At 30.1% G+C, this 57671-nt stretch carries 57 protein-coding genes, 4 pseudogenes and 1 other annotated feature (2 of these 62 only partly in view); of the genes and pseudogenes, 44 read left to right on the top strand and 17 right to left on the bottom strand.

Annotation, left to right across the window (positions count from 1 at the left end):
* The 3 genes from ACWW38_RS07385 to ACWW38_RS07375 all read left to right on the top strand — a co-directional run.
* Positions 1-119, top strand: the 3' end of a protein-coding gene (locus ACWW38_RS07385; protein ID WP_456260138.1) for a DsrE/DsrF/DrsH-like family protein. 373 nt of this gene lie to the left of the window's left edge; 119 of the gene's 492 nt are visible here — the last part of the coding sequence; the start codon falls outside the window, past its left edge; the stop codon is at positions 117-119.
* Positions 120-335: 216 nt separating this feature from the next.
* Positions 336-2075 (top strand): methyl-accepting chemotaxis protein, encoded by a 1740-nt coding sequence (locus ACWW38_RS07380; protein ID WP_456260137.1) that lies wholly within the window; start codon positions 336-338, stop codon positions 2073-2075.
* Between the two features lie 137 nt (positions 2076-2212).
* Positions 2213-2506, top strand: coding sequence for a hypothetical protein (locus tag ACWW38_RS07375; protein ID WP_456260136.1), 294 nt, complete (start codon positions 2213-2215; stop codon positions 2504-2506).
* A gap of 79 nt (positions 2507-2585) precedes the next feature.
* Here ACWW38_RS07375 and ACWW38_RS07370 read toward each other — a convergent pair whose 3' ends face one another.
* The 3 genes from ACWW38_RS07370 to ACWW38_RS07360 all read right to left on the bottom strand — a co-directional run bounded on the left by ACWW38_RS07370 (position 2586) and on the right by ACWW38_RS07360 (position 5354).
* Positions 2586-3806 (bottom strand): MFS transporter, encoded by a 1221-nt coding sequence (locus ACWW38_RS07370; protein WP_456260135.1) that lies wholly within the window; start codon positions 3804-3806, stop codon positions 2586-2588.
* On the bottom strand, positions 3799-4533 hold the full coding sequence (locus tag ACWW38_RS07365; protein WP_456260134.1) for a glycerophosphodiester phosphodiesterase: 735 nt from the start codon (positions 4531-4533) through the stop codon (positions 3799-3801). Before ACWW38_RS07365 ends, ACWW38_RS07370 begins: the two co-directional genes overlap by 8 nt.
* A gap of 110 nt (positions 4534-4643) precedes the next feature.
* Complete coding sequence (locus ACWW38_RS07360) at positions 4644-5354, bottom strand: hypothetical protein (RefSeq protein ID WP_456260133.1); 711 nt, start codon at positions 5352-5354, stop codon at positions 4644-4646.
* A gap of 204 nt (positions 5355-5558) precedes the next feature.
* On the opposite strand from ACWW38_RS07360, the gene ACWW38_RS07355 reads away from it, so the two are divergent.
* From ACWW38_RS07355 to ACWW38_RS07330, 6 genes are all read left to right on the top strand, one after another.
* The gene (locus tag ACWW38_RS07355) at positions 5559-5921 is read left to right on the top strand and encodes a PASTA domain-containing protein (RefSeq protein ID WP_456260132.1); all 363 of its coding nucleotides are present in this window, start codon (positions 5559-5561) and stop codon (positions 5919-5921) included.
* A gap of 120 nt (positions 5922-6041) precedes the next feature.
* On the top strand, positions 6042-6227 hold the full coding sequence (locus tag ACWW38_RS07350; protein ID WP_456260131.1) for a hypothetical protein: 186 nt from the start codon (positions 6042-6044) through the stop codon (positions 6225-6227).
* A gap of 153 nt (positions 6228-6380) precedes the next feature.
* The gene (locus ACWW38_RS07345) at positions 6381-6953 is read left to right on the top strand and encodes a ferritin family protein (protein WP_456260130.1); all 573 of its coding nucleotides are present in this window, start codon (positions 6381-6383) and stop codon (positions 6951-6953) included.
* Complete coding sequence (locus ACWW38_RS07340; RefSeq protein WP_456260129.1) at positions 6953-7654, top strand: PrsW family intramembrane metalloprotease; 702 nt, start codon at positions 6953-6955, stop codon at positions 7652-7654. Before ACWW38_RS07345 ends, ACWW38_RS07340 begins: the two co-directional genes overlap by 1 nt.
* Before the next feature lie 153 nt (positions 7655-7807).
* Positions 7808-8356 (top strand): DUF5673 domain-containing protein, encoded by a 549-nt coding sequence (locus tag ACWW38_RS07335; RefSeq protein ID WP_456260128.1) that lies wholly within the window; start codon positions 7808-7810, stop codon positions 8354-8356.
* Between the two features lie 86 nt (positions 8357-8442).
* The gene (locus ACWW38_RS07330; protein ID WP_456260127.1) at positions 8443-8997 is read left to right on the top strand and encodes a hypothetical protein; all 555 of its coding nucleotides are present in this window, start codon (positions 8443-8445) and stop codon (positions 8995-8997) included.
* Here the strand turns inward: ACWW38_RS07330 and ACWW38_RS07325 are convergent.
* Positions 8982-9209, bottom strand: a complete 228-nt coding sequence (locus ACWW38_RS07325; protein WP_456260126.1) for a hypothetical protein — start codon at positions 9207-9209, stop codon at positions 8982-8984. The two genes, ACWW38_RS07330 and ACWW38_RS07325, sit on opposite strands and share 16 nt — an antisense overlap.
* Before the next feature lie 183 nt (positions 9210-9392).
* Between ACWW38_RS07325 and ACWW38_RS07320 the strand changes: the two genes are divergently transcribed.
* The 4 genes from ACWW38_RS07320 (at position 9393) to ACWW38_RS07305 (ending at position 12132) form a co-directional block, all read left to right on the top strand.
* Positions 9393-9641, top strand: a complete 249-nt coding sequence (locus ACWW38_RS07320) for a peptidylprolyl isomerase (RefSeq protein WP_456260125.1) — start codon at positions 9393-9395, stop codon at positions 9639-9641.
* Between the two features lie 45 nt (positions 9642-9686).
* Complete coding sequence (locus ACWW38_RS07315; RefSeq protein WP_456260124.1) at positions 9687-10733, top strand: anthrax toxin lethal factor-related metalloendopeptidase; 1047 nt, start codon at positions 9687-9689, stop codon at positions 10731-10733.
* A 120-nt stretch (positions 10734-10853) separates the two neighbouring features.
* Entirely contained in the window at positions 10854-11405 is a 552-nt protein-coding gene (locus ACWW38_RS07310) for a hemerythrin domain-containing protein (protein WP_456260123.1), read from the top strand.
* 1 nt (position 11406) lies between these two features.
* On the top strand, positions 11407-12132 hold the full coding sequence (locus ACWW38_RS07305) for a class I SAM-dependent methyltransferase (protein WP_456260122.1): 726 nt from the start codon (positions 11407-11409) through the stop codon (positions 12130-12132).
* A gap of 131 nt (positions 12133-12263) precedes the next feature.
* Here the strand turns inward: ACWW38_RS07305 and ACWW38_RS07300 are convergent, their stop codons facing one another.
* From ACWW38_RS07300 to ACWW38_RS07285, 4 genes are all read right to left on the bottom strand, one after another.
* Positions 12264-13103 (bottom strand): methyl-accepting chemotaxis protein, encoded by an 840-nt coding sequence (locus tag ACWW38_RS07300; RefSeq protein WP_456260121.1) that lies wholly within the window; start codon positions 13101-13103, stop codon positions 12264-12266.
* A 231-nt stretch (positions 13104-13334) separates the two neighbouring features.
* A complete protein-coding gene (locus ACWW38_RS07295; RefSeq protein ID WP_456260120.1) occupies positions 13335-15026 on the bottom strand; it encodes a phospho-sugar mutase in 1692 nt (563 codons plus the stop codon).
* Positions 15027-15252: 226 nt separating this feature from the next.
* Positions 15253-15522: a late competence development ComFB family protein gene (locus tag ACWW38_RS07290; protein WP_456260119.1), complete on the bottom strand. Its 270-nt coding sequence runs from the start codon at positions 15520-15522 to the stop codon at positions 15253-15255.
* 33 nt (positions 15523-15555) lie between these two features.
* Positions 15556-16488 (bottom strand): dipeptidase, encoded by a 933-nt coding sequence (locus ACWW38_RS07285; RefSeq protein WP_456260118.1) that lies wholly within the window; start codon positions 16486-16488, stop codon positions 15556-15558.
* A gap of 210 nt (positions 16489-16698) precedes the next feature.
* Positions 16699-16957: a binding site (T-box leader), on the top strand.
* Positions 16958-17019: 62 nt separating this feature from the next.
* On the opposite strand from ACWW38_RS07285, the gene asnS reads away from it, so the two are divergent.
* Positions 17020-18411, top strand: coding sequence for an asparagine--tRNA ligase (gene asnS, locus ACWW38_RS07280; RefSeq protein ID WP_456260117.1), 1392 nt, complete (start codon positions 17020-17022; stop codon positions 18409-18411).
* A gap of 87 nt (positions 18412-18498) precedes the next feature.
* On the opposite strand, the pseudogene ACWW38_RS07275 reads toward asnS, so the two are convergent.
* A pseudogene (locus ACWW38_RS07275) lies at positions 18499-18665 on the bottom strand (sporulation membrane protein YtaF); the annotation flags it as partial.
* A 342-nt stretch (positions 18666-19007) separates the two neighbouring features.
* Between ACWW38_RS07275 and ACWW38_RS07270 the strand changes: the two are divergent.
* The 3 genes from ACWW38_RS07270 (at position 19008) to ACWW38_RS07260 (ending at position 23573) form a co-directional block, all read left to right on the top strand.
* Entirely contained in the window at positions 19008-21728 is a 2721-nt protein-coding gene (locus ACWW38_RS07270) for an AAA domain-containing protein (protein WP_456260116.1), read from the top strand.
* A gap of 135 nt (positions 21729-21863) precedes the next feature.
* Positions 21864-22664, top strand: coding sequence for a hypothetical protein (locus ACWW38_RS07265; RefSeq protein WP_456260115.1), 801 nt, complete (start codon positions 21864-21866; stop codon positions 22662-22664).
* Positions 22665-23021: 357 nt separating this feature from the next.
* Positions 23022-23573, top strand: coding sequence for a helix-turn-helix domain-containing protein (locus ACWW38_RS07260; RefSeq protein ID WP_456260114.1), 552 nt, complete (start codon positions 23022-23024; stop codon positions 23571-23573).
* A 295-nt stretch (positions 23574-23868) separates the two neighbouring features.
* Here the strand turns inward: ACWW38_RS07260 and ACWW38_RS07255 are convergent, their stop codons facing one another.
* Positions 23869-23952, bottom strand: coding sequence for a putative holin-like toxin (locus ACWW38_RS07255; RefSeq protein ID WP_456260436.1), 84 nt, complete (start codon positions 23950-23952; stop codon positions 23869-23871).
* 404 nt (positions 23953-24356) lie between these two features.
* Between ACWW38_RS07255 and ACWW38_RS07250 the strand changes: the two are divergent.
* Positions 24357-24698: pseudogene (locus ACWW38_RS07250) on the top strand (MerR family transcriptional regulator); the annotation flags it as partial.
* A gap of 42 nt (positions 24699-24740) precedes the next feature.
* Here ACWW38_RS07250 and ACWW38_RS07245 read toward each other — a convergent pair.
* The gene (locus ACWW38_RS07245) at positions 24741-25286 is read right to left on the bottom strand and encodes a GNAT family N-acetyltransferase (RefSeq protein WP_456260113.1); all 546 of its coding nucleotides are present in this window, start codon (positions 25284-25286) and stop codon (positions 24741-24743) included.
* Between the two features lie 141 nt (positions 25287-25427).
* On the opposite strand from ACWW38_RS07245, the gene ACWW38_RS07240 reads away from it, so the two are divergent.
* The 3 genes from ACWW38_RS07240 (at position 25428) to ACWW38_RS07230 (ending at position 28356) form a co-directional block, all read left to right on the top strand.
* Positions 25428-25775, top strand: a complete 348-nt coding sequence (locus ACWW38_RS07240) for a winged helix-turn-helix transcriptional regulator (protein WP_456260112.1) — start codon at positions 25428-25430, stop codon at positions 25773-25775.
* A 728-nt stretch (positions 25776-26503) separates the two neighbouring features.
* Positions 26504-27775, top strand: a complete 1272-nt coding sequence (locus ACWW38_RS07235) for an MFS transporter (protein ID WP_456260111.1) — start codon at positions 26504-26506, stop codon at positions 27773-27775.
* A gap of 248 nt (positions 27776-28023) precedes the next feature.
* Positions 28024-28356, top strand: a complete 333-nt coding sequence (locus tag ACWW38_RS07230) for a DUF1801 domain-containing protein (RefSeq protein ID WP_456260110.1) — start codon at positions 28024-28026, stop codon at positions 28354-28356.
* 192 nt (positions 28357-28548) lie between these two features.
* Here ACWW38_RS07230 and ACWW38_RS07225 read toward each other — a convergent pair whose 3' ends face one another.
* Complete coding sequence (locus ACWW38_RS07225; RefSeq protein WP_456260485.1) at positions 28549-28710, bottom strand: hypothetical protein; 162 nt, start codon at positions 28708-28710, stop codon at positions 28549-28551.
* 299 nt (positions 28711-29009) lie between these two features.
* Here ACWW38_RS07225 and ACWW38_RS07220 point away from each other — a divergent pair, with 299 nt between their 5' ends.
* Genes ACWW38_RS07220 through nadE form a run of 5 tightly spaced genes read left to right on the top strand, consistent with a single transcriptional unit; the run spans position 29010 to position 33536 of the window.
* On the top strand, positions 29010-29900 hold the full coding sequence (locus ACWW38_RS07220) for an NUDIX hydrolase (protein WP_456260109.1): 891 nt from the start codon (positions 29010-29012) through the stop codon (positions 29898-29900).
* Between the two features lie 18 nt (positions 29901-29918).
* On the top strand, positions 29919-30716 hold the full coding sequence (locus ACWW38_RS07215; RefSeq protein WP_456260108.1) for a ribose-phosphate pyrophosphokinase: 798 nt from the start codon (positions 29919-29921) through the stop codon (positions 30714-30716).
* A 13-nt stretch (positions 30717-30729) separates the two neighbouring features.
* Complete coding sequence (locus tag ACWW38_RS07210; protein ID WP_456260107.1) at positions 30730-31284, top strand: cysteine hydrolase family protein; 555 nt, start codon at positions 30730-30732, stop codon at positions 31282-31284.
* On the top strand, positions 31281-32750 hold the full coding sequence (locus ACWW38_RS07205) for a nicotinate phosphoribosyltransferase (RefSeq protein ID WP_456260106.1): 1470 nt from the start codon (positions 31281-31283) through the stop codon (positions 32748-32750). Before ACWW38_RS07210 ends, ACWW38_RS07205 begins: the two co-directional genes overlap by 4 nt.
* Before the next feature lie 51 nt (positions 32751-32801).
* The gene (nadE, locus tag ACWW38_RS07200; RefSeq protein ID WP_456260105.1) at positions 32802-33536 is read left to right on the top strand and encodes an NAD(+) synthase; all 735 of its coding nucleotides are present in this window, start codon (positions 32802-32804) and stop codon (positions 33534-33536) included.
* Positions 33537-33572: 36 nt separating this feature from the next.
* On the opposite strand, the gene ACWW38_RS07195 is transcribed toward nadE, so the two are convergent.
* On the bottom strand, positions 33573-34436 hold the full coding sequence (locus tag ACWW38_RS07195; RefSeq protein ID WP_456260104.1) for an AraC family transcriptional regulator: 864 nt from the start codon (positions 34434-34436) through the stop codon (positions 33573-33575).
* Between the two features lie 128 nt (positions 34437-34564).
* Here ACWW38_RS07195 and ACWW38_RS07190 point away from each other — a divergent pair, with 128 nt between their 5' ends.
* The 9 genes and pseudogenes from ACWW38_RS07190 to ACWW38_RS07150 all read left to right on the top strand — a co-directional run bounded on the left by ACWW38_RS07190 (position 34565) and on the right by ACWW38_RS07150 (position 46564).
* On the top strand, positions 34565-35809 hold the full coding sequence (locus ACWW38_RS07190) for a dicarboxylate/amino acid:cation symporter (RefSeq protein WP_456260103.1): 1245 nt from the start codon (positions 34565-34567) through the stop codon (positions 35807-35809).
* 262 nt (positions 35810-36071) lie between these two features.
* Positions 36072-36524 (top strand): MarR family winged helix-turn-helix transcriptional regulator, encoded by a 453-nt coding sequence (locus tag ACWW38_RS07185; RefSeq protein ID WP_456260102.1) that lies wholly within the window; start codon positions 36072-36074, stop codon positions 36522-36524.
* 90 nt (positions 36525-36614) lie between these two features.
* Positions 36615-38342 carry an ABC transporter ATP-binding protein gene (locus ACWW38_RS07180; protein ID WP_456260101.1) on the top strand — a complete coding sequence of 576 codons (1728 nt, stop codon included), beginning with the start codon at positions 36615-36617 and terminating at the stop codon, positions 38340-38342.
* Positions 38343-38725: 383 nt separating this feature from the next.
* A pseudogene (locus tag ACWW38_RS07175) lies at positions 38726-38974 on the top strand (ABC transporter ATP-binding protein); the annotation flags it as partial.
* A gap of 1418 nt (positions 38975-40392) precedes the next feature.
* Positions 40393-42249, top strand: coding sequence for an ABC transporter ATP-binding protein (locus tag ACWW38_RS07170; RefSeq protein ID WP_456260435.1), 1857 nt, complete (start codon positions 40393-40395; stop codon positions 42247-42249).
* 366 nt (positions 42250-42615) lie between these two features.
* Positions 42616-43251 (top strand): TetR/AcrR family transcriptional regulator, encoded by a 636-nt coding sequence (locus ACWW38_RS07165; RefSeq protein WP_456260100.1) that lies wholly within the window; start codon positions 42616-42618, stop codon positions 43249-43251.
* Between the two features lie 55 nt (positions 43252-43306).
* Complete coding sequence (locus tag ACWW38_RS07160) at positions 43307-44569, top strand: cation:proton antiporter (RefSeq protein WP_456260099.1); 1263 nt, start codon at positions 43307-43309, stop codon at positions 44567-44569.
* 367 nt (positions 44570-44936) lie between these two features.
* The gene (locus tag ACWW38_RS07155) at positions 44937-45506 is read left to right on the top strand and encodes a dihydrofolate reductase family protein (RefSeq protein WP_456260098.1); all 570 of its coding nucleotides are present in this window, start codon (positions 44937-44939) and stop codon (positions 45504-45506) included.
* Between the two features lie 353 nt (positions 45507-45859).
* The gene (locus ACWW38_RS07150; RefSeq protein ID WP_456260097.1) at positions 45860-46564 is read left to right on the top strand and encodes an alpha/beta hydrolase; all 705 of its coding nucleotides are present in this window, start codon (positions 45860-45862) and stop codon (positions 46562-46564) included.
* Positions 46565-46758: 194 nt separating this feature from the next.
* Here ACWW38_RS07150 and ACWW38_RS07145 read toward each other — a convergent pair whose 3' ends face one another.
* On the bottom strand, positions 46759-46920 hold the full coding sequence (locus ACWW38_RS07145; protein ID WP_456260096.1) for a hypothetical protein: 162 nt from the start codon (positions 46918-46920) through the stop codon (positions 46759-46761).
* A 370-nt stretch (positions 46921-47290) separates the two neighbouring features.
* On the opposite strand from ACWW38_RS07145, the gene ACWW38_RS07140 reads away from it, so the two are divergent.
* The 5 genes from ACWW38_RS07140 (at position 47291) to ACWW38_RS07120 (ending at position 52013) form a co-directional block, all read left to right on the top strand.
* Positions 47291-47986: a flavodoxin family protein gene (locus tag ACWW38_RS07140; protein WP_456260095.1), complete on the top strand. Its 696-nt coding sequence runs from the start codon at positions 47291-47293 to the stop codon at positions 47984-47986.
* A 214-nt stretch (positions 47987-48200) separates the two neighbouring features.
* A complete protein-coding gene (locus ACWW38_RS07135; protein WP_456260094.1) occupies positions 48201-48827 on the top strand; it encodes a DJ-1/PfpI family protein in 627 nt (208 codons plus the stop codon).
* A gap of 206 nt (positions 48828-49033) precedes the next feature.
* Positions 49034-49888, top strand: coding sequence for an AraC family transcriptional regulator (locus ACWW38_RS07130; protein WP_456260093.1), 855 nt, complete (start codon positions 49034-49036; stop codon positions 49886-49888).
* A gap of 154 nt (positions 49889-50042) precedes the next feature.
* Positions 50043-51092, top strand: coding sequence for a MerR family transcriptional regulator (locus ACWW38_RS07125; RefSeq protein ID WP_456260092.1), 1050 nt, complete (start codon positions 50043-50045; stop codon positions 51090-51092).
* Positions 51093-51149: 57 nt separating this feature from the next.
* Positions 51150-52013: a pentapeptide repeat-containing protein gene (locus ACWW38_RS07120; RefSeq protein WP_456260091.1), complete on the top strand. Its 864-nt coding sequence runs from the start codon at positions 51150-51152 to the stop codon at positions 52011-52013.
* A 109-nt stretch (positions 52014-52122) separates the two neighbouring features.
* Here ACWW38_RS07120 and ACWW38_RS07115 read toward each other — a convergent pair whose 3' ends face one another.
* A complete protein-coding gene (locus ACWW38_RS07115; protein ID WP_456260090.1) occupies positions 52123-53400 on the bottom strand; it encodes an MFS transporter in 1278 nt (425 codons plus the stop codon).
* Between the two features lie 174 nt (positions 53401-53574).
* On the opposite strand from ACWW38_RS07115, the gene ACWW38_RS07110 reads away from it, so the two are divergent.
* From ACWW38_RS07110 to ACWW38_RS07100, 3 genes are all read left to right on the top strand, one after another.
* Positions 53575-54591 (top strand): LytTR family transcriptional regulator DNA-binding domain-containing protein, encoded by a 1017-nt coding sequence (locus tag ACWW38_RS07110; RefSeq protein WP_456260089.1) that lies wholly within the window; start codon positions 53575-53577, stop codon positions 54589-54591.
* Between the two features lie 243 nt (positions 54592-54834).
* Complete coding sequence (locus tag ACWW38_RS07105) at positions 54835-55680, top strand: ABC transporter ATP-binding protein (protein WP_456260088.1); 846 nt, start codon at positions 54835-54837, stop codon at positions 55678-55680.
* The gene (locus ACWW38_RS07100; RefSeq protein ID WP_456260087.1) at positions 55680-56411 is read left to right on the top strand and encodes an ABC transporter permease; all 732 of its coding nucleotides are present in this window, start codon (positions 55680-55682) and stop codon (positions 56409-56411) included. The genes ACWW38_RS07105 and ACWW38_RS07100 overlap by 1 nt, the downstream gene beginning before the upstream one ends.
* Positions 56412-56471: 60 nt before the next feature.
* Here ACWW38_RS07100 and ACWW38_RS07095 read toward each other — a convergent pair whose 3' ends face one another.
* Entirely contained in the window at positions 56472-57161 is a 690-nt protein-coding gene (locus ACWW38_RS07095; RefSeq protein WP_456260086.1) for a YjjG family noncanonical pyrimidine nucleotidase, read from the bottom strand.
* A gap of 165 nt (positions 57162-57326) precedes the next feature.
* Between ACWW38_RS07095 and ACWW38_RS07090 the strand changes: the two are divergent.
* Positions 57327-57593 (top strand): annotated as a pseudogene (locus tag ACWW38_RS07090) (cyclic nucleotide-binding domain-containing protein); the annotation flags it as partial.
* A 23-nt stretch (positions 57594-57616) separates the two neighbouring features.
* Here ACWW38_RS07090 and ACWW38_RS07085 read toward each other — a convergent pair.
* On the bottom strand, positions 57617-57671 hold the 3' portion of the coding sequence (locus tag ACWW38_RS07085) for an HAD-IIB family hydrolase (protein WP_456260434.1). 350 nt of this gene lie beyond the right edge of the window; the window shows 55 of its 405 coding nt (coding positions 351-405); its start codon lies off the right edge, out of view — the gene reads right to left on this strand; its stop codon occupies positions 57617-57619.

Here is a 57671-nt window from a genome sequence, read left to right as displayed (position 1 = left end):
AAATGTCTGTAGAGGTTATGGGATTTAAAAAAGAAGAGTTCATTCCGGAGCTTGAAATTATAACTGCTACGGATTATCTAAAGGATGCACTTCAATCTGATATGCAGTTATTTGTGTAAATAAAATATAAGGTTAAATGGACACTTAAAATCCATTTAACCTTTTTGATTAATAAGTATATAAAGTGATGCAGTACATAGAAAAGTGAATATAGTAGCCTATATAGTTTACCGGAACTGTTTATAGTTGGACATATAAATGGTATAATTTTCGGGTAGGTAAAATTGTAATTGGCTATAGATTTAAACATTTTGACTATAAGGGAGGCTTAAGCTATGAAGGATAATAAGGGCATAGGAATTAGATTATATATGTTAGTAGGTATTACCGTATTACTTACATTGGGAGTTGGACTTTTCTCATGGATTTCTCTTAGTAATATTAGTAAGAAATATGATAATAGATTAAGCAATACTGTTAATTTTATTTATTTAGTTGATGATGCAAGAAAAATTCAAGTGGATTTTAAGAAACAGGTTCAAGAATGGAAAAATACACTGTTAAGAGGAAATGATCCAGAATCTTTTAAAAAATATTATACTGAATTTTCAAAAGGAAATGAAAATGTACAGGCAGAATTAGCCAATCTTAAAGAAGACCTAATAAAAAGTAATATGGACACTTCTTTAATTGAAAAATTAATAATTTCCCACAAAGAGTTGTATGATAAATATACAAAGGCAATCAAAAGCTACGATCCTAATAATATTGGAAGTTATAAAGTAGTAGATACATTAGTTAAAGGTATTGATAGAGCTCCGACAGACCAAATAGATTTATTAGTAAATCAAATACAGGATAAATCAAAACTAGAAACAGAAAGTATGTTAAATCAATCTAAAATAGATTTACATAACTTTAGAAAAACTCTAATTTGTATAATGATTATTAGCATTTTGGTGATTTTATTTCTTACATTTATGGTTCTATCAACATATAAAGATATTACAAAGTTTATTGAACAATTTAAGAGATTAATGAAAAGAGCAGAAAGTGGAGACCTCACTGTAAAAGGGGAAGTATATAAAAAGGACGAGTTAGGGCAATTGACTGAGCAATTCAATAGTTTTATTGAAAAAATTAGAGGATCAATCTCTCATGCAAAACATACAAGCATAACAGTAGCTTCATCATCTGATCAGATAATGAAATCTTCAGAAGAGGTTAGCAATGCTTCTGAGCAAGTTACTGAAAATATTTCAAACATGGCTGCAGGAGCTGAAGAGCAAGCAGAATTGGCACGAAAAGGTAGTGATCTTGTAAGTAATGTTGCAAAAGGACTAAATGAAATAACAGAAGATACAATATATATAAGACAACTTGCTAATGAGGCAGTAGAAACCGTAAATGATGGGGTTATTAATCTTAAATATCAAAGTGACAAAATGCTAAATAGTAAAGAAACATCTTATAGGGTTGCCAAGGTTATTTCAGAGTTATCTAAAAAGTCTATTGAAATCGGACAAGTTGTAGAATTTATAAATGGAAGTACAAAGCAAGTTAATCTTCTAGCACTTAATGCATCAATAGAAGCATCTAGAGCAGGAGAAGCGGGTAGAGGATTTTCAGTAGTGGCTAATGAAATAAAAAAATTAGCAGAACTCTCAAAGCAATCAACAGATCAAATCGGTAATTTAATAAAGGATGTTCAAGTTAATATAGAGAAAGCTGTTACTGAGATGAATGATGCACAAAATTCCATAAGTGATCAAGCTTCCTCTCTCAAATTAACAGAAGAATCCTTTAAAACAATAGAAAATTCTGTTTCTAAAGTAACAACTAAGATTAATGAAGTTTTCAATAAGGTTGAAGCCGTTAATAAAGATACAGCATCAGTAGAGAACTCTATAAAAAATACTGTAAGTATAATAGAAGAAAATGCTTCAAGTGCAGAAGATGTTGTATCTGCTACAGAAGAGCAGACTGCAGCTATACAACAAATAGCTTCTTCAATTACATACCTTTCAGAACTATCAAAAAATCTTGAAGATACAATAGAAAAGTTTACAGTTTAAAATCTTTAATGAAAGGAGATAATGTAGAAAAAAATTAATTTTAATAAAATTATAATTAATAGAGGAATTTCAATTATTTTATGTAATTAATATATTAGGATAAGTAAGCCTTAATCAGATTGGGAGGAATTGTGATAATGGATAAAAAAGGAGTAACAATAGAATTACAGGAATTAATGAATGTTGGAAAGGCAGATATGGCAAACCAAGTTGTAAATCATATAATGAACAATTTAGTTGGCTACTTAGAAGAAACTTATGGACAGCCTGACAATGTTCCAAAAGAAGTTAGGCAAGTTGTTTCAGTAATAAACGGAGCAGTTGAAAGTGTTAAAAAAGTTTGTGATGAAATGGTTACTGATAAATTTAAAGGGAATTTCTCTTTAGAAGGAATCAAAGTAGATATACCAGAAGAAAACTTAGTTGATTAAGATAGAATACAAAATTATAAAATAATAAAAAGTGCTTAAAACATTAAGTTTTAAGCACTTTTTATTATTTTAGTTATTTTTAAATATGATTTTTAAAATTCAGATTAGCCTTATTGTCTAGCTTTACAAATATAATAAATATAAATGATAACAAATAAAAGCCAGCACCATATAAAAACATGTATTTATAACCTAAAAGGTCTATAGTTCTTCCAAGAAGAGGGGGAGATACTATAGCTGCAAGGGCAGAAAACATATAATAGAAACCAGTATAAGTTCCTATTTCACCTCTAGGGGCCATATCTACTACAAAAGGATAAGAGTTTATATTTATAAAAGACCAAAACATTCCGCATATAATAAATATAATTCTAATAATAAATATATCTCTAATAAAAGCTAAAACTGTAAAGCAAATTATAAGTCCTAAAATTCCAATAGATATTGCACGTTTTTTACCTAGTTTTGTTCCAATTATTCCAGCAGGTATTGCAAATATTAAAAATGATACAGACATGAATGTGAAGGAAAAAACAGCACTTGGTACAGAAATATTAAGAAATTTTTCTCCATACAGTGTAAAAAAAGCTTCTATACCTTGATAGCCTATAAACCAGCTGCATATTGCACAAAGGAGAAATAAAGTGTTTTTTTGAGTTTTTACTAAAGATCTCAGATTAGTCATTAAACTGTTTTTAGCCTTTAAATTTATTTCGTAATTTAACACATCTCTTTTTTCTTTTATAAATAGTATCAATATTAGTAGAGAAATTAGCATGAGAGATGCTGCCATGTAGAATGGATAGGCTTGATTTTTAGACCATAATTTTGAACCTACAAAATATGCTAAGATGGCACCTATTCCACCCATAAGATTAATGACACTATTTGCCTTACTTCTATGTTCAGGATATGTTAGGTCAGGCATTAGAGCTATAACTGGTGCTCTAAATATGCTCATAGATAAATTAGCAAATACAAGAAAGAATATGAGAGTAAAAAGATTCGTATAACTAGGAATCAAAAATAAAAACAAAGCAGCTAGAGGCGTGCCAATCATTATGAAAGGCATCCTTTTCCCGAACTTGGTATTTATATTGTCGCTTAGATTTCCTACAGTAGGTTGAATAAAAAGAGCAAAATAATTATCTATGGTCATTATAAAACCAATTAAGGTAGCGCTGCTTAGATAATTACTTAACATTTTAGGCATAAATGAGTTATATATGGACCAAGTCAAACTTATAGAGAAAAATCCAAAACCAAGTAAGAAAGTTTTCTTATAGTTTTGCTTATTCATTTTTGCCCTCCAAAATTTTACTTAATCTATCTGGATAATTTGTTATTATTCCGGTAACACCATAATCTACAAAAAGTTTCAAAAATTTTTCATCGTCTATTGTATATGGATTTATGAGTATTTTTGATTTTTTTATGTCCTTAATAATTTTAGGATTATTCACTGCATGAAAATATGGGTGCAAGGCTTCTGCACCTACGCTTTTAGCATATCTTTCTGGATGATACAGACCAGCTACATATAAAAGTCCTATTTTTATTTTTTTAGAGATTTTCTTTGACTTTACTAAAGAGTAGTGATTAAAACTTGATAATATAACATTATCCTGCATTTTATAGTCATATATTGTGTTAATAATTTTTTCTTCTATATTTGGATATTGAACAATATTACTCTTTATTTCCAAATCTAACATTAAGTTTTTTACCTTTGCCAGTTCCATAAGTTCTTTGAGAGTAGGTATTTTAAGTCCTTTAAATTCTGAAGAAAATTTTGCGCCAGCATCTAGTTTAGAGAGTTCACTATAAGTGTAATCTTTTACTAGACCATTGCCGTCTGTAGTTCTATTAACCAGTTCGTCATGAATAAGTACTAATTCACCATCACTAGTCATTTGTATATCAGTTTCTATGCCTGTAGCACCTAATTCTAAAGCTTTTTCAAAAGCAAGCATAGTATTCTCAGGATAGTATCCACTAGCACCCATATGAGCATAATTTATTATCATTACATCCATCTCCTATTTATAGTTTTACAATGCGTTTCTTAAAATATAGCCAATATATTAATTATATAGAATTGTGATTAAATAAATATTAAGGCTATGTAATAATTTGCCTAAAACTTATGTAATTTCTCATTTTCAAATCCACTTAGAGTAAGTAAAAGTTGAGAGGGAAGATAAAATACCCAAACTAAGAAGCCACAAATATAATCTAAGGGTATACCTAATAAATAAACAGGATAAACAGAAAATATGAAAGATAGAGCTACATTAGTATCGCATAGAAAGAAAAATATCATTCCCCAAGCAATGGTTCTTGTAGAATTTAAAGCTATAATAAGCCCTGTTATAAGAAGTACTGAATAAACTATAGCTATTAAATATAAACCTTGTTCAATTTTTACAGGTCGTATTTTATTTAAAGCAATGGGAAGTACAATTATTAATATAATTGGAATTAATAGTTTGTTTTTATCTATATTAGCGATATTATTATGCCTAATTATATATAGTGTTTGTACTATACAAAAAAAGAAAATTCCAGGCTTATAATAGTCAAAAATTAATAAGCAAGTATCAGCACAAAGTGTAAAAAATAGGGCAAATTGCAAAAGACGAAGGTTCTTTACATTATGAGTAGCACTATCTATTGTTAAAGATGTTATAAAAAATAGAATTATAGTTAGATATTTTAATTCAGTGGAATATGAAGTCACTGTGGTTTTGCTTAATATATCTAAAGATATAAACAAGAAGTAAATAAAAAGTATTGTAGAAATCATAATATATCTAGTTAAAGTTTTTTTAGAAATATCTTTTATCATTAAAATATCTCCTCAATTAAGTATATATTTAGAATATATTCCATATAGTTTTACATTATGATTCCCTATAAAAGGGATTAATAATCTGATTAAGTTTTATATTTTAAATATATACAAAAAAAGTCTTACATGATGCTATATTATGTAATTATAACTATGCTTCAGCATATTATAATTACAGAGTATTTTCTTGGGGGATTTAAATTGAAGTTAAAGTTAGAGAAGAATAAATATATACTTTTAGGAACTCTAATTTTGGTTATTACAATATTATGTTTTTCATGTTCAATGTCAAAAAAAACTAATGTGAAAAAAATATCGGATTCTTCTGAGGCAGTGGAAGAGCACTTTATAATTGTACCAGATCTTAAGGGAAAAACTTTAGAAGAAGCAAAGGCACTTTTAAGCAAAAGAGGACTAGAAGTTGAAAAGTCTGGGGAAGAATATAGTGCATTTATTCCAAAAGATAAGATTAGCTCTCAATCACCGCTAACTAATGATACAGCAATAAAAGGTACAAAGATAACTGTGAAAATAAGTAAAGGTCCACAAGCCAAGAAAAAGTAGGATAAATAGGACTTTTTATATAATTAAGAATAAAGTTTTCAGTATAGTTTGTCTATGTAAAACTAATAATACTAAAAAGAGAATATATAATATCTTTGACTTAATGTTAGGGGTGATATTATGAATGAAAATTTAAGAAAAATAAGAATAGAAAATGGAGAGAAAGAAGATGGCATAGCAGAACTTTTAAATATATCTACTTCTGAGTATATTGACAAAGAAAAGGGTGTAATCTCCATGACTAATGGTGAAAAGAAAGTTCTTTCTGAATATTATGGCATTGATATAAATAAATTGAATTACTAAATAAGTTAAAACTCGTATAGCGAAAAAGTCGTTATACGAGTTTTTAAATTTATAATTTTTAATAATAATGGATTTTTACATTTGTATCATATCATTAATAATTATATAAATTTAGGAAAAACTAAATTAGTAGGTTATCATAGGAGTGATGATATGAATATTAAAAAGATAAAAAGAAGCTTAACACTTTTAGCTGCATCTATTTTTTTATGCACTTTAGTTTCTTGTGAGTTTAAGATGAAAAATGAGCCTGTAAATAAAGATGATGCTGTATTTACAATGGCAGAATTGCAGGGAAATAAGTGGGGAGCAGAGGCAGCGAAAAGAGATAATAATTTAACTGAAGAAAGCATGCTTAAATATGCATTACAAGATGAATATACTTTAAGATCAAGATATGAATTTATTATCAAAAAATTTGAAGATAAAAAGCATTTTTTAGATATGGTCAGAGATGAAAATATTAATATATCAATTTTAATGTCTATGTTAACAAAATATAGTATACCTATTCCCGCAGATATGGCAGAGGATTATATAATTACTTTTCCTAAGAACATTAGTGATTCATATGCTCTTTCTATTAAAGCGGAAAATGAAAATATAGAGATGTATGAAAGATTTTTAGCTAATAGTAATTTAAAAGAAGAGACAAAGGCTTTATTTAAAAGTTTAATAAATTGTTCTAGAGAACATTTAGAAATTTTAAAGAAGGGAGGAGAATAATGACTACTAGACTATTTATTATTGCATTAACTCCTGGATTAGTGTTAGCACTTTCAGCATACCTGACAGATAGGTATGATAGAGAGCCTGTTGGATTGCTTTTTAAAGTATTTATATTAGGAGCACTTTCAGTAATTCCAACTGCAATTGTGGAAAGTATACTTACATCATGGAATAGATTTGGAGGGCTATTAGGAGCAGCTTTTAATGCTTTTATAGTAGCTGGACTAACAGAAGAATTTTTTAAAAGAGAAGTTGTATTAAGATCTGCATTTAAAAGTCATGAATTTAACGAAAAGCTAGACGGAATAATATATGCAGCTTTTTCGGCTTTAGGATTTGCCACAGTTGAAAATGTAATATACGTGGTTTTTAGATTTACTGCAAATCCATATGTAGGACTATATAGAGGAATATTTTCCGTGCCAGGACATTTATTATTTGCTGTAACCATGGGATATTATCTTTCCTTAGCAAAATTTGCTCATAAGGATAGTACTTATAAATATTATCTTAAAAGATCATGGATGGTTCCAGCATTATTACATGGGACTTTTGATTTTATATTAATGGCTAACGTTCATATATTATTAAGTCTTTTCATACCTTTTATTGTTTACCTTTGGGTAATAAATTTAAGAAAGCTTAATAAATACTATAGGGAATCAAGAAGCATTTATAGATCAATAAATAAAAAATAAGTTTGAAATACAAGGTGTCATTTTAAGATATCCTTGTATTTTTGTTTATAAGGCTGTTTATTACATATGTAAAAGTATATACAAAACTAATGTTAGTTAGATATAATAAGAAAATAGAGGAATAAAAATCAAATTTAGGAAGGAAGAAAGTATATGACTCATGGAGAAAGCATAAATATTATTTTTCTAATTTTTATTGCGTTTATTATAATTAATCTTATTATATCTATAAATCAAAAAAAGAAATTAGGTAAAATGCTAATAGAAGTTGGAGAAAATAAAGGAAATAATAGATTTATTCTAATGGGAGTACTGACTGTAATAGTTATATATATGATAAGTATTACAGTTAAAGATTATAGATTAGCTATAGATAAGGTTGCAGATGGAAATAGAGGAATAGTTATTTTTAATTTAATTTCGGAAATTATTTTTTGGGCATCTTTTTATTTTGCATTAATATACTCACAAGTTAGTAAAAGATACATAGCAGAAGGAGGGATTTCACTAGGAACTAGAGCTTACAAGTGGAATCAAGTAAAAGAATATGGTTGGAAAGATAGTAATTTAATGCTTATAGTAGAAGAAAGACAATTATCTAAAAAGAATAAAAGAGAAATGGTTTTGGCTATTTCTCCAGAAAAGATAGTAGAAGTAGAAGGAGTTCTCCATAAGAAGCTGGGGAAAAGGGAAAGACGTTAAAAAATACTTCAGAAACAGTTCTAAAAATTTATTTAAATTTATAGAATTATATTGTTAAGTACTTCTAAGGGAGAGAATTCTTCTAAATGGCAGTTAATAGAGCTATTATTCCGTTATATGTAAATGAAAACCTATTGAACAACCTATTTACTGTAGTGGTACAGGAATTTGTGCAAATTAAAACTGTAAGCAATAAACATCAACAGGTAATTAAAATTTCTACACCATTATCTAATGTTTTGCAAGGAAGATTTATTCAAGGAACATTTACTCTTGAACTGTTAGATGAATATGTAAATCAGAGAACAGAAGAGAAAATTTCAAAAACAATAGTAGTATTACTGGAGACTAGAGGCATTTTAGAGGCACAGAATCTATTAAAGAAAATATCTTCTGACCAAGATATCAATAGTATAGAAGAAGATGATTATATAGAGTTTAAATGCAGATTAAATAAGAATCCTCAAATTGAACAGATGGAGGATATTATTAGATACATGGAAATGAAAAATACATTTTCACCTAGTGCTAAAGAAAACAATCCAGAGGTATTATCTCTTCTTAAGAGTCATTTTGAAGACTGGAAAAAATCAAGGTGTTTAAAGTTTATCACAGATGGATTACTTCAGTGTACTCCATAAGGTATACTTAGCTTCATGAAGTATTCTTTTTCATATTTTCCGCTAAAAGTTTTTTTTAGTATTATCCACTTTCCATTAATATATGGGCTTAAAGGGGTTTTAACGGCTATGGGATATTCTCTTATAATGGCTCCATGTTTTAGTAGTTTTAATATTCTATTACCTCTATCGATTTCAATAGAATAGGGGTTACTACTTGCTTTATTAACCATAGTATCACTCCTTTACAGATAGATTATTCAAGGAGAGGTAAAATGGTTATAAAAATATATACATACATATTTAATGGCTATACATTCCTTTTATAAATTTTATACTTTATGATATAATTCTTGTACAGTTAAGTTCTACATTGGTCTATAATATAATGTGGAGTTTAAAAAGAGGTGTTTATTATGGGATTAAACGATAAAAATAGATTTATTATAAAATATGGTATTTTAGAATGGGGGATTCCTATAGCTATCATATATTCTTTTATAATTACATTGCAAGAAAAAGATTTAGATAAGTTAATTTCTATATCAGAATATTTTTTATCTAATGTATTTATATCTTGTATAGCTTTTTCTGTAGGAGGATACTTTTTTGGCTATTTTATTTGGAGAAAAAACAAAAATATTTTAAAGAAAGATAAGAAGTAATGCAAAATAGTTGTTATAAAAATTAGAAGCCATAGGAGAGATAAAATGAAAAAGAATTTTAATAATTTTATTAGAGCCTTTGCTATTGCATTTACTCTTTTATTTTTTACAGCTGGAGTTGTAGGAGCTTATGCAGCTAACGTTAAAAGTGGACAAGTTGTAGAAAAAGATAAATTATGGAATATTAATTTTAATAAAGAAATTAAATTTGATGATATTGCCAAAAATGAAATAAAGGTAATAGATTCAAAGAATAATAGAGTTAATGTAGAATTAAGCTTAGGGAAAGATAATAAATCAATTATAGTTAACCCTCCTAATGGAGGATATAAAGTAGGAGAAAGTTATACTTTAATACTAGGTAAAGATATAAGTTCTAAAGAGAATAAAAGGTTAAATAAAGAAATAACAATGGAATTTACTATAAAGGATTATGATAAAGACAATATAATGGACAAGCTTATAGTTTTACCAAATGAAAGCTATGATGTAAATGAAGCAAATAGAATGATAAGCAGATTAAACAAAATACCATCACCAATATTACAAAAACTTGCGGAAAATGAGATAAAGATAATACTTTCAAATACAAATATAACAGAAGTAAAGGAGTATGAATATCTAAAAGGAGTTACTCCAAGGGGATGGGAAGGAACAGGTAAAACATGGGATGATGTTCCAGGAGCAGGAGGAAAGCCTGTAGTTGCAAGGATAGGTTATAGCGATCCAGGAGAAGCACATGGAGCTATTAACCTGGAACTGCATGAAACTGCACATGCCATTGATAAATATGTTTTTAATGATGTCTCAAGTAGTGAAAGTTATAAAACCATGTGGAAACAAGAGGTTAAGAATGTATTTGGAGATAATCCTTATTTTGTGAATTATCCAGAAGAATATTTTGCTGAAACCTTTGCTATGTATTATGTAAATGAGGAACAAAATTTAAAGCTAAAGGAGAAAGCTCCTTTAACCTATGAATTTATTAAAAATCTAGAGAATACAATAAATCGAGTAGTTAGCGTTAAAGCTAGCTACTTTTTTGTTTCGTGTAACCAATGTTACCTAATAAAGGAACCGTTAATGCTATAATATAATTAAATTTAAAATTAAGATTAAGATTATTAATATAAATTAATAATGAATAATGAGAAATACTAAAATTAAAGTATGCGTTGTAAGCTGAACTAATTATAAGGAGGAAAAATAAAAATGGATGCTATAGAAATAATGGTAGAAGAACATAAGAATATTGAAAGGATGCTTCAAGTAATAAGAAAAATGTGCATTAAAGTATTAAATAATGATAATGTAAATTATAATGATTTTTACAGAATAATAGATTTTGTAAGAAACTATGCCGATAAACATCATCATAGCAAAGAAGAAACAATTCTTTTTGGTAAATTGTCAGCAGGAGAGAATAATCATATTGGCAAAGTTTCTGTAGAGGGCATGCTCGTAGAACATGATTTGGGAAGACTTTACATGATGAATTTAGAAGCATCGCTTAAAAAATATGAAAATGGAGATAAAGATTCTAGGGTAGATATTATTGCTAATGCCATAGGATATACAGATCTATTAAAGAGACATATTTTTAAAGAAAACAATGCACTATATAAATTTGCAAGGAAAACTCTATCTGAGGAAGATTTACAGGATATAAATGAAAAATGCAGCAAAGTAGAAGAAGCAGCTAAGACTAATAAGGTTCAAGAAAAATATATTAGCCTTATAGATGAGTTAGAAAGGAGCATGTAACTTGGGTTTTTATGAAGAATTAAGTAAGTACTATGATATAGTATTCCCATTAGGGAATTCACAATTAAATTTTATTAAAAATAGAGCTGATGGTAAAGTGAAGATTCTTGACTTGGCAGCAGGAACAGGAAATTATTCTATAGCAATGGCTAAGATGGGCTATAATGTAACTGCAGTGGATTTAGACAAAGAAATGGTTAATAGGATAAAAGAAAAGAATTGTGAAGAAGGAACTAATGTAAATGCAATGGTAATGGACATGAATAGTGTAGATTCTATAAAAGAAAAATTTGATTTAATAATCTGCATAGGAAATTCATTAGTTCATTTAGATAATAAAGAAGATATAAACAATCTAATAACTAAACTTTATAAACTTTTAAATGAAAATGGAGTCTTAATAATTCAAATAGTAAATTATGATAGGATAATAGAGAAAGATATTAAAGAGCTTCCGTTAATTCAGAGACAAGATAAAGGGGTAACCTTTGTAAGAAATTATGAGAGAGAAAATGATAAAATCTTATTTAAGACCAAAATACTAGTTGAGAACAACAAAGAAGAAAAAATATACTATAATACAGTAGAGTTATATCCACTTAAGAGTGAAGATTTAAAGCTTATGCTAGAAGAGGCTGGATTTAATAAAGTGGAAATGTATGGAGATTTTAATGGTGGAGATTATAATATAGAATCTATGGCTACAGTAGTAGCAGCATACAAATAGCTTATTTATATTTAAAGTAATGAATTTAAAAAATTACAGAACACATGAAAAATAATTAAAAGCAGAGCATCATTTATAAATATGTTCTGCTTTAGTGTTTATAAATTTTTTATATGTAAGGCATATAGTTTTTAAAATTGAGAAGATATTTCTTTTAAGATTTCTGCAGTTGCATTTAGCTGCTGCATTGAAGCATTAATTTCTTTTAAAGCGGAGGTTTGTCCATCGAAGATCTCGCTGCTTTTATTTATTTTTTGATTAATATCAAATGTGGATTCTTTTATATTTTCTAAAACAGCAGATATTTGTTTAGCTGAACTACTGCTTAATGAAGAAAGCTTTCTTATTTCAGAAGCAACTACTCCAAAGCCTTTGCCAGCATCTCCAGCTCTTGAAGCTTCTATGGCAGCATTTAGTCCTAAAAGGTTAGTTTGACTAGATACTTTTTCGATAAATTTTATTACGTCATCTGTATTTTCAGTTTTTTTACTTGTATCTTCAACATCTTTAAGTAATTCGGAGTTTGATAATGAAATTTCATTTAAGCTACTAGCTATATCTTCTATAGCTGATGAAATTTTTTGTATAGCGTCAAAAAGATTATTGGATAATTCTTGAATGTTTTCTTGTCTTTTTAGACTTTTACCTATAGATAAGCATCCAACTACGTTTCCGCTTGTATCCTTTACTGGTACTGCGATGGTTTTCATACCTGATCCAAATATTTCTTTAGGAGTTATTTGCTTTTGAATTTCCCCTGTTGCTATACATTTATAGGTTACTGTGCTTTTATCAATAGGTTTATTACAAAAATCTTGTATTCCCATATTTGAGTTTCCAATAAAGTTTAAACAATCCGTAGTGTTATTAATTCCAAATACAGCGTCATCTTCTAAAAAAAATTTCATATAAGGAATTACATTATTAAAAGAATTTAGTACATCATTCTCTGATATGTTCTTATTTTCCAATCCCATCCACCTCTTTTAACTGTAGTAACCATTGTTTACAATAATTATAATATAAAAAGGATATAAATTACATAGATTTTTAACAAAAATTAAAATATTTTGAAAAGTCCATTAAATTAAAGGCTATTAAAGTTGAAAAACATAATATTATATATGAATAAATATGATATTTTGCAAAAAAGGACATTGAGAATTTTAAATTAAAATCTCAATGTCGGTATTTAAATATAATTATTCAATTGAATTCAAATTTCCCATAATGATTTCTTCCATAATTTTTAGATTTTTATCAGCTTCATCTGATGTAGAAGCTTTGGTGTAAAGATATATTTTTATTTTAGGTTCTGTTCCAGAAGGGCGAACTGCATACCAACTTCCACCTGATAAATAGAATTTCAATACATCTGAAGAAGGTATATCACCATATCCTTCAAGAAAATCTATAAAGTTATCTAAATCCATGTTTCCAATCTTTTTAGGATAGGATTTTCTATAGGTTTTCATCATTCTATCGATTCTAGCTTTTCCGTCTACACCTTCAAGTACTAAAGAAATTTGTTTTTCTTTGTAATAACCATGTTTTTCATAGGTTTCATTTAATACATCAATTAAAGTCTTATTTTGTGTTTTATAGTAAGCAGCAGCCTCACATAGGAGCATAGCAGAGCTAACTCCATCTTTATCTCTAACAAAAGTTCCTGTAGTGTAACCAATACTTTCCTCATACCCAAAAATAAATTCATACTTACCAGTAGCTTCAAATTCAGGGATTCTGCCACAAATATTTTTGAACCCAGTTAAGGATTCAAAGGTTGTAACGCCATATTCTTCAGCTATAACCTTACCTAAATCTCCAGTCACTATAGACTTCACAATGGCACCATTCTTAGGAAGAATGCCTTTTTCATGCATTCCTTCAACAATATATTTTATAAGAATAGCTCCAGTTTGATTACCGTTAAAAGGGATATAGTTACCATTTTTATCTTTAACTTCTATAGCTAGTCTGTCACAATCAGGGTCGGTTGCTATTAGAAGTTCTGAACCTATTTTTTTACCAAGGTCTTCTGAATATTTAAATGCTTTAGTGTCTTCAGGATTAGGATAACCAACAGTTGTAAAGTCAGGATCAGGATTTTCCTGCTCAGGGACTACAACTATGTTAGTAAAACCACGTTCCTTCAATACACGTCTTACAGGTATGTTTCCAGTTCCATTGAGAGGTGTATAGATTATTTTTATATCCTTATCAATATTGTCCCTTATGCTTAAGCTTTTAACTTTTGCTATATACTCATCATCTAATTCTTTTCCTATGATTCTTAGAAGACCTCTATCTAAAGCGTCTTTTTCATCGATGGTATTTACATCTTCAAATTTTTTAACCATACTTATTTTTTCACTCATAGGATCTGCAATACTGGAAAGAACTTGAGCGCCATCTTCCCAGTATACTTTGTAACCGTTGTAGTCTCTAGGATTATGACTTGCAGTAATTATTATTCCGGCTGCAGTATGTAATCTTCTTATCGTAAATGAAAGCTCAGGGGTAGGGCGTATATCTTCAAATAGATAAGCTTTTATACCGTTTCCAGCAAGAACAAGGGCTGCAGTCTTTGCAAATTCTTTTGAGAAGTGCCTAACATCATAAGCTATTGCAACACCTCTATCCATGTAATCTGGGCCTTTTTCTTTAATAAAATCAGCTATTCCTTGAGTTACTTTAGATATATTATATATATTCATTCTATTAGTTCCAGCACCTAGTTTGCCTCGAAGTCCTGCGGTACCAAATTCTAATTCTTTATAAAACCTATCTTCAATTTCACTTTTATTTTCTTTTATGCTTCTTAACTCTTCTTTGGTTTTTTCATCAATGCATTCATTGTTTAGCCATTCTTCGTAAACTTTATTATATTCCATTGATTTCACTCCTTTAACATTAAATTTTCCAAACAGGGATATTTTAATACTTAGACATGTCTCTAGGAAAATTGAATTACCTAAATATATTATAGCAACTGTTTATAGTAATATGAATGTGAAATTGTAGAATTTTTACATTTAAAAAGATATGTTTCTATACTCGCTGGTTCTGCATAATGCGAAAACAACTTAAAACATATCTTTAAAACAGTAATGTAAAGTTTTAATGTTTAGGATTATTTGTTACAATTTCAATACCTCTCATTATAGATTCCGTAATATTAATAATCTCTTGTTTATTAATTTCATTAAGAGCTCTGGTATAAATTTCACCTTGATCAGAAACTACATATTTAGGTTTTATAGAATTGAGAGCATATGCTTTAATGTCTAATCTGCATTTTTCACATTTACAAATATTATCATACTGAGGTAATATCTTATCTAGTAGATTATCTACTATCTCTTCAGAATAATTTCTTAGCTTATACATATTAATTCACCTCCCATTTTGCACAGTGGCTAGTTAACCAATTTCCTTAAGCAGCCTTAATGCATTTTTGTAAAGAATCTTTTCTATGTCATCATCAGTAAAGTGATGCTTTTTAAGCCCTTCTATTAACCTATCAATTTGTCCAATGTGTTCAATTTCTAAAGTCGAGTCTATGCCGTCAAAGTCAGAACCAAGAGAAATTACATCTATTCCTCCAATATTTCTTATATGCTGAATATGAGAAACCATATCTTCTATTTTACTAAATTGACCTCCTCCTAAAAAGTTTCCGAAGAAGTTTATTCCAATAATTCCGCCTTTTTCAGCTAGAATTTTTATCATATCATCTGTAAGATTTCTTGGATGATTAGTAATAGCTCTTGCATTTGAGTGAGAAGCTACAAAAGGAGATTTAGAATATTTAGCAACATCATAAAAACCACCGTCAGATAAATGAGAGACATCAATAATCATATTAAGGTTGTTCATTTCTTCAACTACTTGAATACCAAAAGGTGTAAGTCCTTTGTTAGTATATTCAGCTCTGGCGTTAGGATAACCAATCTCATTAGGAAAGTTCCAAGTAAGAGTTATCAACTTTACCCCTAGTCTATGAAAATTTCTAAGATTAGAGAGCTCGCCTTTAAGAACGGCACCTTCTTCTATAGTTAAAAAGGCTGAAAGTTTACCCTCAGATTTATTCTTCATTAGTTCATCATAATTCCTTGCAAGAGAAATAGTATCAATGTTTTTATTCAGCTCTAAATAGAATCTATCTAGCATATTAAGACACTTTTGTAGAGGATCTTTAGTAGTTTTAAGTTCTACAAATAGGGCAAAAAATTGTGCTAAGGAATTAGACTTTTTCAATTTTTCAATATCTACACCATAGGTGTTATTTTTTAATTCTGAATTATCTTCATATATTTTTAAAGCTGTATCGCAATGAAGATCTATAACGTTCATAATAGTCACCTCGTATAATATAGTCATAACATCTCGTATAAACATAGCTTAATTATAACATTAAATTATCGTTTCAAATAAAAAAAACATTATCTAATAATTATTATAAAGATATAAATTAAATAGGTTACTCTAGTATTGGTTGACATACAATTTTTTTAATATTATAATCTTTTATGAATCAAATTTTATATAAGAGATAAAATAGGTTTAAAGATAGTGAAGAGAAGAGTAGATATAGAGTCTCATTTAAAGCGAACCAATGATAGTGGAAGATTGGCACTGAGCCTATATTGAAGAACGTCTCGGAATCTCTAACCGAAATCATTTATATTATAAAATGATAGTAGGCTTAGACGGAGCCAAACCGTTAGAACTTGGAGAGTATAGAATTTTGTACTTATTAAGGTGGTCATATTTTATATGACAATTTAGGTGGTACCGCGAATATATAACCTTCGTCCTAATATTTTTAGGATTGGGGTTTTTTTTATTATATTTTAAAATAAAGAATTAAGTAGGAGGTAGATTATGGAAACAGTATTGATTAAACAACTATACAGAGAAACTGATAAGTTTTTAGGTAAAGAAGTTAAGATTAGCGGATGGATTAGGACTTTAAGAGCTTCAAATAAATTTGGATTTATAGAAGTAAATGATGGTAGTTTCTTCAAAAATATTCAAGTTGTTGTTGAGGAAAGTCTAGAAAACTTTAAAGAAATTTCTAAATTTGCTATAAGCTCTAGTGTAAGTATTGAAGGAGAAGTAGTTGCAACAGAAAATGCAAAGCAGCCTTTTGAAATTCATGCTAAAAAAGTAGTTCTAGAAGGAAAATCTAATTCAGATTATCCACTACAAAAGAAAAGACATAGCTTAGAATATTTAAGAGAAATAGCTCATTTAAGACCAAGAAGTAATACTTTTTCAGCAGTATTTAGAGTACGTTCTCTTGCAGCATATGCTGTACATAAGTTTTTCCAAGACCAAGGCTTTGTTTATGCTAACACTCCTATAATAACTGGAAGTGATGCTGAAGGTGCTGGAGAAATGTTTAGAATAACAACGCTAGATATGAACAATCTTCCAAAGAATGAAGAAGGAAATATAGATTACAAACAAGACTTCTTTGGAAAGGAAGCTAATCTTACTGTAAGTGGTCAATTAGAAGGAGAAATATTTGCTTTAGCATTTAGAAATATTTATACTTTTGGACCAACTTTCAGAGCAGAAAACTCAAATACAGCAAGACATGCGTCAGAGTTTTGGATGATAGAACCAGAACTTGCTTTTGCTGAATTAAGCGACTACTTAGATAATGCAGAAGCTATGGTTAAGTATGTTATAAACTATGTTATGGAAAATGCTCCAGAAGAAATGGAATTTTTCAATCAATTCGTAGATAAAGGTTTATTTGATAGATTAAATAATGTTATAAACTCTGAATTTGGCAGAGTAACTTATACAGAAGCTGTAGAAATTCTTCAAAAATCTGGTCATGAATTTGAGTATCCTGTAGAATGGGGAATTGATCTTCAAACAGAACATGAAAGATACTTAACTGAAAAAATATATGGAAAACCTGTATTTGTAACTGATTATCCAAAGGATATTAAAGCATTCTACATGAGAATGAATGAGGATGGAAAAACTGTTGCAGCAGCAGACCTTCTTGTTCCAGGGATTGGAGAACTTATTGGAGGAAGCCAAAGAGAAGAAAGATTAGACGTTCTAGAAAAGAGAATAGAAGAATTAGGACTTAATAAAGAGGACTATTGGTGGTATTTAGAGCTTAGAAAATACGGAGAAACTAAGCACTCTGGATATGGCCTTGGATTTGAGAGACTAATAATGTATTTAACAGGAATGGGAAACATAAGAGACGTAATACCATTCCCAAGAACTCCAGGAAACGCTGAATTTTAAAACAAAACCTATTATAAAAAGCATTCAAATTTTATAGAATTTGGGTGCTTTTTTACTGTATCATAACCTAAATAGATTACGAAAATATTAATTAAGTAACTCAACAATACCAAGTATTATTAGTAATATGCCTGAAATTAATGGTGCATATTTACCAAAAAATTTACCCAGTATATGATTAACTATAGTGTCCTAAGCTTAATTGTAAGAATACTTAATATAAATGTAGATATGACTGTAAATTCAATGATAACTCTATTTTAAGCTAAATATTTTAGGGGAATTTAGAATATGATATGGTGAACAGAATCACAAGTAAATGGGAAAACAGTACGGAAGCAAGATGCGACAATGCTTCTGGGCTGCTTGGATTTATAACATTATAAGGCATAGATATAAGAAAGCAATTTGATAGAGAATTATACAGTTTGAGAAGTTATTACCTGAATAGTAAGCAACATAACTTATTCCTTTCGATTGCTCCTAAATATTTTACAGATTTGTTATAATAAGAATTGACTCAAATTATTTCAATGATTAATGTTGAATGTAGAGGGACTAAACTATTAGTATAAGAAATCTTGGAGATAGAGGAAATGATGATAAAAGAGTATTTGAAATATTCTATGGATGAAAAGACATCCTTGGAAATAGAAAGTATAAAAGGCAATAAATTTGATGTTGATGTCTTACAATATAATTCAGAAAAGGTTTTTTATAAGTATTTAAGCAATGGGAAAGAAGGTCAAATAAAATTTGAAAATATTAAAAATTGTAAGTTCAAAGACAAGGAAATCGAAAAGCAATTTTATTATTCTCAAATAAATAAACAATATAACCGGACGGATATAAAATCTATTATTGAAAATTTTGAAAAATACTATTTTGAAATCTTAGGCTTGCTGCAACAAAGAGCGAAAAAGGGTACATTTGAGTATGAGCACTACAATTTTAAAAAGACTATTTATCAAATGGTTTTTGAAAATTTACATACCCAAAAGGATAACCTTCTATTTTCGTATTTTACAGGAGAAAAAAATGTTGACAAAGAGTTAAACGAAGGTAAGTCCTGCGGAGAGCAAATTATATTGCTTCAACAGTCTAATATATCACAGAAGAAATCAATAGAGGCAGCCCTCAATAATAGCATTTCTATTATTGAGGGGCCACCTGGTACAGGGAAAACGACTACCATTCTTAGCATTATCGCCAATCTTGTATATCAAAATAAAAAAGTAGTAGTAGTGTCAAAAAACAATTCTGCTATCGATAATGTTGTGGAAGAATTAGAACAGATGCCTATTCCAGATTTTTTTATTCGCTTAGGCAAAAAAGAAGTTATGGATGAGTTAAGTATTACACTAGAAGAAAAAATATTGACATATGAGCAACAACTGAAAGATATTTCCTCTACAACAATAGAAGCTGAAAAGGAAAGAATGAATATATTATGCAATCAATTAACGCATATGGAAGAGCAGCTAAACGAGTTGATTTTGTATAAAAATCAATTGAGTGAATTTAAAAACCAGTATAGACACCTAATAAAACGCAGAGAAGCATATGATTTCTCTGCATATGATCATCTGATAAGAAAAATTAATCGCAAGAATAGGAGTTCAAAAACCGTAAAAGAGGAACTAGATCGATTAGCAAAGCTATTAGTGAAGATGGCAGATGGACAAAAGATAGGTTTTGTTAAAAGAATTTTGACGTACTTTAGGTGGAGAATGCCATTAGCCAATTTGAAAAGCGAGGGAATTGCGCTTCAAAGTCTTATGGAAGAAAAGTTCCTGAAGATTGAGATAGAAGATTTAGAGAAGAAGTTGAAAAATGAGAATTTATGTCGGTTACAAAAAAAGATTAGCGAAATATATAAAGATGAGTATATAGAATTATCCAAGAAGTTGCTATTAGAAAGTTTGAAAAAGAAATATGATAGCAGCGTTTATCAGAATATTTATTCGAAAATAAAAGAGAATGACAATGATATACTCTTAAAAAGCTGTAAGGATGAGCTAATAGGGCTATATCCTGTTATTTTGACTACAGTGGACGCGGTTTTATCCAATTTCTATTCTTTTTTTAATAATGGTGCGAAGATTGACTGTATCATTATTGATGAGGCTTCACAATGTGATATTTTATCAGCATTGCCCATTCTATATTTAGCTAAGCAGATATTAGTAGTTGGAGATAATAAGCAGTTACCAGCAATTATTAATCTCTCTTCAAAGGGAATTAGTAGTAAAGTACAAGAGGGATATGATTATACAAATGAAAGTTTTTTAAGTACTATTTCAAAAACGATTAAACCAGTTTCTAATTTGTTATTAGAGCATTATCGATGTGATTACAAGATCATAAATTATTGTAACCGTTATTTTTATGATAATCAACTGATCATATACAAAGACGCAAGTGACGATTCAATGATTTTAATAGATGATGATAAAGGTAAATATGTTGAATTGGAGAGTGGCTCGTTTGTAAATTTACGAGAGATTGTAACTATTGAAGATGCAATATTTTCAGACGTAGAAGGAAAATTCATTATTACACCATTTCGCAAACAGGCTGATAAGTTGATGGAGAAATACAATAAGAAACAATGTGGCACAATCCATACTTTTCAAGGAAAAGGAGAGAATGAAGTTTACTTCTGTACTGTTTTAAATCATATAGATGAGGCTATAAATCATTTGAAAGGAAAAAATAATTTATTTTCCAAAGAACTGATAAATGTAGCTGTTTCAAGGGCTAAGATGAAATTTGTCTTGGTAACAGATATTAAGTTTTTTAAAGAGTATGATGTAAATACTAGAAACTTAATCGAGTACATAGAAGCATATGGTGAAGTAATACCAGATAAAACAGTATGCCTTTTTGATTATTTATATCAACAGATGAAGACTTATACGGTAGTGGAAAATTGTGATAATGTTTTCGAGAAAACAGTTAAAGAATACCTTGATAGGTATATACAACAACATCCTGAATATCATGTGGTGGTGAAACTTCCATTAGCTAGTGTTGTAACAGATAAGAAGTTTTTAGAGGTTAATTCTGAAGTTAAACAGTTTATTATGAATAATGCGCATTTAGATTTTATCATCTATGATAATCGTATTGGTAAACCTATTGCAGTAATCGAGCTCGATGGAAAGTTTCATAAAACTCTTGAACAAATAGACAGAGATAAAAAGAAGAATTTTGCGCTTGAACATATGAGTATTAAGTTATGGAGATTAAAATCTAAGGAAGCGATAACGAAAGAGCAATTTGATATACATTTAAATGAGTTATTAAGTAATTAAATTTAAAGTGTATCATACAGACTATTTATAGAGATTGCAGAAAAATAGTAATTTGTAGGGATGATTGGAATGAAGATAAATCAGAATTTAGTGACTTGAACGATTATGTGATGATAAAAGAGAAAGAGGAGAAAAATGGAACGATTAGAAAATTACTTGAGTAGTGATTTTTATAAGAAGTATAAAAACACATATCATTCGGATAAGATTTTAAAAGAAGTTTTTAATTGTGAATTGAAGTTTGTACATAGAATTAGCGATTTTGGAAAAAAGAAGTATTCCGATATCTATGACATGAATGTTCATATAATTACGGATTTTATTAATTTGTATTATCAAGAAATGCTTCATAAAGATTATGATATAGCCTGGAAGATGATATATAGTTTTTATCTTGATCCAGATTCAGCTGCGACTAAAAATTATGGTGATATACTGTGCTCTGCAGATGGATTGCTATCAATAAAAAGAATATATAGTCATAAAGGTCGTACAACTCAGTTTATTAGTGAATATGAAACTTATCGTAGAGTTCCTATTATTTATTTCCCACAAGAGACAAATGGAATCAATATGACAAGAGCATCTGTGTTTGGGGATAGAATAGATTACACCTTGTTTGATCTAAAAAAGTATTTTGAGTCTAAAAAGTCTAAAACAAATGTAGATAGTCAGAAATGTAGATTAATTAATGCATATGAATTACCTAAGACAAATGATTTTTTGCATCAAATGGGCTCGTTTGAAAATCTGATTAATTGGCTAAATATAAAAGGAATATTTACGAGTGAGCAATATGAAGTATATGATATTGAAAAAGGTGATGATTCAATAATAGCAGACTATTTACTAGAGTATTCTTGGAATTGGAGTGATGAATACTATATTAACATCAAACAAATGATAGACAAATATTTAAAATTATTAGAAAAATAGCGAAGTAGAAGGTATTAGTTTATTCAGCTGATCATCTTAATTTGCTATATTATAATTACTTTGATGAATTCCAATTTAGTGGAGGCATAAATATATAATATGCCTCCTTTAAGTTATCCGATTAAATAGATATGGTGAACCGTATCATAAGTAATACTATATTTACAAAATATGCTATAATTAAATGGGAAAAATAATTTTTAAATGTAAGACAAATAGTAATTTATTATTGAGATTATTATCATATTATGAATAATGCAAATACAAGTTGCGGATTTGCAACTATAGATTGGTATTATTTTAGTGTAAAACCTATTATAATTTACACATAATAACAAAGAAAAGAGGTAGAAAGTCATGGGTTTTGCAGATAATTTAAAATCAATTAGACAAGAAAGACATATTTCACAGGAAGAGTTAGCAGAAATAATTGGAGTAAGTCGTCAAGCAGTTTCTAAATGGGAACAGGGAAGTGGCTATCCAGAAATGGAAAAATTGCTTGCTTTATCTAAAGAGCTTAATGTATCTTTAGATTATTTGATGTTAGGTGAGATAAAGTCCACTGAAAGCAACAAAACTTTATCCAATAATATAATTGTACCAACGGGGAAAATTACTATTAAATCATATGATGGAAAATCAATTGTTAATTGCTATAAAGTTTTAGCGTCACATGTAATGTACAAAGCAAAAAGCGATGAGCCTAAATATTGGTTGATTGCTGTTAATAGCGGAGCGTTTTGGGGAGAAAAATCAATTGTACTTGGTTGGTATGCTGATGAAGAAAAGATAAAAAAGGAAATGGATGAAATTGCAGAAGCAATTAATAATGGTGTACTAGTATATGAATTAAAATATGCAGTAAAAGTTAAGAATAAAATGTTAAGAGTAAAAATAGATGAAGAGTAACTTAATTTTTATATGATAAATAAGAATAACTAGAGTTTAATAAATTCCAATTTGTGACCAGATTAAATAGATTGAAGAGATTTTAATTTATATGTTAATCAAAAATTTTTATATAAAAGAATGTTAGATGTTTGTTTTTTATAAGAATTTAAGATAATATAAATAAGGAATGTAGATAATAAAAAAGTAGAGTGTTGGAGTACTCTACTTTATACAACTCTAGTTGCTTAGGCAACTGGTATCACTAGAATTTTTAGTATTAAAAATAGTAGCTGACCAATTCGACCTGGGGCTACTATTTTTTTGACATTTTATCAATAAGTAACACTATAAATGTTAGTAGTCCTAGTAAAAATAATCCTGCCTGAAATAGTAACATTAAAGTATCGTTACTCACATGTATCACCTTATTTCACAAGAAAGGTGAGTGATACCAGTAGCCCACATTTAGCTATTGAGCTGTACTTTAGAATTATACCATATAATGTATTTAAGTAATGGAGGAGAACCAAATCTAGAGGAAGGAGGTTCTCCTTAGCCAAGCAGCATGCAAAGTGCTTTCTACTAAGTTTTATTATAATTATTTTACGATAATTATTTTGTAAAGTGTTGACCCTAATACCACGTCATAGTGTAATACAAAAATAGAGCTTGGAGATATTACAAAAGTTTCTAGTCGGCAGATTATTAAATAATATTGGCAGCTCTAAAATCAAACTTTGAGGTGTAGCAATGAGAATAGTAAGGCAAGTTTCCGATTTGACAGGAATAAGTGTGCGATAACTGCATTATTACGATGAAATAGGATTATTAAAGCCAAGTGAAATTACAGAGGCAGGATATAGACTTTATGATGATGAAGCCCTTAAAACCTTGCAACAAATTTTATTTTTCAAAGAGCTTGATATACCTTTAAAAGATGTTAAAGAAATAATGTTGAGTCCGTACTTTGATAAAATGCAAGCATTAAAAAATCAAAAAAAGCTGATTATTTTAAAACGCAAAAGATTGAATAGTTTAATAGAGCTTATAAATAAGACCTTAAAAGGAGAAAGCACTATGAATTTTAAAGAATTTGATATGAGTGAATATTATAGTGTATTGGAAGAATTTAAAACAGAAAACTAGGATAAGATAATTAAAAATCGCATAATTCAAGAAAGAAAATTATGCGATTTTTCTTAATACTGTAATAAATCCATGGAGTATCTTATGGCTTATTTTGAAGCCTTTATCTTGATAGAACTTTAATGCATCATCGTTTCCGTTTGATACAAAAATAAACAAATCATTTATTAACTTAAATGAATTTAACCAATCCATACTCTTTTGAAACAGAACTGTACCAATGCCAGTTTTACGATAACCATCTTTTATATAAAACTGAGAAATACAACCTACATCATCACTTTTAACAGAATCAAAGTCAAAAAAATTAACAGGTTTAAGAGTAGCAAATCCACCGGAGTATGTATACTTTGAAGAAATATTGCTATAGGCATATCCAACAATTTCATTATCATCTTTAGCTATTATTAAAAAGTTAGCCTTGGCACTCTTGATTGATGGAATCATTCTAGTTTCAAAACACATGTTATCAAACCACTCTGGATGGACAATTGCTTTAGATTTTTGATAAGTCATTAATTCATTGCATAGATCCTTAATGTAAATAATGTTATCATCAGAAATAATTTCATAATGTATACTCATATTAATCTTCCTTCCTAAAAATTAGAAAACATATTTGATTAATCAATAGGATTTGATATGATTATATCAGTTAGAATTATTATAGCAAGTATGCAGTATTTTCTGTTCAAGGAAGTAAAAACTGAGTATTGGAGTGATATTGTGAGTGACAAAGCATTATATAAAAGCAGACTTAACAACTGCCCGCTAACATTTGCTTTAAACCTTATTGGTGGAAAGTGGAGACTACCTATAATTTGGCTATTAAATAAAAATGGAACTATGCGATATAATGAATTAAAAAGGGGTATTGACGGAATCACTAACATGATGCTAACCCAATCACTGAAGGAATTGGAGTCATACGGTATTATAAAACGAAAGCAATTTATGGAGATACCACCGCGAGTTGAGTATTCACTGACTGATAATGGGGAAGATCTTATTCCAGCTCTTAAAGGACTAGCTAATTGGGGAAATAAAATGAAAAACAGTGATGATTTTAAATGATATAGAATTAAAACTCCCATGACATTGAGGAGGGCAGACTGTGAAAAATAAGTGTTACAGGAAATAACTTATGAGTTGGGAATACCAGAGGGAAAGATTAGAGAATACGAAAGCATATTTGAGGCATTGCATAGAGAAGTTAAAATTGATGAAAAGCAAATCTATTGAAAAAAAACTAAATTTATGTATAATATAGATAAACTCAAATATAAACATGAAAAAATATAAATGTAAAGGTGTTGTAAATATGCGTAAAGAGGTAGTTTTTAACTAAACTAACTGAATAGGGATTATTTTTAGAAAGTACATCAAAAATCTTGAATTAGTCAAGGTTTATTCATGGTAAAATTAATTTTCAAAATGTTAATTCTTACCATGGTTATTTGTGTACTTCTAAATTAATCAATATTATAATGAGCATGTTACGCCTTATTTGCATAATAGGAAAGCCGTGTTCTAAACACGGTATTTTTATGCCTATTTTTGCTGCATTTATAAATATGATATAAGACTTTAATATATACAACTTAGTAATAAGTTACATATATTAAAGTTCTATATTTTATGTTTATATTTGGGTTATATAATTATGAGGCTGTAAGTGAGCTAATGTTCATTTGCGGCTTTTTTTAATTTGAGGAGGTTACTACGGTGATTTATATATTCAAAGTATTTACATCACAAAGCACAAGCAAATTCCTTCATAATATAAGGATGGTGAATAATTAATGGTAAAAAAACTTTCGGCATATAAAATTTATTTATTATTTTCAGCTATTACAGCAATGTGCTTTTCATTGGCAGCTACAGTTATGATAGTTTACCACATTGAAATGGTTCATTTAAAACCGCTTCAACTTATACTTGTTGGAACTACTCTAGAGACTGCATGTTTTATATTTGAAATTCCTACAGGCATAGTTGCAGATGTATACAGCCGTAAGATATCTGTTGTTATTGGTATAGTTCTAATAGGACTAGGATTTATTTTGGAAGGCTCTATTGCTAGTTTTGCCTTTGTACTTGCAGCCCAGATAATATGGGGATTAGGTTTTACCTTTATCAGTGGGGCTGCTGAGGCATGGATTGCAGAGGAAGAGAAAGCTAAGGACTTAGATCAAATATATATAAAAGGAGCACAAGTAGGACAAATAGGTACAGTTGCAGGGATAATACTAAGTATCATAATAGGTAATTTGTCTCTTAGGCTGCCTATTATAGCCAGTGGGTGCTTGTATATAGCTTTTGCATTATTTTTAGTAGTATATATGCCAGAAAATAACTTTAAAGCATCTGCCCCTGAAGATTTAAATACTTTTAAAAAGATGGGGTATACTTTTAAATCAGGTTTTAAATTTGTAAAAAGTAAAACTATAATAATGATTTTACTTTTTGTAACCTTGTTTCATGGCTTATCCAGTGAAGGCTATGATAGACTTTCTAGTGCACATTTCCTGCAAGATACCACACTTCCTAAGCTTGGGAATCTTCAGCCAGTAACTTGGTTTGGTATATTTGGTATAGCAGGAATGATATTAAGCGCTGTAGTAATGCAGTTTATATCAAAGAAGTTTGAGAAAGAAGAGAAGAATCAAAGTGGAAAGACATTATTAGCAATAAACATATTTTATATTTTATGCATGTTAATATTTGCCCTTACAAGAAACTTTAATTTAATGCTAGTGTCTTATTTATCAACAAATATGTTTAAAACTATAAATGAGCCTATATTTAGTGCATGGTTAAATAATCATATTCATGGTAATGCAAGGGCTACTATCATTTCTATGAATGGACAAATCAATGCTTTAGGTCAAATTTTAGGTGGACCAATTATTGGAATTATAGCTACAAAGATTTCTGTAAGCATTGGTATAGCATGCACTGCATTGTTGGCTACGCCAGTAGTTGTTTTGTATATAATTTCATTAATTATGGATAAAAATGGTGTTGATAAGTTTAGTGGGAGAGATGGCATATATGAAAACAACATACCGTAAGTAATGATATGTTTATGGTATAATAAGGATAAAAGGTGAGGGAAAAGGATATAATATCTGCGGAAATCCACGTCAAGTTGCTATAAAAGGACCTTGGAATGAAAGAAATACAGAGGACTATTTAAGCGAAATACAGATACCAGTAAAAAAATAAAAAGAGCACAAAATGGCCGCATGTGATGACTTAGTTCCCAGCATATGGGGCCTTTTTTTATCATATGCGCATATTAAAGTTGAGGTGATGTTATATGAATGAAGCCATTCAAGACTACATTGAAAATTATAGCAAAGAAATACAAACCCTTTTTTCTGAGGTACGAGAGCTTATCATTAAAAGTATCCCTTGTAAGATTGAAGAAAAGTTATGGGCAAAATTACCGAGCTTTTATGTTGAAAAGAACTTTGTAAGGATTATTCCTTTTAAGGATCATATTAATATTGAGGCTGTTGCGATTATTGAGTATAAATCGCAATTGGAACAATACAAGATTACGCCTAAAGGGATGTTGCAGATTTATTTAAATCAGGACATACCATATGATGTTTTGCAGGCGATTTTCATGGAATCATTAATTAAATAAATTCCAATTTGTATTATTGAGATTAAAATTTTTAAATGAAAAAATTATATAGGTTTATTTTTTATAAAAAATTGATATAATATAAGTAAGAAAAGCTTAGTGCTGGTAACACTAAGCTGATTCTTAGAACATTTATTTTGTTTTAGGGCTATTGGATGAATTAAAATTAATATTTTATTCTAGAGTGAAGCACTATTCTTTGTCGGATGGGTGCTTTTTCTCTTTGCCATTAAGTTCTATATGAATACCAAGAAATTTAATCTTGATAATTAACTTAGAAATAAAAAGATTATGTTTTAAAACTAATTTAATAATATAAATAGTAACAAAGCTTTTTATAGTTAATTCTAGCATATCCAATACCACCCCCTAACTATGATGATATATTCACCAATAGTCCAAGGGGGATAAAACGCTCAAAACCCCCGTAGCCATCCACTACGGAATTCTTAATTTATACTTTAGAATTATACCATAATTATGTAGAAGATATACACAAGAATAAAATCCTCGGGAGTAATGCCGAGGGTTTTTTGTTTGCTCAAATAAATTTTAAAAACACTTATTGACATATAGTGGAATAAGTAGTACTATAAATACATAATATCAACTTGATATTATCTAATTGAAATTAAGTTGAGGTGAAAAACAATTTGGATAAACATTTTATAGATAAAGAAGAAGACTTCCTAAAAAGTTATGATGAGAATGATTATAAAAGACCAAGTGTTACAAATGACATTATAATATTTACAACTGATGATATAGAAGAGGGTAACCTTCGTAAGGTACCAAAAAAGGGAATGCAGGTTATTTTGATCAAAAGAGATGACTATCCCTATATAGATAAATGGGCACTTCCAGGCGGGTTTGTTAGTATAGAAGAAAGCCTAGAGGTTAGTGCTAAGAAGAAGCTTAAGGAAAAGACAGGAATAGATAATATTTATATAGAGCAGCTCTATACTTTTGGAGATATTGATAGAGATAAAAGAACAAGGGTTATTAGTGTGGGAAATATTGCTTTAGTGGAAAAGAGCAGCATAAGGTTAAATGATTTAGATTTACAAAATAAAAGTGGATGGTTTTGGGTAGATAAAACTCTTATTAGTTCTGAAAAGCAGGAGCAATATATAGAAAATAAACATCTTCTATCCCTTAAATCCACTGATGAAAAAATAATAATTAATTATGAAATAACAGAGAAAATCGGAAGAGACATCTTTAGAAGAAAGGAAACGGGATATAGATTATTAAACAATTCTACAGAAGAATTAGCTTTTGATCACTATAAGATATTAGACTATGGAATAAATAGATTAAGAAATAAAATAGAGTATACGCCAATTGCTTTTAATCTTTTGCCAAGAGTATTTACTGTAAAGGAACTACAGAATGTATATGAAGGAATAATGGGAAGAGAAATTTTAAATTTCAGAAGAAAAATGGGAGAAATGATTATAGAAACTGATGAAAAAATAGAGGGCAAACCTTTTAGGCCGGCTAAGGTATTTAAATTTAATGAGAATTGGGAGCATAATTTTTAAAAGCGAGGAGGCTATAAAATGATTTATTTTAATAATGAGAGAGTAGAGGTTAAAAAGTTTCCTAACGGTGAATCCCTGATTTATAGCGAAAATTTAAAACTAAGAAGTGATAACAATGAGATTAGAGTTCATTTTGATAGTGATGAAGATATAACACATTTAATATTTTTGAAAAGTCATTTAGATGAATTAAGAATAAAATGTGATTTAATACTTCCCTATATGCCGTACAGCAGAATGGATAGAACTGAGGGGATGACTATTTTTACACTAAAGCATTTATGTAAGCTAATTAATAATTTGAATTTTGAAAGTGTAACCATTTATGAGGCACATTCAGAGGTGTCAACTGCATTATTAGATAGAGCTAAGGTGGTAAGTATGTCTAAAATTTTAGCTGAGAGGCTTTTAAAAGAATTGAATAATGGAAAAGAGGATGTATATTTAGTCTATCCAGATGCAGGTGCAGCAAAGAGATATGGTAAAGAAATAGAGTATGAAAAGATTCTAACTGGAAGCAAAGAACGGGACTTTAGAACAGGATTTATTAATAAGCTAGAGATTAATGGAGATATGAGAAGTAAAAGCTTTAAGGCCATTATTGTGGATGATTTATGTTCAAAGGGTGGCACTTTTATGCTTACAGCTTCTAAACTAAAGGAAATTGGGGCAACAGAAATATACCTGGTAGTTACCCATTGTGAAAATACAATTTTTCAAGGTGAGTTGTTAACAGGTGACTTAATAACGGGGATATATACAACCAATAGTATTTTAAGTAAGAATCATAAAAAAATTAAGGTATTTGAAATTTAAGGGGGTATTTATTATGGAAAAATTATTAGTAGTTATTGATTATCAAAATGATTTTGTAGATGGAGCACTAGGGTTTGAGAAAGCAGTAACCTTAGAACAAGGTATATATGACAAGGTTAATAAATATATAGAAAATGGTGATAAGGTATTGTTCACTTACGATACCCATTATGAAGAATATTTAAAAACCAGAGAAGGTAAAAGTTTACCAGTACTACATTGCATTAAAGGTACTAATGGCCACAAGCTGTATGGGAAAATAAATGATTTTTCAAAATTAGAAAATACAATGCATTGCGAAAAAAAGGGCTTTGGAATATCTCCAGAGGATATGCTTAAAATAGCCAATGAAGTAGGAGAGGACATTAAGGAAATTGAGTTAATTGGAGTTGTTACTAATATATGCGTAATTAGCAATGTGGTATTGTTTCAGTCTCAATACAGAGATGCTGATATCATAGTGGATGCAAGCCTTTGTGCTAGCTTTGATGATTCTCTCCATGAAAAGGCATTAGATGTAATAGAGGGTTTACAGGGAAAAGTAATTAATAGGGGGAAAGGATTATGATAAATCCATTATTATTAACGGATTTTTATAAAACAATTCATCATATGTGTTATGCGCCGGGAATGAGTAAACTAGTAAGCTATTGGACTCCTAGGATGTCTCGAAAGGATGATATGGATAAAGTTGTTATGTTTGGGCTACAGCCTTTTATAAAGAAGTACTTGATTCAGTACTTTAACGAAAACTTTTTCCAAAAGGATAAGGAAGCTGTAGTTTCTGAATATAAAAGAATTATCTCCAAGACTATGGGAAATGTGGCAGCAGATACAAAGCATATTGAAGCTTTGCACGACTTAGGATATTTGCCAATACAAATTAAGGCTGTAGCAGAAGGGCTAAGAGTGAATATTAAAACGCCAATGATTGAAATTACTAATACACATGAGGATTTTGCCTGGCTTGTAAATTATTTAGAAACATTTATGAGTTGTAATATATGGCAGCCAATGACAAGTGCTACTATTGCATATAGGTACAGAGAGATAATAGAAAAGTATTTTAATCTTACTGTAGAAAACGGGGATATAAGAAAAGCTTGTGGAGATTTTAGCATGAGAGGTTTTAGCTCTGTGGAAAGTGCAGAACTTAGTGGTGCAGCACACCTGCTTTCATTTCTAGGAACGGCAACTATACCTGCTATTAGCTATTTAGAGGAATATTATAATTGTAATATAGAAGAGGAACTAGTCGGACTAGGAACCCCTTCTACAGAACACAGTGTAATGTGCAGCTACGGCGAGGATGAGTTTGCAGCCTATAAGAGATTAATCACTGAGGTATTTCCAAGTGGAGTTTTAAGTATAGTGTCTGACACCTATGACTATTGGAATGTTATAACAAATATACTTCCAAGATTGAAGGAAGACATTATAAACAGAGATGGCAAAGTTGTTATTAGAGGTGATAGTGGAGATCCAGTAAAAATAATTTGTGGGGATAAGAATGTAGCAAAAGGCAGTGAAGAATATAAAGGAACCGTTGAGTTACTATGGGATATATTTGGGGGAGAAATCAATTCAAAAGGATATAAAGTTCTAAATAGTAAGATAGGGACAATTTATGGAGACAGTATAACTGTGGAAAGATGCCAGCAGATTTGCAAGGGGTTAGAGGAAAAGGGCTTTGCAGTAAACAACTGTGTATTTGGCATAGGATCATACACTTACCAATACAATACTAGGGATACTTTTGGATTTGCATTAAAAGCTACTCATGCAGTAATAGATGGGGAAGAAAAGTTTATCTTCAAGGCTCCTAAAACGGATAAAGATAATTTTAAAAAGTCACAAAAGGGAATGTGTTATGTATATAGAAAGGGACAAGATATTTTATATAAAGATGAATTAACTATAAAAGAGCAGGCAGAATATAAGGATAATCTATTAGAAACTGTATTTAAGGATGGTAAGTTAATAAAAGATTATTCCTTATCAGAAATAAGAAATAGGCTTCACGGGAGATTTTAATACTATTTTAGAATAGTAATTATTGTTCAAGTTTTCATAGGAGGCATAAAAATGAGAAAAAATTTTAATGTAAATAATATATGTAAAAATATTATAGAATGGATTAGAGAATATTTTAAAGAGCAGCCTAATGCTAAGGGAGCGATTATTGGAATTAGCGGTGGTAAGGACAGCCTTGTAGCAGCTAAGTTATTAGTTGAAGCTTTAGGAAAAGAAAGAGTATTTGGTGTTTTGATGCCAAATGGTAATCAGAAGGATATAGACGATAGCTTAAGAATTGTAAATATTCTGGGAATTAATTATAAAATAGTTAATATAGAAAAAGCATACAAGGGATTATTAGAGGGGATTGGAGAGGAGTGTTTATCTATTGATGCTAAAATCAATATTCCTCCAAGACTTAGAATGACTACCTTATATGCAATTGGAACTAGTATGCAATATAGAATATGTGGTACGGGAAATAAATCAGAAGGCTTTGTAGGATATACAACAAAGTGGGGAGATAGTGCTTTTGACTTTAATCCCATAGGAGACCTGACTACTGATGAGGTGGTAGCAATAGGTGATTTCTTAGGATTACCACATGAATTAGTTCATAAAACTCCAAGCGATGGATTAAGTGGAAAATCTGATGAGGAGAAGTTAGGCTTTACCTACGAACAAATTAATAAATATATAGAAAATGGGAGCTGTGGAGATAAAGAAATAGATGAGAAAATTAAGTTGAAGCATGAATATAATAAACACAAGAGGGAGCTGCCTCTAAAGTATGAACTGAAATAAGGGGATGATTTTCATCCCCAAAATCATAAATACCAGTTACTTATTGTATTTAAAATATTGCTTAGGCGACAAATTAAATTCTCTTTTAAAAGCTCTTACAAAGGTAGAGTAATCTCCAAAGCCACATAGGGAGCAAACATCTCCAGCCTGCATACCACTCTTTATTAAGTCTGATGCTCTTATAATTCTCTTTTTTTGTATGTACCCATATAAGGTATAGCCTGTTTCTTTCTTGAATAAGTGCATCAGATAGTATTTATTTAGATAAAATTTTTTTGAGATAGTGTCTATAGATAAATTTTTGTCTAGGTTTGAATTTATGAAGCTTAAAATACTTTCTATTCTAGGATCATATTTAATGTCATCAATGTCTTTATTAATTTCCATTCCAAGAAACAATCTATTTATTTTCACCATAATCTGAAGGAATAGTGCATTTCTTAATATATGGCTGCCAAAATCTTTATCTTGTATTGCATGTTCAAGGTCAGCAAGGTTTTGCTTTAATGAGTGTATATCCTTAATGCTTAATCGAATAAGATTAAGCTTTCTTTTAGTTGCTAATTCAAAGCAACTTAGAAGATTGCAATTGTTTTTATTATGCCTTTCTAAAAAAAATGGATTTAACCACAATATCATTCTTTCATAGGAGACAGTTGAGCTTATTATTGGCAAGTGAAGATCACTTTTACCAACTAATAGTATATCCCAAGGCCTCAATTTATAAGACTTTCCTTCAATTATATAGGTAACTTCTCCTGAAATAAAAATAATTATTTTATTAAAATCATGGTAGTGAAATTCAAACTCATTTTTCTTCTGATCTTTTAGGTTAAAAAAATGAAAGTCTTCATTAAGATAGCCTCTTTTCACTTTTTCTTTAGAAATATTATTATCCATATTAATCACCTCAAGTAACATAATTTATTATAGCATTTTATGCAATAAACTAAACACTAAGTACAATAAAAATTGCAAATGAAGTGAATATAATAGTTAATATGAAGGAAGTAAGGAGTTGAATATATATGGGCAATTTTTTAAAGAATTATAGAATGTCATTAATATTACTTGTATCAATAATGCTAGGTGGAATAATAGGGGTTATTTTAGGACAAAGGGCTATAGTATTGGAACCCTTTGGACAAATATTTCTAAACTTGATGTTTACTATAATAGTGCCTTTAGTTTTCTTTAGTGTAGCATCATCCATAGCTAATATGAGCGGTATGAATAGGTTGGGCAAAATAATAATAAATATTGCAATAGTTTTTACAATTACTGCTTTGATATCTGGCATATTGGCTATTATAGGAGCGTTATTTTTTAATCCAACTAAAGGGTTAGATGCTGAAGCTATTAGAACTATTCTATCTAAATCAGGGGGAGAAATAAGTAAGGAGGCTGAAAAAATATCTTTATCAAAGCAGTTAGTAAAAACAATTACAGTTGGAGATTTTTCAGAACTATTCTCAAAAAATAATATGCTTCAATTAATTATTTTTTCTGTTTTATTTGGAATATCAACAGCATTGGCTGGTGAAAAAGGGGCAGTTATAAAAAATTTTTTAAACTCAGCAGCAACTATAATGATGAAGATGATAAAAATTATTATGTACTATGCCCCAGTTGGTCTTGGATGTTATTTTGCTTCTGTCGTAGGGCAGCTAGGAACACAGATATTAGAAGGATATTTAAAGGTATTCATCCTATATTTAGGGTTAGCTGCAATAGTTTATTTTATATTTTTCAGTATATACTCATATCTAGCAGCAGGTAAAATGGGATTTAAAGCATTTTGGAGAAACGCTATACCGCCAACAGTAACAGCACTAGCAACTTGTTCGAGTGCTGCGTCAATTCCGGCTAATCTGGAAGCTGCTAAAAGAATAGGGGTGCCAGAGGATATTGCAGAAACTGTAATACCACTTGGAGTTAATACACATAAAGATGGATCTGTTATTGGTGGGGTATTAAAGATAGTATTTTTATTTGGTTTATTTGGTAAAGATATTAATAATATTCCAACAATATTATCAATACTAGCGGTAGGTTTCTTAGTAGGAGCAGTTATGGGGGCAATACCAGGAGGCGGAATGATAGGGGAAATGCTTATAATAAGCGTTTATGGATTTTCACCTGAAGCACTTCCTGTAATAGCTGTTATTAGCACAATTATAGATGCACCAGCCACAGTATTAAATTCAACAGGAAACACAGTCTGTGCAATGGTAGTTTCAAGATTTGTAGATGGAAGGGAGTGGTTAAAGTAGTCTATTATGAAATCTGTGCTGGATTTTAGAGCGGAGAACTGTATCACAAATAAGTGAGGTTTAAAGTTTATATTCCCTCGGCTGAAAAGCTTGAGGGAAACTTATTTTTTGGACACATAAGAAACATTTGGAATTACAATATTTTTATTGACTGTTAGCCGGCTAAATGATATTATTAATATTATTTAAGTTAGACGGCTAAATAATATTAATAAAATAGTAATTTTTCGATTACAAAGGATGGATAAAAGGAGGTACATAGATGCATTGCTTTAATTCAGATAGTTTATATCATATATTTGGAGAAATAGTAAAGCTTCATTATCATCGCTCTCATAATTTATTTGAAAAACTGGGTATTTATCCAGGGCAGCCGCCAATGTTGCTTGCATTATATCATAAAGATGGCCAAAGTCAGAAGGAACTTGCAGAAAAGTTAAAAATTAAGCCTGCTACTATTACAGTAATGTTAGGGAGAATGGAGAAAGCTGATCTTGTAACAAGAACACAAGATACGGAAGATCAAAGAATATCAAGGGTCTATATCACTGAAAAGGGCAAAGGAATCTGTGAAAAATTAAAGGAAGTTTTTATCACTTTAAATGAGGAATGCTTTAGTAATTTTACTGAGGAGGAAAAAGCTCTGCTTCGAAGGCTACTTATGCAGATGAGGGATAATCTAATGAAAGCAAGTAATAATAAGTTAGACGTTTAACTAATTATTGCTGTAGCTTGTAGGTTGTTAACTATATATGAAGTACGAAGTATAGCAATATTATTTTAAATTGTTAGGAGATGATCATTTATGATTAAGCTATATAAATTTTTAAAACCATATACTGGTATGGTAATAGCAGTAGTAATTTTTGTGGTTTTACAAACATTGGGGGATCTTTACCTTCCAACACTTATGTCAAACATAATAAATGATGGAGTTATGCAAGGAGACACCAATAAGATTTTCCAAATTGGAGGAGTAATGCTTTTAATAGCTGGAGGAGGAGTTATTTGTTCAGTTATTGCCAGCTTATTATCTTCAAAGGTTTCTGCAGGATTGGGAACAATTTTAAGAAGTAAGGTTTTTAGAAGAGTTGAAAGTTATTCACTATATGAGTTTGATAAATTAGGTACTGCAACTCTTATTACAAGAACAACAAATGATATTACACAAATTCAAACAGTTACAGTTATGATAATGCGCTTAATGATTAGTGCGCCAATCATGGCTGTTGGCGGCATTGTTTTAGCGCTTAAGAAAGACAGACCTCTTACATTGGTGTTAGCAGTTGCAATACCTGTACTTGCAGGGGTTGTGGCATTTATAGCATCAAAAATGATACCGCTTTTTAAACAAGTACAAGTAAAGATTGATAAAATAAATCTTGTTTTGCGTGAGAAGCTTACAGGAATAAGAGTTATTCGTGCCTTTAACACAGTTGAACGTGAAAGAAAGCGCTTTGATGAAGCTAATGTTGATCTTACAGGTAACTATATTAAAGTTAACAAAATAATGGCTTTCATGATGCCTTCAATTATGCTTGTTATGAACTTTACTTCCCTAGCTATTCTTTGGTTTGGAGGGATACGTATAAGTGAAGGAAATATGGATTTAGGTGCACTTGCTGCATTTACTCAATATGCTATGCAAATTATGATGTCAATGCTTATGCTTGCTATGATGTTTATAATGGTTCCTCGTGCACAGGCTGCAGCAGTAAGAATTAATGAAGTTATTGATACAGTGCCTGAAATAATAGATGCGGAGGAAACAAAGGATTCTTTTATTGGAAGAGGGTATGTAGAATTTAAAGATGTAACCTTTAGCTATCATGGGGCTGAAGAACCAGCACTTAGAAATATATCTTTTTCAGCAAAGCCTGGTGAAGTAACTGCTATTATAGGAAGTACAGGTGCTGGTAAGTCTACCTTAATAAATTTAATTCCAAGATTTTATGATATAGATAGCGGAAGTATTCTTGTGGATGGGATAGATGTAAGGGAAATTTCTCAGGAAAATCTTAGAAATAAAATAGGTTTTGTACCTCAAAAGGCAGTTTTATTTTCTGGAACAATAGCTGAGAATATTAGATTTGGTAATGATAATGCGACAGATGAAGAGATTAGACACGCTGCTGAAATTGCTCAGGCAACAGAGTTTATAGAAACTATGGATGGAGGCTTTAATCACGAAATTTCTCAAGGAGGTACAAATGTATCTGGTGGTCAAAAACAACGTCTTTCAATAGCTCGTGCATTAGTTAGAAATCCTGAAGTATATATTTTTGATGATAGCTTCTCAGCTCTTGACTTTAAAACAGATGCAAAACTAAGAGCTGCACTTAAAAAGGAAACCTTAGAATCAACTGTTATAATTGTTGCACAAAGAGTTGGTACTGTTATGGATGCAGATAGGATTATAGTTTTAGATGAAGGTTCTATTGTAGGAATTGGAACACACAGAGAATTATTAGACAAATGTGATGTATACCGTGAAATTGTATCCTCACAGCTTTCAGAGGAGGAGATAGCATGAGTGAAGATAGAAAAAGAGTAAATAATGGTCAAATGGGAGGCAGAAGAGGCGGACCTATGGGTGGCATGGGAAGACCTGTAGAAAAAGCAAAGGATTTTAAAGGTACCCTTAAAAGACTTCTTCGCTATTTAAGACCTCATAAAATTAATTTAATCATTGTTTTAATATTTGCTATTGCAAGTACTTTATTTACCATATCTGCTCCTAAAATAACAAGTAAAGCAATGAATAAATTACAAGATGCTTATATGGCTCGTAAAATGATATCAGAAATGTCAAAGGGTCAAAATGAAGCAGTAACTCAAATGAAAGACAAAATGGGAGATGTTCAAAAAGAAACTGTAGACAAAATTAATGAAAAGATGATTGAAGGTCAGAAAAAAGATGATAGCTTCTCAGCTCTTGACTTTAAAACAGATGCAAAACTAAGAGCTGCACTTAAAAAGGAAACCTTAGAATCAACTGTTATAATTGTTGCACAAAGAGTTGGTACTGTTATGGATGCAGATAGGATTATAGTTTTAGATGAAGGTTCTATTGTAGGAATTGGAACACACAGAGAATTATTAGACAAATGTGATGTATACCGTGAAATTGTATCCTCACAGCTTTCAGAGGAGGAGATAGCATGAGTGAAGATAGAAAAAGAGTAAATAATGGTCAAATGGGAGGCAGAAGAGGCGGACCTATGGGTGGCATGGGAAGACCTGTAGAAAAAGCAAAGGATTTTAAAGGTACCCTTAAAAGACTTCTTCGCTATTTAAGACCTCATAAAATTAATTTAATCATTGTTTTAATATTTGCTATTGCAAGTACTTTATTTACCATATCTGCTCCTAAAATAACAAGTAAAGCAATGAATAAATTACAAGATGCTTATATGGCTCGTAAAATGATATCAGAAATGTCAAAGGGTCAAAATGAAGCAGTAACTCAAATGAAAGACAAAATGGGAGATGTTCAAAAAGAAACTGTAGACAAAATTAATGAAAAGATGATTGAAGGTCAGAAAAAATCTGTAGAACAAATAACTAAGAGTATGGGAGATGCACAAGTAAAAGCAGTAAATGAAATTTACAAAGGTATGGCTATTCAATTACATCAAGGAGTGGTTAGTGGACAAAAAACTGCTGTTGATAAAATAACTGCACAAATGGCTGTTGTTCAAAAGGGGTTAGTAGCTCAGATGCAAAAGGGTCCAGCTCAACCAGCTCAACCGCCTCAACAGATGGATGCTAAAACAATTGATACTATACAAAAATTAATGAAGCTTTCTATGATTGATTCAATTAGTGATAGACAAACGAAGATTCAAACTACCATTAAGTTTATTGATATTCTTGAAAGTATGCCATCAAATGGACAAATAGATAAAAAATCATTAGCTACAGCAAAGGAAGTATTAAATCTTCCTATGCTTGACAGCGTTAAAGATCCAGAACAGAAGGTTAATATAATAAAGAAGTTTATGGCAATGGCAAAAGATATGCCTGGTGCAAGTACTTCAATGCAGCTTGATACAAAAACAATGAATAAAGCACTTGCTAAAATTCCAGAGATAAAAGACTTTAGCACTACTTCTAATTCAAAATCAACAAATAAAATGAGTCAAAAAGAAATGGATTCTGTTGAAAAGTTATTGAAGCTTCCAATGATTAATGAAATAAAAGATCCTAAAGAAAAAAAGAATACTTTAATTCAGCTTATGGATATATTTAAAAATATGCCTAGTAGTACTACAGCTAGTTCTGGAAACCAACTTAAACAAGGAGATTTACAAACTATTCAAGAATTATTAGCTTTACCTGATATAAGCAGTATTAAAGATCCAAACGAAAAGACAGCAGCCGTAATAAAATTGGTTGATATATTTAGCAAAATGCCTAATATGAATAAGGATAATGCAAAATCAGATGAGATGATGAGCACTGAGCAGCTTAAGAATGTTCAGCAATTACTTAAACTTCCTATGTTAAACCAAATAACTGATCCTACTGAAAAAACTAATGTTTTAAATCAAATGCTTGATATATTCAGTAAGATGCCAGATATGGGTACAACTACTGATAAAACTAATTCAAAAGATAAATTTGATTCTAAAAGTATAAAATCAGTACAAGAGTTTATTACACTACCAAGGCTTGATTCATTGAAAGATGCAAATCAAAAAGCTGATGTAGCTAAAAAGATTTTAGATTTAAGTAAGGAAATAAAAAGCACTATGGACAATACTTCAACAAGTGCTAAAGATAATATAAAGCTTACTGATGATCAAATAAACTCAGCTATTACAGCAATAAGAGAAACTAACGGAGAATATGATTTCCATTACATTGGAGTTATTGCTTTAATACTAATAGGTATGTATATAATAAGTTCAATTTTCAGTTTAATCATGGGGCTTGTAATGTCAGGAGTTTCACAGAAAACAGTCCGTGATTTAAGAAGAGAAGTGGATGAAAAGCTTGCTAGATTACCCCTTAAATATTTTGATTTACATCCTCATGGAGATATATTAAGCCGTGTTACCAATGACGTTGATACTATAGCTACTACATTACAGCAGAGTTTAACACAGATAATTACATCTGTTATAACTATAATTGGTTATGTTATTATGATGCTTACAATAAGCCCTGTTTTAACATTAATCGTAATAGCTACAATGCCTTTATATGTTATTTCCACTGCCCTTATTGCAAAGAAATCTCAAAAATATTTCTCTGTTCAACAAAAAGAACTTGGAGAGCTTAGTGGACACGTAGAAGAAATGTATACTGGACATAAAATAGTTAAAGCTTTTGGACGAGAAAAAGATTCAATAGAAAAGTTTGAAGCTATAAATGGCAGACTTAAGGATGCAGGTTGGAAAGCTCAATTTGTATCTGGTGTAATGTTCCCGCTTATGAATTTCATAAGTAACCTAGGTTATGTGGGTATTAGTATAGTTGGTGGACTTTGGATTACAAAAAGTTTGCTTGGCTTAGGTGATATATTAGCATTTATACAATACTCAAGATCTTTTACTATGCCAATTGTTCAAACTGCTAATATAGCAAATGTTATTCAATCAACAATTGCTTGTGCTGAGCGTGTATTCCAAATACTTGATGAAGAAGAGGAACTTGCTGACAGCAGTGATGCAGTGGTATTAGAGAATCCAAGAGGGGACGTTAAATTTGAACATGTAGACTTTAGATATAAAGAAGATGTTCCTGTTATAGAGGATATGAATCTAGATATAAAACAGGGAAATACAATTGCTATTGTTGGACCAACAGGTGCAGGTAAAACAACTCTTGTTAATCTATTAATGCGTTTCTATGAAATAAATTCAGGAAAGATAAGCATTGATGGTATTAATATAAAAGATATAAAGCGTAGTGAATTACGTAAGATGTTCGGTATGGTACTTCAAGATACGTGGCTATATAATGGAACAATTAAGGATAATATAGCTTATGGAAAAGAAGAGGCAACTATGGATGAAATTGTATGTGCAGCGAAGGCAGCCCATGCAGATCACTTTATAAGAACATTACCTCAAGGCTATGATACAGTCCTTAATGAGGAAGCAACTAATATTTCACAGGGACAAAAACAACTTTTAACTATTGCCCGAGCTATACTTGCAGATCCTACAATTTTAATTCTTGATGAAGCTACAAGCAGTGTTGATACGAGAACAGAAGTATTAATTCAAAAAGCTATGACTAATCTAATGAAGGGTAGAACAAGTTTTGTAATTGCTCACAGACTTTCTACTATACGTGATGCTGAACTTATTCTAGTTATGGATAAGGGACGAGTTATTGAAATGGGTAATCATAAGGAATTGATTAGTAAAGGCGGATTCTATGCTAATCTTTACAATAGTCAATTTACTAATACAGAAGAAGCAGTATAAAGAGGATTCTTTGCTTCAGATGGAGCTTTTTTCTCCAACTGAAGGTTATTAACAGAATTCTTAGGAGTTTTACTCCTTAGAAGTCGTTATCCTTTAGGGGAAGCCCTTATCTAGGGACGTAGCAGCCGTTATCTCCCACTTTAGAAGTGGGAGTATTACGGATGGTAGTCATCAGATAAAAGTAAGGGAGCATCTGTAGGTTTGAATAAATCATACCTATGGATGCTTTTTTGTTTTTTATTTATTTTTGCTAAAATGTTGCATTTCAGTATGTATATAGGTTATCATATAATAAATACAGACCACTTAGTTTGTTTTAAAAAGAGATAATATATAATGTACAACACAAGTTAACCTACAATTAGAATGGAGGTAACAAAAATTAATAGGGAGCAGCAAAATAAAATAAGTAAAGAAAGAATATTGATAGCAAGTTTGAAGGAGTTTGGAGAAAAAGATTATTCAGAGGCATCTATAAATAATATTTGTAAAAATAATAAAATTTCAAAGGGATTATTATTTCACTATTATAAAAGCAAGGATGAAATTTTCCTCATTTGTGTAGAAAAACTTTTTATTGATTTAAGTGATTACTTGAAAAAGAATTTTTCAATAATTTATTCAGAAGTAGAAGAAAATTTAAAATCTTATGTTGAAGTAAGATTTAAGTTTTTTAATGAATACCCTTATTATGAGCAGATATTTTATACAGCAGTATTTAATACGCCTAAACATTTAGCAAAAGAAATAAAATTGTTAAAGAAAATTCTTGATGAAATAAATAGATGTTTTTTACGTGAAATTATGATGAAGGTAGAATTGAAGCCAAATGTTATAGTAGAAGATGTTATAGAGGCTATTATCGACTTTGCTAATTACTTACATGTAAAAATTCAATGTGATAACTTACAACATACGGACCAAAAATCATACATTATAGAAAAACACACACAAGAATTTTTATCTATACTTAATATGCTTTTTCATGGCATCTGTAAATAAGTTTTATTAAGGAATAATTGTATTTTTAGATAATTTGTTGAAAGAGGGATTAAAGATGTTAAAGGAAATAGTATTATTAATTGTTTTTATAGGTATTGCCATGCTTATGGGTAAATTAGTTGCCAAAGTTAAGATGCCCGCTATATTAGGATGGCTTTTAACTGGAATGATTATAGGTCCATATGCATTAGGGTGGTTAAGTGACAGCATGTTGCATAGTACATGGTTTCATATTATTTCTAGTATTTGTGAGATAATAGCAGGACTTTTTATTGGATCTGAATTAATTTGGAAAGAACTTAAAAAATCAGGAAAGCAAATCTTAACAATATGTTTTACAGAAGCTTTTGGTGCTTTTTTGACTGTAACTGCGGCTTTTGCATGTATATTTATATTTATAGACATTCCAATATATATAGCAGTTATTTTTGGGACAATTGCATTAGCAACAGCTCCAGCACCATCATTGTCTATTATTAATGAGTATAATACGAAAGGACCAGTTACAAAAACACTTATACCTTTAGCTATTCTAGATGATGTTATTGCATTGATTGTTTTTTTTCTGGCAATAGGGACTATTTCCAATGTTTTAGCTGGTGGGGGACTACCTTTTTACTATGCACCGCTTACAATTCTTTTATCAATTATAGTGGGAGCAGTAATGGGATTTTTAACGTCCTTGATTCTTAAAAAAGAAGCAGGTAAAAATAAAACAATTTTATTGGTGCTGGCATGTGTTAGCGTTACAGCTGGAGTTGCTATGTATATAAATAATTATATTTTATCAAAGCCTATGATGAATTTAATGCTTGTAGGAGTATGCTTTGCAGCTACTTTTGCTAATATTATACCTAAGAAAAGAGTGGATAAAATAGTAGAATATATTGAGGTAATTATAGTTTTAGCTATGGTTATCCTTATTATTAATTTAGGTGCACCACTAGATTTTCATTTGATTTTAGGTGCAGGATTATACACAGTAATTTATATAGTGTCTCGTGCTATTGGCAAAATAGGTGGATCTTATATTGGTGCTGTGATTTCTAAAGCACCTGTAACAGTTAAAAAATATTTAGGACTTACATTACTGCCTCATTCAGGTGTTTCTCTAATTTTCACAGGTATTGCTGTCAATATTCTTATGCAGCCTGCGCCAGAGTATGCTAAAATTATTCAAGGAACTATTGCAGCTGCAGCAGTTATTAATGAAATCATAGCAGTTATTATAGCTAAACAAGGCTTTAAGCTAGCTGGAGAGTTAGATGGTGGAAAAAAATTAAAAGCTAGTTGCGAAAGTCCAATAGAAATATCGTAAAAGTTCAGATATTACTGAGTTTTAGTAAAAATAGTAGCTGTAGCCCTAGAAGGCACTTCAGATAAAGTGCCTTCTAAGTTTTTCATCATTGGCTTTTTAAGGTAATGTTATTATAGTAGGTATATAGGGGTTTTAGTATAATGAAGGGTGAACCGTATCACAAGTAACGCGAACTTTCCTTGAAGTCGTTGATATGACTAGTTTTAATAGAAGTAATAGTGTTCTGGATCGTATCATAACCTAAAGAAATCATAAAGATAATTAGTTGATATCCTCAGATTTTATTGGTATTATAAGAGTCTTGCTTGAAGAAGAATATGATAAAGGTGGATAAAATAAAAAACATTTTTATAGGGGGCTGAATGTTATGTCCAATAATGGAAGTAATAGAAGAATAATTTTAGATTTAGCGGTGACATTAGATGGATTTATCGAGGGACCAAACGGTGAAGTAGATTGGTGTATTATGGATCCTGACATGGGGTTTATTGATTTCCTAAATAATATTGATACAATTCTATATGGACGTAAAAGCTATGAATTATGGGGACAATACGTTCCTGGAAATGGAATATCAGATACTGAAAAAGAAATTTGGAAGTTAGTTCATAGTAAGAAGAAATATGTGTTTTCAAAAACACCTACCAATGAGTATCCAGGGGCGAATCTAATAAGTTGCAACATAATGGAAGAAGTAAAGAAAATAAAAAATGAGCCAGGTAAAGAAATTTGGCTTTATGGAGGGGCAAGTCTTATAACAATTTTTTTAAATCTAGGGCTTGTTGATGAATATAGATTATCTATTCATCCTGTCATTTTAGGAGAGGGCAAGCCTCTGTTTAGTGATATAAAGCAGAGATTAGATCTCAAGCTTATTAATACTAAGAAATTTTCTTCAGGTGTTGTTCAGCTCCGCTATCATCCTGCAGGGAATTAATATACGAATAGTTGGTAATTATCGAGATTATGGCACTCAACATTTTGAGTGCCATAATTCATTTGTTTAAATCCGTTACTTTGTATTGCATAAGTCTACGTTATACCAGTTACGGTGAACCGTATCATAAGTAATGAAATATAATAAGTTTAGCAGTGCAGATTTACAAAATATGTTATAATTGAAAGAGCTCGAATAAATGATAATCAAACTTTTAAGTATAAGGTAAGTAGTAATTTGCAGTTAACATACTTTATATAGAATTAACTGAGAAAGGAGGATTTTATTATGATAAACAAGAAAAATAAAGAGATTTTATGGAGGGTTTTACCTCTATAAATTATGGAGGAAATATGTTTAAAGATAAATTTAATATTAGTAATATTCCTGCAGTTTTGTGGGGAGAAAAGAGTGAAAAACTTTTTATTGCAGTACATGGAAATATGTCAAACAAGGAAGATGTTGTGATTCAAATTTTAGCTGAAGAAGCACTTCAAAAAGGTTATCAAGTATTAAGCTTTGATTTACCAGAGCATGGTGAAAGAAAAAGTGATAATACTCCTTGCAAAGTACAGTTTTGCGTTAGTGATTTATCTATAATTATGAACTATGCAAAAGAACATTGGAAAGAAATGAGTCTGTTTGCATGTAGTATGGGGGCTTATTTTAGCCTTTTAGCGTATCAAAATGATGTGTTGAGAAAGGCATTATTTTTATCACCAGTAGTTAATATGGAAAGAATTATCGAAAATATGATGATATGGTTTAATGTAACACCAGAGCGTTTGCAAAAGGAAATGACTATAGAAACACCCATTGGTCAAAAGCTGTATTGGGATTACTTCTGTTATGTAAAACAACATCCTATTAATACATGGAATACAGATACAGATATTATGTATGGAGCAAAGGATGAATTGTGTGAATTTGAAACTATTAATTATTTTGTTAAAAAATATTGTTGTGGGTTAGAAGTCATGGACGCAGGAGAACATTACTTTCATACAGAAGAACAGTTGAATGTATTCAAGCATTGGTTATCAAAGCATATTGATTAACAAATTCCAATTTATAATTTAATAAAGTGAAAATTTAAAAATAAAAAAACATAGAGGTTTATTTTTAGTGAAAATTTGATATAATATAAATAAGAAAAGCTTAGTGCTACCAACACTAAGCTTCCTTAGAGCATTTATTTTGTTTTAGGGCTATTGGATGAATTAAATAGAGATTTAATTAAGAGTTTAAAGCACTATTCTTGGTCGGATGGGTGCTTTTTCTCTTTGCCATTAAGCTCTATATGAATACCAAGAAATTTAATCTTGATAATTAACTTAGAAATAAAAAAATTATGTTTTAAAACTAATCTAATAATATAGATTGTAGCAAAACTTTTTATCATTAATTCTAGCATAACCAATACCACCCCCTTCAGCTATGGTGAAGCAATTCACCAATAGCCCAAGGAGGATAAAACGTTCAAAACCTCCGCAGCCATCCTACTACGGAATATTCATATTTTAACTTGGATATTATACCATAATTATGTAGAATAAATATAGGGGTATTAATTGGAAAAACCGCATTTGCAGTAGTTGCGGGAAACCGTATCACAAGTAATAAAATATAATAAGTTTAGCAGCATATATTTCCAAAATATGTTATAATTGAAAGAGCTTAAATAAATGTTAATCAAGCTTTTAAGTATAAGGTAAGTAGTAATTTGTAAGTGAGATTATTTTTATAACAGGAAAATAAATTATATTTTAAGGAAGTTGAATAATATGAAGATTACTGTGATAAATGGAACCGAAATAAAAGGTTGTACCTATAATATAAAAGAAAATTTTTTAGAAATTTTGCGTGATGGAAATGAAATAACAGAATTTTATTTACCAAAAAATTTGCCTCATTTTTGCTGCGGATGTAAAAATTGCTTTTTTAAAGGTGAGCAGTTTTGTCCTCACGCAGAGTATGTTATGCCCATCTGGAACGCTATTTTGAATGCTGATTTGCTTATATTTACTTCTCCTGTTTATGCGCTAAGAACTACTTCGCAGATGAAAAATTTGCTTGATCATTTGTGTGTGCATTGGATGGTACATAGACCCGATGAAAGAATGTTTAACAAAAGGGCTGTGATTTTGACAAATGCTATAGGTATATTTAACGGTGGAGCACAAAAAGACATTGCAACAAGTCTATCTTGGCTTGGCGTCTCTGACATTAAAAAGTCGGGCATAGGATTGCTTGAAGGTGTTATTTGGAATGAACTATCCAATAAGCGTAAAAATATTATTATCAGAAAAACGAAAAAGATTGCTGAAAAATATAAAAAAACGCGTATAGCACATAAGGGAATAAAAGTAAGGATTAAATTCGCCATCACTAAAATGATGCACCAGGCTATTGCTAAAAAAGAAAAAACATTATCGGTTGATAATCAGCATTGGGTGGATAAAGGGTGGATTAAGGTATAAAAGATTTTAATTATAAAAAAGCACAACTATTCTTGGGCGGATGGGGTGCTTTTCTCATTTGTTTTAAAACTTCATAGTGTAGGCATCTTTACGAGGAGCGCTATGGATTGCTTCAGAGCCATTTTTGAGTAGCACTATAAAATTTATATATATTGAATCGAGGTGAGATGATGAAGATTGAAAGATTGCTAGGAATATTACTTTATATAATAAAATGAAGAAAATTATATATCTTTACATTTTAGAATCTATGGCTGAATGGGAGGTTGGCTATATTCTGCAAGCCATTAGTATGGAATCTATGTTGAAAAAGCAAAATAAAGAATTTGTAATTAAAACTGTTAGCACTAGTAAGAATCCAATACAAACAATTGGCGGATTAAGTATAATTCCAGATTGTTTAATAGATGAAATAGATGAAAATAATATGGTTGCCTTGCTTTTGCCTGGTGCAGAATCATGGAACAGTGAAAAAAATAATCAGATTTTAGAAAAAGCTCTATCATATATAGATAAAGGTATTCTTGTAGGGGCTATATGTGGAGCTACACTTGCTTTAGCTGATTTAAAAGTTTTAGATAAATTCAAGCATACAAGCAATTCTTTAGATTACCTAACATTATTTTCAAAACAATATAGTGGTAAAGAGTTATATGTTAATTCTCCGGCTGTTGTAGATAGCAACTTGATAACAGCAAGTTCAGCAGGAGGTTTGTTGTGGGCGAAATACATTATACAATATTTAAATGTTTTCCATTGTGGGATTATTGAATCGTGGTACAACTATTATTCTACTGGTGACTCTAAATATTTTACAGAGCTTATTTCACAGAGTATTTAAGCGAAGTGGCATTATTGCAATAAGTCAGTAAATGAAAAAACTATCAAGTTATTGGTTGTTTAAATACATAAACAAAATATGGTATAATTTGAATATAAAATAAAAGCTAATTAATAAGTAAATAGTAGCCTCTCATATTTGTGCATTAGATGAGAGGTTTTTAAATTTATAATTCACTATACTATTATTTGTAAGGAGATAGCTTAATGGAATGGTTAGAAAAATTAAATGAAGCACTAGGATATATTGAAGCAAATTTAGATGGAGAAATTGAGTATGAACAAGTAGCAAAGATAGCATGCTGTACAGTCTATCATTTTCAACGAATGTTTTCATATATAGCAGGAACGCCGATATCAGAGTATATAAGAAATAGGAGGTTAACAAAAGCTGCCTTTGATTTACAAAGTGGAGATAAGGTAATTGATGTAGCGTTACGCTATGGCTATGAATCACCAACCGCTTTTAATAGAGCTTTTCAAAAGATACATCATGTATCACCTTCAGTAGCGCAAAGAGAGGGAACCTTCCTAAAAGCATATCCTCCTATTAGTTTTAAAATAACAATAAAAGGAGTAGGAGAAATGGAGTATAGTATAGTTAAGAAAGAAAAAATCAGAATAGTGGGAGTAAAAGCACTATTGGAAAAGAATATTGAGAAAAATTTTAAATCTGTACCGAAGTTATGGCAAGAATCAGCACAAAGTGGAGCAATTAATCAGATAGTATCTCTTATGAATGCAGATTCTAAGGGAGTATTAGGGGTTAGTGCTTGTATGGATAGCTTAGAGAAATGGGAGTATTATATAGCTGTAGAAACTGATAAAGAAGTACCAAAGGGTATGTATGAATATATAATACCAGAAGGTACTTGGGCAGTTTTTCCTGGACAGGGTGCTATGCCAACAGCAATTCAAGAAATTGAAAAAAGAATAATTACAGAGTGGTTACCAACATCAGGATATGAATATGCAGATGCACCAGATATTGAATTATACTTGAATCAAGATCCAGCTAATTCAAAGTTTGAAGTTTGGATACCAATTAGAAAAAATCAATAAAAATTAAATAAATCTACTAATGAACAACCCTCTTTTTTTAACCTCTTATAAAAACTACAAAAATTTAGTGCGTTTTTGTAGTTTTTTTATTGACTTTAGCCTTAGGCGAAAGTTTAGAATAATATTAGAAATAATATTATTAGGGGATGAATGCATGGAAAATAGTTATACTATCAGTGAAATAGCTAGAATGTTCAATATAACTACCAATAAAATTAGATTTTATGAGAAAAAAGGCTTGCTGTTACCAATAAGGGAAAAAGATAATGAATATAGAAGATTTAATAATCAAGATATTATTAAATTACAGTCTATATTACTATATAGGGCAATAGGATTATCTATTAGAGATATTAAAAATATATTAGATAATAATGAAAAAGAAAATTGCTTAATTCATTTTAATAATCAGTGGGAATTAGTTAATAATGAAATTCATAGGCTTAATGTTATAAGAAAGTCATTAGAAAATGTGATAGATAAGCTTTATGAAGAAACAACAGAATATAAAATAGATAGTCAAATGTTAGATATAATAAATAACAGTAATGAATTAAATAATATTAAAAATAATTGGGTAGATAAGTGGAATTTTAATAATTGGGCTAAAACATATGATAATGATGTTATAGAGGATAAAGGAGAACTAAAAATATATAAAAATTATGATTTAATATTACAAAGTGTATATAACTTAGTTTCTGAATCACAATTTAAAAATCCAGTGATACTAGAAATAGGAGTAGGTACAGGAAATTTGGCAAGTAAATTTTTGAATAACAATTATCCTATAATAGGAATAGATCAATCCAGAGAAATGTTATTAGTAGCAAAACAAAAATATCCTAAATTGAAGGTTAGATTAGGTGAATTTTTGAAGATACCATATGATAATAAATGCTTTGATATTATTATTTCAACGTATGCATTTCATCATTTAAATGAAAGCGAAAAAGTTATAGCAATACAAGAAATGCTAAGAGTATTAAAAGATAATGGAATGATAGTTATTGGAGATTTGATGTTTAAAAGTAGAGATGACGAAAAAAATATTTTAAGTGAATTATCTAAAAAGCAGGTAGAAGAAATAAAAGATGAGTATTATTCATATATTGATTTTCTAGAAAATGAATTAAAAAAATATAATAAAAAATTAGAATATAGAAGAATAGATAAATTTAATTATATAATACAGGTAAAATAATATTTCTGTTGTATATAAATTAGAACATTTATTTTTGAAAATATGGGGTGAAGGAATATGGCATGTCAAAATAGAGATAAGAACTATAAAGAATTGTATAAAGACCTAAGAATTAATTGCAAAAAATGTTTCGGATTTTGCTGTGTTGCATTGTATTTTTCGGCTTCAGAAGGTTTTCCAACTGATAAGGATGCCGGTAAACCTTGTTTGAATTTGCAACCAGATTTTAGCTGTACTATTCATAAAGATCTTAGAAAGAATGGACTTAAGGGTTGTACTGCTTATGATTGTTTTGGAGCAGGGCAAAAGGTTGCTGAAGTTACATATGGTGGACAAGACTGGCGACAAGTTCCAGAATCGGCTAAGCAGATGTTCGAGGCGTTTTTGATCATGAGGCAACTTCACGAAATGCTATGGTATTTAGCAGAAGCGCTTACATTACAAGCGGCTGGACCTATTCAAGATAAGCTCAGTCACATGATAAATGAAATGGAAGGTCTTACCTATCTCAACGCTGATTCTCTCTTAGCGTTGGATATAGCAGTCCATCGGGATAATGTTAATACGCTGCTTCTACAGACTAGCGAACTTGTGCGAGCTAAAGCATGCGGCGGGAAAAAGGCCACTTTAAAACACAAGAAGACAATTGCTGGAAGGCTAGATCTTATTGGTGCAGACCTTAGAAAAACTAATCTCAGAGGAGCAGACTTAAGAGGGGCATTTCTTATTGCAGCAGATCTTAGAGGAGTGGACCTAAGTGGTGCGGATCTTATTGGGGCTGATTTACGAGATACTGATCTTAGAGGAGTTAATCTCAAAGATAGTATATTTATTACACAAGCCCAGATTAACACAGCTAGGGGAGATTCTAGTACAAAGCTGCCTATGTCGCTGGCTCGTCCCACATACTGGGATAAATAATCAACTACCAATAAGAGTTTAATACTCCCATAGCACTCTGTGAAAGCGATTCCTACCAAATCAAAGATTTGGATTCTCTGCTTTTATTCAAAGTGGGAGTAAAGAGCGGCTACCTTCCTGGATAACGATTTCTAAAGATGTATTTTTTAGAAGTTTTAATTAATATCAGCGCAGCAGCTATTCGTATAATTCCTCCAGCTACTATTGTTATAGAAGTTCCGAAGGAGTTAGATACTAAACCTGCTGCATAGGCTGAAATAGGTATAAGCATCCATGTCATGAATCTGCTGGTGGATTGAACTCTTCCAAGGAGATGTTTTGGGGTGGTTGATTGCCTTAAAGTTATTATACATGGATTAATTAGTGACACTGCAAAAGTCCCTAATGCATTACTCAACACAAGAAGGATATAGTTTTTAAAAGTCCCAAACAGTATAATGGAGATCCCTCCTACTATCAACCCTATAATTATTATATTTATATATGAAAGATATTTTCTTAAATAGTTTGTAAGAATAGAACCTAATATAGCACCAATGCCACCGATAGAAATTAAAAGTCCTATATCTTGAGCATTAAGGTTAAGTACACTCTTAAAGTGAAAAATCATTACTGTTAAAAATAGGGTTGTTCCAATTGCTGAAAAAATTAAGGCAATGTTAGTGTAAAGTATAACAGGAGTTTTAAGTACAAATTTAAAACCCATCCTTAAATCTTCAGTTAGTTTATTAAAGAATACTCCAGCTTTATAGGACTTTGATTCATCTATTTCACTCACAATATGTTCCGGTATATGAATAGATAAAACTGCCAAGAAAGTCCCTAAAAAACTTAATCCGTTGATTAGTAGAGCGTATCCAGGATTATAAATATTTATGACTAAACCTCCAATAGAAGGACCTATTAGCATTGCCATATCATAAATTCCTGAGTCTAAGGAATTTACAAAATGCAAATCTTTCTTTTCACATAGTAGGGGTATTGAAGAAAATTCAGCTGTATTATAAATTTGTCCAAAGAATCCTAAAAGCAGAGCACCTAGATATATATGCCACATTTCAAGAAGGTTCATAATATAAAGAAAACCCATTGTGCAAACCAAGATACTTCTTAGGGCATCGGCTATTAAAAGAAGTTTCTTTTTCTTTATCATATCAGCTATAACCCCAGTAATAGGTTGAAATATATTTGCTATTTTTTCTATAGCAGCAACAATGCCCATTTGTACTACTGAGCCCGTTATGTTATATACGATTAAGGGCAGAGTAATAAAATATATTTGATCCCCAATAAAGGAAATTAGATTTCCAATCATCAACCTATATATTGGCATTAATTTGGAAATGTCAGTCCTGTTTATTAATTGATAATTGCTATTCTTAAGCATGGTAACCTCCTACCAACAAATTATTTTTCTAAATATATTCTATAATATTCGAATTTTAAATTCAATGAAATTCGAATAAATAAATATTATAAAAATATAACTTTAAAAATATCCATCAAAAGTTATGTTTTTTTGTGATAATATTAAAATATAAAATTTGGAAGGATGTTTTATATGCTGAAAATTAAAGGGCTATATAAAGAACAAAAAAATAATGTAATAAAAGATATAGATATTAATATAAATAAAGGCAGTTCTATAAGTATAGAATGTAGTAATGAGATAAGTGATTTGCTGGTAAATTTGATTTTAGGAAAAGAAACACTAGCAAAAGGTGAAATATATATAGATGATGTAAGAAATTTAGATTATATTAAGAGTAATATTGCTAGTATCGGAGTTATATTTAGAGAAGAAAATTTTTACGAAAAAATTACTGTAGAAAATTATATGAAATTCTTTTCTAAGCTTTTAGGATCAAAAGCAGATTATAAAAAGATAATGTTAAAGTTAGCACTTTTAGATATTTGTGACGTGAAAATAAAAGATTTGAGCTATTCTCAAAGAAGAAGGGTAAGCTTTGCAAGAGAAATATTAAAACAGCCAAAGCTTTTAATATTTCAGGAACCGATCCTTAATATGGATAGAGATGGAGCTAAGATAATAATAGAAAATATAGAAGAACTAAGATCTAAGGGGACTGCTATACTAATTACATCAGTACTATTCAAAGATACTCTTATGCTTGGCGAAAAAGCTTATAGATTAAATGATGAGGGATTGATAGAGCTAAATAATAGTAGAGAAGAAGTAAACAACGATGTAGAAGAAGTTGAGGATAAAAAACCAATTTATAAAATTGAAAAAATCCCTGCTAAGGTGGATGAAAGAATACTATTGTTTGATCCTACAGAAATTGATTATGTGGAAAGCGAACAGGGGATAAGTAATTTGTACATTAGAGGAGACAAGTTCCCTTGTACTCTTTCACTTACAAACTTAGAAGAGAGACTAAGATATTTTGGATTCTTCAGATGTCACAGATCTTATATTGTAAACTTACAAAGAGTTAGAGAAGTGATTACCTGGACAAGAAACAGTTACAGCTTGAGCTTAGATGATAAAGTAAAGAGTTCTATTCCTTTGTCTAAAGGAAGATTAGAGGAACTAAAAACTATACTAAAATTATAGCTATATTTTAAGAAAGTGATGATGAACCATAATTTAGAAAACAATTTTAGATTTAGAATAACTACTGCAACTAAAAGTGCTCTGTTCAAGGTAATATTTACTCCAGTTAACTTACATGGCTTTAATTTAACCTTTAATAAGAGCTATTTAACCCTTAAAATACTCCTTTCATAGTTATTTTATGGTTGTCACATTTAATTTCTGTGATAATTGAACCATGGAAAACAGAAGGGAGTTTTGAAATTGGAAAATATTATTTCTATGAAAAATGTGAGAAAAGATTTTAAAGAAAATAAGGCTTTGAAAAACTTAACTTTTAATATAAAAGAAGGTGAAATCTTTGGTTTCTTAGGTCCAAGTGGAGCAGGAAAAACAACTACTATTAAATTATTAACCTCTCAATTAATACCAACTAGTGGTGAAGTTAAGGTGTTCGGAAAAGATGCCTATGCTAATAAAAAAGATATAGCTAAAAATATTGGAATATTATCTGATACCAGCGGAATGTATGAGAGATTATCTGTTCTAGATAATCTAATGCTGTTTGCAGAGATAAATGGCGTATCTAAAAAAGACGTTCTAGAAGTATTAGAAAAGATAGGTATGAGTGAAGCTATAAAAAAGGAAGCTAAGAAGCTTTCGAAAGGGATGAAGCAAAGGCTTATGATAGCAAGAGCGGTGCTTCATAAACCTAAATTACTGTTTCTAGATGAGCCTACTTCTTCTTTAGATCCAGGCACAACTTTAGAGATTCATAGACTGCTTAGAAAACTTAATGAAGAAGGAACTACCATATTTTTGACAACTCACAATATGGAGGAAGCAGATAAACTCTGTGATAGAGTAGCTTTTTTAAATGCTGGTGAAATAGTGGATATAGGGGAGCCAGAAGCTTTGAAATTAAAATACACTAATGATGATATAAAAGTAATTTTAAAGGATGGAAGTAAAGAAATTATGTTGAAAAATAATCCAGAAGGTGCTTCCAAAATTAAAGCCTGGATGGAAGAAGGACAATTACTGGCAATTCATTCTATGGAGCCAAGTTTAGAAAAAATATTCTTAAACCTTACAGGGAGGGAACTATAATGGAATTTTCAATAAGAAGAGTAAATGCATTGTTTAAGAAAGAAATAAAGGATTTAGGCAAAAATATGAATGTTTTGTTGATGTGTTTGCTGCCAATTATGTTTAGTATTATATATTCAAAGCTTTTCGGAGGAGGTGCATCAAGTGACCAGCTGCAGAAGGCAGATATATTAATTCTATGCCTGGGTATGAATCTTACACTAGTATCTAGTTTTGTTATAGCCATGCTAATTGCTGAAGAAAAAGAAAAGAATACCCTTAGGACTCTTATGCTTTCAGCTGTATCACCTTGGGAATTCTTAACTGGAAAAGCTCTTATAACACTTTTAATGTCAATAGGTATTAATATAGTAATGTTTTTTATAATTGGCATTAATGCTCAGTATTTAGGAATGTATATACTTCTAAGTTCTCTAGTAGTTTTCAGCATGATAGAGATTGGCGCTGTAGTTGGGATTATTGCTCCTAATCAAATGTCTACAGGAGTAATTGGTATGCCTGTCATTATGCTGCTTTTAATGATACCTCTATTTGCAAGACTAAACAAAACTTTGGAAAAAATAGCAGAATTCTTGCCTAACTATAACTTGAACCTTATGCTGGAAAAGGTATTTAAAGGCCAAGCAATAGGTACTGAATCTGTCTATAACATATCTGTAATTTTAGTTTGGATATTAATTGCTGCGATTGCTTTTGCTTACACTTATAACAAAAGAGGATTAGATAAGTAGTCAGTATAAGCAGAATATAAGGATTTTGATGGAGCTTTATGGATTTAGAATATTTTTAATCTATTTTCCAAGTACATCCATAAGCTCCATTAAGTTAGAAATTTCATAAGTAGGTTTTATTTTAGTCTTATTTACAATTTTATTAGGATTAAACCAGCAGGTATCTATACCAGAATTTATTCCGCCTTGTATATCAGAGGTTAAGCTATCTCCTACAATCAGCACCTTGCTCTTGTCAGTATGCTTTATATTGGTTAAAGCATGTTCAAATATTTTAGGATCTGGTTTTGACACCTTAACCTCTTCAGATACTACTACATCCTCAAAGTATTTTGCTATAATAGATTTCCTTATTCTATTATCTTGAACATCCTTAAGACCATTAGTAACAATTGTAAGTCTATAATCTTTATGAAGACTTTCTACAAGGTCTATACTATCATCATATAAAAAGGATGAATTAGCTAAATGCTTCATATATGCTTTTGCAAATTCAACCTCATCAAACCCAGCATTTAAGCTATCTGATAATCTTCTAAATCTTTCCACCTTTAATTTTTCTTGAGTAATAAGTCCTTCCTCAAATTTTTTCCATATAGCTGTATTTATACCTTGATATATTTTTAAATGATAGTTTTCATCATATTCTATATCAAATTCAAGCATAGCATTTCTAAAAGCATCTCTTTCAGATTTTTTAAAATCAAATAAAGTCTCATCTGCATCAAATATTATAACTTCGTACTTCATAATAATTCCCCCATATAATAGTTTTTCTAATTATAACATAAAAATTTTTTATAAGAGCTAAGTTTTTATACATATATAACTCCTTCTACTTTTACAAGTCTATATAAATAAAATAGTATATTTATATAAACTTTCGCATGACATATGTCACGTTAAGGAGGAATTATGAAAAAAATTTCGGACATAAACCTTTTAAGACATTATATTGAAAGACATAATATAGAAAATATATTGGATAAAGATATATTAAGGCATGCACAACTTCATTTTTATGAAAGAGGAGAATTTATATTTGAAGCAGATTCTAAACTTGAATATTATTATTTGCTTGTAGATGGGAAAATTAAAATAACTTATCCTTTTGAAAATGGAAAGTCAATGATTTTGAAGTTTTATAGAGAATTTAATACGATTGGTGATTTAGAGCTTTTAAGTACTCCGTCATGCCCAAATGGTTACGCCGGAGCTGATTTAAGCTTTAATTTGTTCATTAATTCGTGAATAAAATGA

Source organism: Clostridium sp. JNZ J1-5, assembly GCF_053901425.1.
The sequence above is the reverse complement of the archived record's forward strand: the minus strand, read 5'-3'. Positions and strand labels throughout refer to the sequence as shown.

Bases quoted from the DNA above. Each gene is read 5' to 3' on its own strand.
- ACWW38_RS07380 (WP_456260137.1), top strand. From the start codon at position 336: ATGAAGGATAATAAGGGCATAGGAATTAGATTATATATGTTAGTAGGT.
- ACWW38_RS07375 (WP_456260136.1), top strand. From the start codon at position 2,213: ATGGATAAAAAAGGAGTAACAATAGAATTACAGGAATTAATGAATGTT.
- ACWW38_RS07370 (WP_456260135.1), bottom strand. From the start codon at position 3,806: ATGAATAAGCAAAACTATAAGAAAACTTTCTTACTTGGTTTTGGATTT.
- ACWW38_RS07365 (WP_456260134.1), bottom strand. From the start codon at position 4,533: ATGATAATAAATTATGCTCATATGGGTGCTAGTGGATACTATCCTGAG.
- ACWW38_RS07360 (WP_456260133.1), bottom strand. From the start codon at position 5,354: ATGATAAAAGATATTTCTAAAAAAACTTTAACTAGATATATTATGATT.
- ACWW38_RS07350 (WP_456260131.1), top strand. From the start codon at position 6,042: ATGAATGAAAATTTAAGAAAAATAAGAATAGAAAATGGAGAGAAAGAA.
- ACWW38_RS07345 (WP_456260130.1), top strand. From the start codon at position 6,381: ATGAATATTAAAAAGATAAAAAGAAGCTTAACACTTTTAGCTGCATCT.
- ACWW38_RS07340 (WP_456260129.1), top strand. From the start codon at position 6,953: ATGACTACTAGACTATTTATTATTGCATTAACTCCTGGATTAGTGTTA.
- ACWW38_RS07335 (WP_456260128.1), top strand. From the start codon at position 7,808: ATGACTCATGGAGAAAGCATAAATATTATTTTTCTAATTTTTATTGCG.
- ACWW38_RS07330 (WP_456260127.1), top strand. From the start codon at position 8,443: ATGGCAGTTAATAGAGCTATTATTCCGTTATATGTAAATGAAAACCTA.
- ACWW38_RS07325 (WP_456260126.1), bottom strand. From the start codon at position 9,209: ATGGTTAATAAAGCAAGTAGTAACCCCTATTCTATTGAAATCGATAGA.
- ACWW38_RS07320 (WP_456260125.1), top strand. From the start codon at position 9,393: ATGGGATTAAACGATAAAAATAGATTTATTATAAAATATGGTATTTTA.
- ACWW38_RS07315 (WP_456260124.1), top strand. From the start codon at position 9,687: ATGAAAAAGAATTTTAATAATTTTATTAGAGCCTTTGCTATTGCATTT.
- ACWW38_RS07310 (WP_456260123.1), top strand. From the start codon at position 10,854: ATGGATGCTATAGAAATAATGGTAGAAGAACATAAGAATATTGAAAGG.
- ACWW38_RS07295 (WP_456260120.1), bottom strand. From the start codon at position 15,026: ATGGAATATAATAAAGTTTACGAAGAATGGCTAAACAATGAATGCATT.
- ACWW38_RS07290 (WP_456260119.1), bottom strand. From the start codon at position 15,522: ATGTATAAGCTAAGAAATTATTCTGAAGAGATAGTAGATAATCTACTA.
- ACWW38_RS07285 (WP_456260118.1), bottom strand. From the start codon at position 16,488: ATGAACGTTATAGATCTTCATTGCGATACAGCTTTAAAAATATATGAA.
- asnS (WP_456260117.1), top strand. From the start codon at position 17,020: ATGGAAACAGTATTGATTAAACAACTATACAGAGAAACTGATAAGTTT.
- ACWW38_RS07270 (WP_456260116.1), top strand. From the start codon at position 19,008: ATGATGATAAAAGAGTATTTGAAATATTCTATGGATGAAAAGACATCC.
- ACWW38_RS07265 (WP_456260115.1), top strand. From the start codon at position 21,864: ATGGAACGATTAGAAAATTACTTGAGTAGTGATTTTTATAAGAAGTAT.
- ACWW38_RS07260 (WP_456260114.1), top strand. From the start codon at position 23,022: ATGGGTTTTGCAGATAATTTAAAATCAATTAGACAAGAAAGACATATT.
- ACWW38_RS07255 (WP_456260436.1), bottom strand. From the start codon at position 23,952: ATGTTACTATTTCAGGCAGGATTATTTTTACTAGGACTACTAACATTT.
- ACWW38_RS07245 (WP_456260113.1), bottom strand. From the start codon at position 25,286: ATGAGTATACATTATGAAATTATTTCTGATGATAACATTATTTACATT.
- ACWW38_RS07235 (WP_456260111.1), top strand. From the start codon at position 26,504: ATGGTAAAAAAACTTTCGGCATATAAAATTTATTTATTATTTTCAGCT.
- ACWW38_RS07230 (WP_456260110.1), top strand. From the start codon at position 28,024: ATGAATGAAGCCATTCAAGACTACATTGAAAATTATAGCAAAGAAATA.
- ACWW38_RS07225 (WP_456260485.1), bottom strand. From the start codon at position 28,710: ATGCTAGAATTAACTATAAAAAGCTTTGTTACTATTTATATTATTAAA.
- ACWW38_RS07215 (WP_456260108.1), top strand. From the start codon at position 29,919: ATGATTTATTTTAATAATGAGAGAGTAGAGGTTAAAAAGTTTCCTAAC.
- ACWW38_RS07210 (WP_456260107.1), top strand. From the start codon at position 30,730: ATGGAAAAATTATTAGTAGTTATTGATTATCAAAATGATTTTGTAGAT.
- ACWW38_RS07205 (WP_456260106.1), top strand. From the start codon at position 31,281: ATGATAAATCCATTATTATTAACGGATTTTTATAAAACAATTCATCAT.
- nadE (WP_456260105.1), top strand. From the start codon at position 32,802: ATGAGAAAAAATTTTAATGTAAATAATATATGTAAAAATATTATAGAA.
- ACWW38_RS07195 (WP_456260104.1), bottom strand. From the start codon at position 34,436: ATGGATAATAATATTTCTAAAGAAAAAGTGAAAAGAGGCTATCTTAAT.
- ACWW38_RS07190 (WP_456260103.1), top strand. From the start codon at position 34,565: ATGGGCAATTTTTTAAAGAATTATAGAATGTCATTAATATTACTTGTA.
- ACWW38_RS07185 (WP_456260102.1), top strand. From the start codon at position 36,072: ATGCATTGCTTTAATTCAGATAGTTTATATCATATATTTGGAGAAATA.
- ACWW38_RS07180 (WP_456260101.1), top strand. From the start codon at position 36,615: ATGATTAAGCTATATAAATTTTTAAAACCATATACTGGTATGGTAATA.
- ACWW38_RS07170 (WP_456260435.1), top strand. From the start codon at position 40,393: ATGGGTACAACTACTGATAAAACTAATTCAAAAGATAAATTTGATTCT.
- ACWW38_RS07165 (WP_456260100.1), top strand. From the start codon at position 42,616: ATGGAGGTAACAAAAATTAATAGGGAGCAGCAAAATAAAATAAGTAAA.
- ACWW38_RS07160 (WP_456260099.1), top strand. From the start codon at position 43,307: ATGTTAAAGGAAATAGTATTATTAATTGTTTTTATAGGTATTGCCATG.
- ACWW38_RS07155 (WP_456260098.1), top strand. From the start codon at position 44,937: ATGTCCAATAATGGAAGTAATAGAAGAATAATTTTAGATTTAGCGGTG.
- ACWW38_RS07150 (WP_456260097.1), top strand. From the start codon at position 45,860: ATGTTTAAAGATAAATTTAATATTAGTAATATTCCTGCAGTTTTGTGG.
- ACWW38_RS07145 (WP_456260096.1), bottom strand. From the start codon at position 46,920: ATGCTAGAATTAATGATAAAAAGTTTTGCTACAATCTATATTATTAGA.
- ACWW38_RS07140 (WP_456260095.1), top strand. From the start codon at position 47,291: ATGAAGATTACTGTGATAAATGGAACCGAAATAAAAGGTTGTACCTAT.
- ACWW38_RS07135 (WP_456260094.1), top strand. From the start codon at position 48,201: ATGAAGAAAATTATATATCTTTACATTTTAGAATCTATGGCTGAATGG.
- ACWW38_RS07130 (WP_456260093.1), top strand. From the start codon at position 49,034: ATGGAATGGTTAGAAAAATTAAATGAAGCACTAGGATATATTGAAGCA.
- ACWW38_RS07125 (WP_456260092.1), top strand. From the start codon at position 50,043: ATGGAAAATAGTTATACTATCAGTGAAATAGCTAGAATGTTCAATATA.
- ACWW38_RS07120 (WP_456260091.1), top strand. From the start codon at position 51,150: ATGGCATGTCAAAATAGAGATAAGAACTATAAAGAATTGTATAAAGAC.
- ACWW38_RS07115 (WP_456260090.1), bottom strand. From the start codon at position 53,400: ATGCTTAAGAATAGCAATTATCAATTAATAAACAGGACTGACATTTCC.
- ACWW38_RS07110 (WP_456260089.1), top strand. From the start codon at position 53,575: ATGCTGAAAATTAAAGGGCTATATAAAGAACAAAAAAATAATGTAATA.
- ACWW38_RS07100 (WP_456260087.1), top strand. From the start codon at position 55,680: ATGGAATTTTCAATAAGAAGAGTAAATGCATTGTTTAAGAAAGAAATA.
- ACWW38_RS07095 (WP_456260086.1), bottom strand. From the start codon at position 57,161: ATGAAGTACGAAGTTATAATATTTGATGCAGATGAGACTTTATTTGAT.